Source organism: Streptomyces sp. NPDC001933, from assembly GCF_042890955.1.
Taxonomy (GTDB): Bacteria; Actinomycetota; Actinomycetes; order Streptomycetales; family Streptomycetaceae; genus Streptomyces.
Genome location: NZ_JBIASS010000017.1, coordinates 151,803 through 209,473 on the forward strand (window position 1 = coordinate 151,803; position 57,671 = coordinate 209,473).

Annotated in this window: 36 protein-coding genes and 1 riboswitch (2 of these 37 cut by a window edge); of the genes, 12 read left to right on the forward strand and 24 right to left on the reverse strand. The window is 71.1% G+C overall.

Going from position 1 to position 57,671, the window contains the following annotated elements; genetic code table 11:
* Positions 1-965 carry the 5' portion of a bifunctional diaminohydroxyphosphoribosylaminopyrimidine deaminase/5-amino-6-(5-phosphoribosylamino)uracil reductase RibD gene (gene ribD, locus ACFYY7_RS33300; RefSeq protein WP_388667552.1) on the reverse strand. It extends 136 nt beyond the left edge of the window, so 965 of the gene's 1,101 nt are visible here — the first part of the coding sequence; the start codon lies at positions 963-965; its stop codon lies off the left edge, out of view.
* Between the two features lie 159 nt (positions 966-1,124).
* Positions 1,125-1,255, reverse strand: a riboswitch (FMN riboswitch).
* A 281-nt stretch (positions 1,256-1,536) separates the two neighbouring features.
* Here ribD and ACFYY7_RS33305 point away from each other — a divergent pair.
* Positions 1,537-3,867 carry a chitinase C-terminal domain-containing protein gene (locus ACFYY7_RS33305; RefSeq protein WP_388667553.1) on the forward strand — a complete coding sequence of 777 codons (2,331 nt, stop codon included), beginning with the start codon at positions 1,537-1,539 and terminating at the stop codon, positions 3,865-3,867.
* Positions 3,868-3,939: 72 nt separating this feature from the next.
* Here the strand turns inward: ACFYY7_RS33305 and ACFYY7_RS33310 are convergent, their stop codons facing one another.
* Positions 3,940-5,130, reverse strand: coding sequence for an ROK family protein (locus ACFYY7_RS33310; protein ID WP_388667554.1), 1,191 nt, complete (start codon positions 5,128-5,130; stop codon positions 3,940-3,942).
* 173 nt (positions 5,131-5,303) lie between these two features.
* On the opposite strand from ACFYY7_RS33310, the gene ACFYY7_RS33315 reads away from it, so the two are divergent.
* Both ACFYY7_RS33315 and ACFYY7_RS33320 read left to right on the forward strand, forming a co-directional pair.
* Complete coding sequence (locus ACFYY7_RS33315; RefSeq protein WP_388667555.1) at positions 5,304-6,536, forward strand: MFS transporter; 1,233 nt, start codon at positions 5,304-5,306, stop codon at positions 6,534-6,536.
* A gap of 314 nt (positions 6,537-6,850) precedes the next feature.
* Complete coding sequence (locus tag ACFYY7_RS33320; protein WP_388667556.1) at positions 6,851-8,236, forward strand: uracil-xanthine permease family protein; 1,386 nt, start codon at positions 6,851-6,853, stop codon at positions 8,234-8,236.
* Between the two features lie 117 nt (positions 8,237-8,353).
* Here ACFYY7_RS33320 and ACFYY7_RS33325 read toward each other — a convergent pair whose 3' ends face one another.
* From ACFYY7_RS33325 to ACFYY7_RS33340, 4 genes are all read right to left on the reverse strand, one after another.
* The gene (locus ACFYY7_RS33325; protein ID WP_388667557.1) at positions 8,354-9,070 is read right to left on the reverse strand and encodes a zf-HC2 domain-containing protein; all 717 of its coding nucleotides are present in this window, start codon (positions 9,068-9,070) and stop codon (positions 8,354-8,356) included.
* Entirely contained in the window at positions 9,067-9,639 is a 573-nt protein-coding gene (locus ACFYY7_RS33330; protein ID WP_072489594.1) for a sigma-70 family RNA polymerase sigma factor, read from the reverse strand. The genes ACFYY7_RS33325 and ACFYY7_RS33330 overlap by 4 nt, the downstream gene beginning before the upstream one ends.
* Before the next feature lie 121 nt (positions 9,640-9,760).
* The gene (locus ACFYY7_RS33335; protein WP_388667558.1) at positions 9,761-10,759 is read right to left on the reverse strand and encodes a DUF1996 domain-containing protein; all 999 of its coding nucleotides are present in this window, start codon (positions 10,757-10,759) and stop codon (positions 9,761-9,763) included.
* 87 nt (positions 10,760-10,846) lie between these two features.
* Complete coding sequence (locus tag ACFYY7_RS33340) at positions 10,847-11,785, reverse strand: CHRD domain-containing protein (RefSeq protein ID WP_388667559.1); 939 nt, start codon at positions 11,783-11,785, stop codon at positions 10,847-10,849.
* Positions 11,786-12,004: 219 nt separating this feature from the next.
* Here ACFYY7_RS33340 and ACFYY7_RS33345 point away from each other — a divergent pair, with 219 nt between their 5' ends.
* The 3 genes from ACFYY7_RS33345 to ACFYY7_RS33355 all read left to right on the forward strand — a co-directional run bounded on the left by ACFYY7_RS33345 (position 12,005) and on the right by ACFYY7_RS33355 (position 13,638).
* Positions 12,005-12,475, forward strand: a complete 471-nt coding sequence (locus ACFYY7_RS33345; RefSeq protein WP_388667560.1) for a hypothetical protein — start codon at positions 12,005-12,007, stop codon at positions 12,473-12,475.
* 126 nt (positions 12,476-12,601) lie between these two features.
* A complete protein-coding gene (locus ACFYY7_RS33350) occupies positions 12,602-12,934 on the forward strand; it encodes a hypothetical protein (protein ID WP_388667561.1) in 333 nt (110 codons plus the stop codon).
* A 77-nt stretch (positions 12,935-13,011) separates the two neighbouring features.
* A complete protein-coding gene (locus ACFYY7_RS33355) occupies positions 13,012-13,638 on the forward strand; it encodes a hypothetical protein (RefSeq protein WP_388667562.1) in 627 nt (208 codons plus the stop codon).
* 179 nt (positions 13,639-13,817) lie between these two features.
* On the opposite strand, the gene ACFYY7_RS33360 is transcribed toward ACFYY7_RS33355, so the two are convergent.
* From ACFYY7_RS33360 to ACFYY7_RS33370, 3 genes are all read right to left on the reverse strand, one after another.
* On the reverse strand, positions 13,818-18,206 hold the full coding sequence (locus tag ACFYY7_RS33360) for an FtsK/SpoIIIE domain-containing protein (protein WP_388667563.1): 4,389 nt from the start codon (positions 18,204-18,206) through the stop codon (positions 13,818-13,820).
* A 108-nt stretch (positions 18,207-18,314) separates the two neighbouring features.
* Complete coding sequence (locus tag ACFYY7_RS33365; RefSeq protein ID WP_388667564.1) at positions 18,315-18,611, reverse strand: hypothetical protein; 297 nt, start codon at positions 18,609-18,611, stop codon at positions 18,315-18,317.
* Between the two features lie 98 nt (positions 18,612-18,709).
* The gene (locus ACFYY7_RS33370; RefSeq protein ID WP_388667565.1) at positions 18,710-24,811 is read right to left on the reverse strand and encodes a hypothetical protein; all 6,102 of its coding nucleotides are present in this window, start codon (positions 24,809-24,811) and stop codon (positions 18,710-18,712) included.
* 158 nt (positions 24,812-24,969) lie between these two features.
* Here ACFYY7_RS33370 and ACFYY7_RS33375 point away from each other — a divergent pair, with 158 nt between their 5' ends.
* Positions 24,970-26,565 carry a hypothetical protein gene (locus ACFYY7_RS33375; RefSeq protein WP_388667566.1) on the forward strand — a complete coding sequence of 532 codons (1,596 nt, stop codon included), beginning with the start codon at positions 24,970-24,972 and terminating at the stop codon, positions 26,563-26,565.
* Between the two features lie 228 nt (positions 26,566-26,793).
* A complete protein-coding gene (locus tag ACFYY7_RS33380) occupies positions 26,794-27,684 on the forward strand; it encodes an SCO0930 family lipoprotein (RefSeq protein ID WP_388667567.1) in 891 nt (296 codons plus the stop codon).
* Positions 27,685-27,719: 35 nt separating this feature from the next.
* On the opposite strand, the gene ACFYY7_RS33385 is transcribed toward ACFYY7_RS33380, so the two are convergent.
* From ACFYY7_RS33385 to ACFYY7_RS33455, 15 genes are all read right to left on the reverse strand, one after another.
* The gene (locus ACFYY7_RS33385; protein WP_388667568.1) at positions 27,720-28,457 is read right to left on the reverse strand and encodes a thioesterase II family protein; all 738 of its coding nucleotides are present in this window, start codon (positions 28,455-28,457) and stop codon (positions 27,720-27,722) included.
* Between the two features lies 1 nt (position 28,458).
* The gene (gene asnB / locus ACFYY7_RS33390) at positions 28,459-30,300 is read right to left on the reverse strand and encodes an asparagine synthase (glutamine-hydrolyzing) (protein ID WP_388667569.1); all 1,842 of its coding nucleotides are present in this window, start codon (positions 30,298-30,300) and stop codon (positions 28,459-28,461) included.
* A 37-nt stretch (positions 30,301-30,337) separates the two neighbouring features.
* On the reverse strand, positions 30,338-31,081 hold the full coding sequence (locus ACFYY7_RS33395; RefSeq protein ID WP_388667570.1) for a methyltransferase domain-containing protein: 744 nt from the start codon (positions 31,079-31,081) through the stop codon (positions 30,338-30,340).
* Between the two features lie 44 nt (positions 31,082-31,125).
* Positions 31,126-31,899 carry a class I SAM-dependent methyltransferase gene (locus ACFYY7_RS33400; RefSeq protein ID WP_388667571.1) on the reverse strand — a complete coding sequence of 258 codons (774 nt, stop codon included), beginning with the start codon at positions 31,897-31,899 and terminating at the stop codon, positions 31,126-31,128.
* A 93-nt stretch (positions 31,900-31,992) separates the two neighbouring features.
* Positions 31,993-33,261, reverse strand: coding sequence for an MFS transporter (locus ACFYY7_RS33405; RefSeq protein WP_388667572.1), 1,269 nt, complete (start codon positions 33,259-33,261; stop codon positions 31,993-31,995).
* Positions 33,262-33,283: 22 nt separating this feature from the next.
* A complete protein-coding gene (gene asnB, locus ACFYY7_RS33410; RefSeq protein WP_388667573.1) occupies positions 33,284-35,104 on the reverse strand; it encodes an asparagine synthase (glutamine-hydrolyzing) in 1,821 nt (606 codons plus the stop codon).
* Positions 35,104-36,255, reverse strand: coding sequence for a GNAT family N-acetyltransferase (locus ACFYY7_RS33415; RefSeq protein WP_388667574.1), 1,152 nt, complete (start codon positions 36,253-36,255; stop codon positions 35,104-35,106). The genes asnB (ACFYY7_RS33410) and ACFYY7_RS33415 overlap by 1 nt, the downstream gene beginning before the upstream one ends.
* Positions 36,252-36,671, reverse strand: a complete 420-nt coding sequence (gene panD, locus ACFYY7_RS33420; RefSeq protein WP_266735773.1) for an aspartate 1-decarboxylase — start codon at positions 36,669-36,671, stop codon at positions 36,252-36,254. Before panD ends, ACFYY7_RS33415 begins: the two co-directional genes overlap by 4 nt.
* 49 nt (positions 36,672-36,720) lie before the next feature.
* A complete protein-coding gene (locus ACFYY7_RS33425) occupies positions 36,721-41,724 on the reverse strand; it encodes an amino acid adenylation domain-containing protein (protein WP_388667575.1) in 5,004 nt (1,667 codons plus the stop codon).
* On the reverse strand, positions 41,721-46,313 hold the full coding sequence (locus ACFYY7_RS33430) for an amino acid adenylation domain-containing protein (RefSeq protein ID WP_388667576.1): 4,593 nt from the start codon (positions 46,311-46,313) through the stop codon (positions 41,721-41,723). Before ACFYY7_RS33430 ends, ACFYY7_RS33425 begins: the two co-directional genes overlap by 4 nt.
* Positions 46,314-46,430: 117 nt before the next feature.
* Positions 46,431-48,206 (reverse strand): non-ribosomal peptide synthetase, encoded by a 1,776-nt coding sequence (locus ACFYY7_RS33435; RefSeq protein ID WP_388667577.1) that lies wholly within the window; start codon positions 48,204-48,206, stop codon positions 46,431-46,433.
* Positions 48,203-49,420 carry an aminotransferase class V-fold PLP-dependent enzyme gene (locus ACFYY7_RS33440; RefSeq protein WP_383713801.1) on the reverse strand — a complete coding sequence of 406 codons (1,218 nt, stop codon included), beginning with the start codon at positions 49,418-49,420 and terminating at the stop codon, positions 48,203-48,205. Before ACFYY7_RS33440 ends, ACFYY7_RS33435 begins: the two co-directional genes overlap by 4 nt.
* On the reverse strand, positions 49,417-50,739 hold the full coding sequence (locus ACFYY7_RS33445) for a phenylacetate--CoA ligase family protein (protein ID WP_388667578.1): 1,323 nt from the start codon (positions 50,737-50,739) through the stop codon (positions 49,417-49,419). Before ACFYY7_RS33445 ends, ACFYY7_RS33440 begins: the two co-directional genes overlap by 4 nt.
* A gap of 58 nt (positions 50,740-50,797) precedes the next feature.
* Positions 50,798-50,989 (reverse strand): MbtH family protein, encoded by a 192-nt coding sequence (locus ACFYY7_RS33450; RefSeq protein WP_266735786.1) that lies wholly within the window; start codon positions 50,987-50,989, stop codon positions 50,798-50,800.
* The gene (locus tag ACFYY7_RS33455) at positions 50,976-52,406 is read right to left on the reverse strand and encodes a class I SAM-dependent methyltransferase (RefSeq protein WP_388667579.1); all 1,431 of its coding nucleotides are present in this window, start codon (positions 52,404-52,406) and stop codon (positions 50,976-50,978) included. The genes ACFYY7_RS33450 and ACFYY7_RS33455 overlap by 14 nt, the downstream gene beginning before the upstream one ends.
* 401 nt (positions 52,407-52,807) lie before the next feature.
* Between ACFYY7_RS33455 and ACFYY7_RS33460 the strand changes: the two genes are divergently transcribed.
* The 4 genes in view from ACFYY7_RS33460 to ACFYY7_RS33475 are tightly spaced (at most 42 nt apart) and all read left to right on the forward strand, a layout consistent with a single transcriptional unit that may run on beyond the window.
* Complete coding sequence (locus tag ACFYY7_RS33460) at positions 52,808-53,851, forward strand: MupA/Atu3671 family FMN-dependent luciferase-like monooxygenase (protein WP_388667580.1); 1,044 nt, start codon at positions 52,808-52,810, stop codon at positions 53,849-53,851.
* A complete protein-coding gene (locus ACFYY7_RS33465; RefSeq protein WP_388667581.1) occupies positions 53,851-54,951 on the forward strand; it encodes a hypothetical protein in 1,101 nt (366 codons plus the stop codon). Before ACFYY7_RS33460 ends, ACFYY7_RS33465 begins: the two co-directional genes overlap by 1 nt.
* A gap of 42 nt (positions 54,952-54,993) precedes the next feature.
* Positions 54,994-56,373, forward strand: a complete 1,380-nt coding sequence (locus ACFYY7_RS33470; RefSeq protein ID WP_388667582.1) for a DUF6002 family protein — start codon at positions 54,994-54,996, stop codon at positions 56,371-56,373.
* On the forward strand, positions 56,373-57,671 hold the 5' portion of the coding sequence (locus tag ACFYY7_RS33475) for a DUF885 family protein (protein WP_388667583.1). Its footprint extends 348 nt past the window's final position; 1,299 of the gene's 1,647 nt are visible here — the first part of the coding sequence; the start codon lies at positions 56,373-56,375; the stop codon falls past the right edge of the window. Before ACFYY7_RS33470 ends, ACFYY7_RS33475 begins: the two co-directional genes overlap by 1 nt.

Sequence of the window (57,671 nt, forward strand, 5' to 3'; positions counted from 1 at the left end):
GCGCCGAGGAGTACGGGGGCGAGATAGCCGACGACCTTGTCGACCGTTCCCGCGGCTACGAAGGCCCCGGCCAGGGTCGGGCCGCCTTCGAGGAGTACGGAGCGGATGCCGCGCCCGTGCAGGGCACGGAGCAGGGCGGGGATGTCCAGGCCGGGGCCGGTGGCGGCGCGCGGCAGCCGCAGGACGGCGGCTTCGGGCAGGTGCCCGGCGTCGGCGTCCTCGGCGACGGCGACCAGGGTGGGCGCGGTGCCGTCGAGGACCCGGGCGCCGGGGCGTACGGCGGTGGCGCCGGTGTCGACGACCACCCGCAGCGGCTGCACGGCGCCCTCGATGCCGCGTACGCCGAGCTGCGGGTCGTCGGTGCGGGCGGTGCCGGAGCCGACCATCACGGCGTCGGCCTCGGCGCGCAGCCGGTGGACGTCGGCGCGGGACTCGGCGGAGGTGATCCAGCGGCTGGTGGCGTCGGCGGCCGCGATCCGGCCGTCCAGGGTCGCCGCGTACTTCCACAGGACGTACGGGCGGCGCAGGCGCACCGAGGTCAGCCAGGCCGCGTTGCCCGCCTCGGCCTCGTCCGCGAGGAGCCCCTGCTCGGCCTTGATCCCGGCCTCGCGCAGGGTGTCGCCACCGCCGGTGGCCTGCGGGTCCGGGTCGCCGACGGCGTAGACGACGCGGGCGAGGCCGGCCTCGACGAGCGCCTGGGCGCAGGGGCCGGTGCGGCCGGTGTGGTTACAGGGTTCGAGGGTGACGTAGGCGGTACCGCCCCGGGCCCGGTCGCCCGCCTCGCGCAGGGCGTGGATCTCGGCGTGCGGTCCGCCGGCCCGTTGGTGGAAGCCTTCTCCGGCCGGGCGGCCCGTGGCGTCGAGGATGACGCAGCCGACGACGGGGTTGGGGCTGGTGGAGCCGAGACCGCGGGCGGCGAGTGTGATCGCACGGCGCATGGCGGTGATGTCGGCTGCGGTGTCCACCGGGTCCTCCTGCCTCTTCGGGCACGGACTCCGGGGCCTGTCGATGACGACAGATGAAGCGGGAACGCCACGGGGGAACGCCGGAAATGCCGGAAAGCACGGATGGATCGGTCGCCCGAAAACCATCCGCCGACGGCGGCGTACCCGCGAAACGGCCCGCCGCGCACTGCCTCCCATCCGGACTTTAACCGTCGGTCCAGGAATCCCACCTGGTCAACCGGCCGCTGGATGCGGACGGGTCGCGGACTATAACCGCCGGTTCGGAATTGCACCGACCCCGGAGTGCGCTGCTGCTGGTACACGATCAGTGTGCCACGCCGGGCGGTGGGCCATGCGGGTGAGTGTCTGTGGACTGGCTCACAGGGCGGCCGGGGCGAGGGACCTTCGTCCGGATCGGGCCGAAGAAGTTGACACTTAAAGGTCCAGACCTATTGACGCACTGGTCTAGTCCTTTTAATCTCTGCGTCACCTCCGAGGAGCGGTCCCGCGGTGTGCGCACACCCGGGGCACCAACACGACCCACCCCTTTGCCAGTTGTGTTTCCACCGAACCTCCCCAGGAGGAACCGAACGTGCTGTCCCCCACCCGTGCGAGAGCCACCCTGCTCGCAGCCGGCGTAGCCGTCGCCGGACTGCTGATGGGCTCACTCGCCGCCACCCCGTCGGCCGCCGCCGACCAGGAGTCCTGTCGCCCCGACGGGCTCTACGAGACGCCCGGTGTCTCCGTGCCCTACTGCTCCGTCTACGACACCGAGGGCCGCGAGAAGATGGGCGCCGACCACCAGCGCCGGGTCATCGGGTACTTCACCAACTGGCGGACCGGCAAGGACGGCAAACCCGCTTATCTCGTCCCCGACATCCCCTGGGACAAAGTCACCCATTTGAATTACGCGTTCGCCCATGTCGACAGCGGCAACAAGCTCTCGGTCGGCGCCGACGGGCCGGACAACGCCTCGACCGGCATGACCTGGCCGGGTGTCGCGGGCGCCGAGATGGACCCGGATCTCCCGTACAAGGGCCATTTCAACCTGCTCGACAAGTTCAAGAAGAAGCACCCGAACGTGAAGACCATGGTGTCGGTGGGCGGCTGGGCCGAGACCGGCGGCTACTTCGACGACAGCGGCAAGCGGGTGGACTCCGGCGGCTTCTACTCGATGGCGACCAACGCCGACGGCTCGGTCAACCAGGCCGGCATCGACACCTTCGCCGACTCGGCCGTCGCGTTCGTCAAGAAGTACGGCTTCAACGGCGTCGACATCGACTACGAGTACCCGACGACCATGAAGGACTCGGGCAACCCGCTGGACTGGACGCTCTCCAACGCGCGCCGGGCCGGTCTGGTCAAGGGCTACGCCGCGCTGATGAAGACGCTGCGCGAGAAGCTCGACCGGGCGTCCGCCGCCGACGGCACGCACTACCTGCTGAGCGTGGCCGCGCCCTCGTCCGGCTATCTGCTGCGCGGGATGGAGACCTTCCAGGTCCAGAAGTACCTGGACTACGTCAACATCATGTCGTACGACCTGCACGGCGCCTGGAACGAGTACGTCGGCCCCAACGCCGCCCTCTTCGGCGACGGCAAGGACGCCGAACTCGCCCGGGCGAGCGTCTACTCGACCTCTCAGTACGGCGGCACCGGCTACCTCAACACCGACTGGGCGTACCACTACTTCCGCGGCTCGATGCCGTCCGGCCGGATCAACATCGGCCTGCCTTACTACACCCGCGGTTTCAAGAACGTGCAGGGCGGCACGGACGGGCTGTGGGGCCGGGCCGCCACCACCGACTGCCCGGCCGGCGCGGGCCTGACCAAGTGCGGTGACGGCGCCGTCGGCATCGACAACCTCTGGCACGACAAGGACACCGACGGCAAGGAATCACCGGCCGGTTCCAACCCGATGTGGCATGCGAAGAACCTGGAGAAGGGTGTCGTGGGCGACTACGTCACCGACTACGGATTCCCCGCCGGCACCGAGCTGACCGGTACCTACGCCCGCAAGTACGACTCGACGCTGGTCGCGCCCTGGCTCTGGAACGCCGAGAAGAAGGTCTTCCTGTCCACCGAGGACGAGCAGTCGGTCGCCGCGAAGGCGGACTACGTCGTCGACAAGGGCATCGGCGGCACCATGATCTGGGAGCTCGCGGGCGACTACGGCTGGAACGCGGCCAAGGGCCAGTACGAGCCGGGCTCCACGCTGACCTCGACGATGTACGACAAGTTCAAGTCGGCCACCCCGTACGGTGCGAAGCGGTCCACCATCGATCTGCCCACCGAGGCGCTCGACATCGATGTGTCCTTCGACCAGTTCCCGCTCGGTGACTCGAACTACCCGATCAGCCCCAAGCTGAAGATCACCAACAACACGAAGGCGACCCTGCCCGGCTCCACGGAGTTCCGGTTCGACTACTCGACCTCCGCGCCGGCCAACGCCAAGGACCAGTCGGGCTTCGGCACGACGATCGTGCGCAGCGACCACACCGCCGCCAACAACATCGGCGGACTCAAGGGCGACTACAACCGCGTCTCGCTGAAGCTGCCGGCCTGGCAGAGCCTGGCCCCCGGCGCCTCGGTCGAGCTCGACTTCGTCTACTACCTGCCCACCTCCACGCCGTCGAACTGGACGGTGACCTTCGGCGGGAAGTCGTACGCCCTCGCCGCCGACCTGGCGCGCGGCACCACCCTGGTCGACCCCGGCACGGGCACGTCGACACCCTCGCCGTCGCCGGACCCGACGCCCGGTGGCGGCGGCTGCACCGCGCCCGTCTGGAGCGCGGGCTCCGAGTACGGCGCCGGTACGACGGTCACCCACGGCACGCACCAGTGGAAGGCCAAGTGGTGGACGAAGGGCGAGGAGCCCGGCTCCACCGGTGACTGGGGGGCCTGGCAGGACCTCGGGGTCTGCTGACGCCCCGCCCACTGCCGCCCGGCGGTGACCGGTTCGCCCCCGGTCACCGCCGGGCTCCGCCATGCCCGGGGGCTACCCGGCCGGTGCGAACAGCTCGTCCTGGGCCGCGTCCCGGGCGGCGAGCAGCGCGCCGCGCAGCACCGCCGCGCCGCCCAGCCGGCCGGCCCTGACCTCGGTGCGCAGCGGTGACATCAGGGTCAGCCGCTCCTCGACGCGTGCCGCGAGCGCGTCGCCGCCCGCGTGGCCGACCTCGCCCGCCAGCAGCACACAGCCCGGGTCGAGGACGGCGGCGATGGCGGCGGCGCCGAGCGCGAGACGGCCGGCGAGCGCGTCCAGGAACCCCTCCCCGTCCCCCTCACCAGCCAGCGCGGCCCGCACGGCCGACGCGGCTCCCGGTTCCTTGTCGCCCTCGGCCGCGCCCGGGGGCACGGCGATGCCGTGGGCGGCGGCCAGTTCGCAGACCGGGGCCGAGCCGACCAGGGAGTGGAAGCCGCCGTCGCAGTTGAGCGCCGACGGCGCACCGGCCGTGCCGGGCACCGGCAGGAAGCCGATCTCGCCCGCTCCGCCGGAGGCTCCCCGGCGGAGCTTCCCGTCCAGCATGACGGCGGCGCCGACGCCGTGGCCGAGCCAGAAGAGCACGAAGGTGTCGCGGTCGGCGGCCGCGCCGCCGCGGTGTTCGGCGACGGCGGCGAGATTGGTCTCGTTCTCGACCAGGACGGTCGCGGGCAGCCGCTGCTGGAGCACCCGCACCAGCCGCCGGTGCCAGGCGGGCAGTCCGCTGGTGTCGCGCAGCTCGCCGGTGACCGGGTCGATCAGCCCGGGTGCGCCGATGCCGACACTGTGCAGCGGACCGGCACCGGCCTCGCGCGCGGTGCGCTCCAGGAGTGCGGCGGCCTGTTCGGCCGCGGCCTCGGTGCCGGTGTCGCTGCCGATGGGCAGGGTCGCCTCGGCGAGCGTGGTGCCGAGGAGGTCGGCGACGACCACGGCGACGCTGCCGGTGCGTACGTCGAGTGCGGCAAGGTGGGCGCGGTCGGCGGCGATCCCGTACAGCCGGGCGTTGGGGCCGCGGCGCTCGGCACCGGCCTCGCCGACGACCCGGATCAGACCGGCTCCCTGCAGGCGCTCGACGAGGTCGGCGACGGTGGGCCGGGAGAGGCCGGTCAGGGTCTTCAGCTGTGTGGCCGTCAGCGGGCCGTCCTGCTGGAGCAGTCGCAGGGCGAGCCGGTCGTTGATGGCCCGTGCGGTGCTCGGTGATGCGGGCATGCCGGGATCCTTCCAGATCGCTGACGTACTGATCGCTGACGCAGTGGACGCACCGGCGCACTATTTATCAGGCAGGGTTCCTGATAGTTTACTGCGCGCACCGTGGAGACGGGCACCGGGACCACCGGAGACAGCGGATTCCGAGAGAATCTTTCAGGGGAGGGCACGGCGGTATGACAGCGGATTCCACAGAGGCGGACTTCGGCACGGCGCAGGTGAGGCGGGCCAGGTTCGCCGTCGCCGCGGTCTTCACCGTGCACGGCGCGGTGACCGGCAGCTTCGCCACCCGGGTGCCCTGGATCCAGGAGCACGCCGGGGTCAGCGCCGGTCAGCTCGGCCTGGCTCTCGCCTTCCCGGCGATCGGCGCCTCGCTCGCGATGCCGCTGGCCAGCGCGATCAGCCATCGCTTCGGCGCAAGAACCGCACTGCGCGGGCTGCTCGCCCTGTGGACGCTGGCGCTGGTCCTGCCCGCACTGGCACCCGACCTGCTGACGCTGTGCGCCGCGCTCTTCGTGTACGGGGCATCGGCCGGCATGTCGGACGTGGCGATGAACGCCCTCGGCGTCGAGGTGGAGAACCGCCTCGACAAGTCGATCATGTCCGGGCTGCACGGGATGTGGAGCGTGGGCGCCCTGATCGGTTCGGCGGCGGGCACGGTGGCCGCGCATCTGGGCACCGACGCCCGGCTGCACCACACGCTGGCCGCCCTCGTGCTCACCGCGCTCGGCCTGATCGCCTGCCGGGGCGTACTGAATCTGCGCAGCGAACCGGACGAGGAGCCGCCGCCGCGCTTCACGCTGCCGCCGAGGTCGGCGCTGATCATCGGCGCGGTGGGCTTCTGCGCGGTGTTCGCGGAGGGCGCCAGTCTGGACTGGTCGGCGGTCTATCTCCGGGACATCATGGACACCTCCGCCGGGCTCGCCGCGGCGTCCACGACGGCGTTCGCGCTGACCATGGCGGTCGCCCGGATCGCCGGCGACAAGGTCGTCGACCGCTTCGGCGCGGTCAGGACCGTACGGTTCGGCGGTGTCCTCGCAACGGTCGGCGGACTGCTCGTGGTCGCCTCGCCGAACGCGGTCCTGGCGATGTGCGGCTTCGGGTTCCTCGGGCTCGGTGTGGCCGTGGTCGTCCCGCTCGCCTTCGCGGCGGCCGGGCGCAGCGGGCCGAACCCGAGCCAGGCGATCGCGGGCGTCGCCACCATCACGTACACCTCCGGGCTGATCGCCCCGTCCGCGATCGGCTCGCTGGCCGAGGCGACCTCGCTGGTCGTGTCGTTCGGCCTGGTGACGGTGCTGGCGTTCGGCCTGGTGCTGGGGGCCGGGGTGCTGCGGGCGGGCGACCGCAGGTCGGTGTCCCCCTCGGACGCCGGCGCCCCGAGCGCGGCGGCCGTCGAGCAGCGTCCCTGAACCCCCGCACCGGCGCACGGCCGGTGCGTCGCTCCCGGTCCCCCCGCCTCATCTGCGTCGTCCGTGCTCAGGACGCCCGGCCCGGCCGCGAACACTCTGCGGCCGGGCATTAGCATGACGCTGCTCATTTCCGCGGCAACGTGCCCGGCGAGGGCCGCAGCGCGCGACGACGCGGGGCGATCCCCCACCCTCATGGCCCGTCCTGTCGGCATGCGCCGGAACTGCGTGTTCCGCTAGTCATCGAGCAGCCATCGGGCCCCGGTCCGGCCGGCGGATCTCAGCACCACCCCAGCAACACATCGAGGAGCAAGACCATGGCGGGCTTCGGCTGGAAGCTGCACGGCGACGGCAAGAGCCTCGCACCGGGTGAGGTCGTGAGGCCGGACGAGCGGCTCGCCTGGGGGCGCACGGTCGGTCTCGGCGCGCAGCACGTGGTCTCCATGATCGGAGCCTGCTTCGTCGCCCCCGTCCTGATGGGGCTCGACCCCAACCTCGCCGTGATGGCCTCCGGCGTGGCCACCATTCTCTTCCTGCTGATCACCCGGGGCCACATCCCGAGCTACCTGGGCAGCAGCCTCTCGTTCATCGGTGTCGCCGCCGTCATCGGCGCACAGGGGGGTGATGCGGCGACCCTCACCGGCGCCCTGCTGGTCGTCGGCGCGGTCCTCTTCCTGTGCGGGGCGGTCGTCCGGGCTCTCGGGGCCCGTGTCATCCACGCGGTACTGCCTCCGGTGGTCACGGGTGCGGTGGTCATGCTGATCGGGTTCAACCTGGCGCCGGTCACCGCCGGCACCTACTGGCCCCAGGACCAGTGGACGGCTCTTCTGACCATGCTGTTCACGGGTTTCGCCCTGGTCGTGCTGCGCGGTTTCTGGTCCCGTATCGCGATCTTCCTCGGGCTGGCCTTCGGGTACGTCGCCTCCTGGGTCTTCGACCGCGTGTTCGGCAAGATCCACTCCCCCGCGGGCGGCACCGAGGCGGTCGACCACTGGCGCCTGGACCTCTCGGGCGTGTCCAAGGCGGACTGGATCGGCCTTCCCGACTTCCATGCCCCGAGCTTCTCGCTCTCGGCCGTTCTGGTCGCCCTGCCCGTCGTCATCGCCCTCGTCGCCGAGAACGCGGGACACGTCAAGGCGGTCGGTGAGATGACGGGCGAACCGCTCGACGACCGGCTCGGTACGGCGATCATGGCCGACGGTGCGGCGACCGTGCTGTCGACGTCCGTGGGCGGCCCCGCGACCACCACGTACGCCGAGAACATCGGTGTCATGGCCGCCACACGTGTCTACTCGACCGCTGCCTACTGGTGCGCGGCGGGCTTCGCGATCCTGTTCGGGCTCTGCCCCAAGTTCGGTGCCGTCGTGGCCGCCATTCCCGGCGGTGTCCTCGGCGGCATCACGGTCATCCTCTACGGCATGATCGGCCTGCTGGGCGCCCAGATCTGGGTCCGTTCCCGGGTCGACCTCTCCAACCCCCTGCACCTGGTGCCGGTGGCCGCGGGTCTCATCGTCGGCATCGGCAATGTGAGCCTGAAGCTCACGGACAACTTCCAGCTCAGCGGTATCGCGCTGGGGACGCTGATCGTCCTCATCGGCTACCACGCGCTGCGCGTCATGGCTCCCGCCCACATGGCGGACGAGCCGCCGCTCCTCGAACCGGAAAACGTGGGGTACGACCGAGGCGTGCCGGGCGGATCGTGAGCGCAGACGCCGCCATCAGTGAGGCCGTTCCGACAGGGAACGGCCTCACTGATCTGTTCGCCTCACCGATCCGTACGCCACCCGGCAGGTCGCGGTCCACGTCCGGGCCCGCGGGGTTCAGACGTCGACGGACACGTACTCCTTGCCCTTGTCGTTCTCGATGACGACCTTCTGTACGTCGTCCATCGGGACGGCCGCCGAGCCGTCGAGGTTGGCGCCCTTCTTCTCGTCGGCGACGAGCCAGCTGCCCGCGATCTCGCGGCTGCCGTCCTTCGCGACGACCACCACGCGGCAGCGCTCGCCCGCCGGGATGCCCGTGACCGAGGCGTTGAGGCGGATCCAGTCGACGGCCGGGGTCACCCGGAGCCTCATCTCGCTGCCGGTCGAGGCGCTGCGGCCCTCGACGACCTTCATGCCGCCCGGCTGGGCCGGTGGCACGGTCGCCGTGACCGAGGGGGCCGGGGGTGTCGCCTCATGGGTGCGTTCGCCGGTGTTCTGGCCGATCAGGACGCCGCCGCCGAGGACGGCTGCCGCCGCGACCGCCGCGACCGCGCCCAGGACCGCTCTTCGCCGCAGCGTCTGCCCGGCGCGTTCGCTGCGGACCTGCCTCAGCGTGCGCTGGAGCAGCAGGTCACCGCCTTCCGGGGGCCCGTCGAGGAACGCCTCCGGGGGTACTTCGCCGAGCGCGGACTCCATGTCCCGCAGCCCGTCCAGTTCGTCGCGGCACTTCTGGCACGACGCCATGTGTTCGTCGACGGTTCGCACCTCCTGCTCATCGAGCGCGCCGAGGACGTAGGCGCCGAGCAGTTCGCTGTCATGTTCCTTGGTGCTCACACCGCCACCCCCTTCAACGCCACCAGCTTCACTGCCTTCGGTCTGTCCGCGTACATGTCCCGCAGGGCCTTCAACGCATAGTGTGACCGGGACTTGACCGTCCCGGGTGGTATCCCGAGCCTGTTCGCCGCCTCGGCGACGCTCCGGCCCTGGAAGTAGATTTCCATGAGCACGTCCCGGTGGTCCGGGGAGAGCCGGTCGAGCGCCTCCATGACGACCATCGAGTCGACCACGGCGTCCGCGTGGTCCTGCTCGACGGGCTGGGTGGTCACCGACTCGGCGACCTCCGTGGGGCGCGCGGCCTTGGCCCGGTACCGGTCCGTGATGATGTTGCGGGCCACGGTGAGCAGCCAGCCGCGCACCGAGCCCTTGCCGTTGACCAGCGCGTCCGGGTGTTTCCAGGCCCGGATCAGGGTTTCCTGGACCACGTCCTCGGCGGCGCTGCGATCGCCGGTCAGGCGTTGCGCGTACGCGAGCAGGGCTCTGCCGTGTTCCTCGTAGAGGGACCGGATCAGTGCCTCGTCACCGGTGTCCTGTCTCTGCCGGCTGCGGGACCACAATGCCGCCATCCATCTTCTCCGTCCTCTCCTGGGCCGATGCGCTGAACACGGACGGCGGGCCGGGCCGGTTCAATCCCGGATCGATGTGAACTGAATCACAGGTCGGTCGGGGGTGTGCGAGGGGTCCTGGTCACCCGGCCTTGCACTGCCGGTCCTCGTTGATGCAGCGCACCAGCTCCGCCATGCGGTCCCCGGTCATCACGTTCACGAACATCGCGTGGTCGGTGATCGGATCGCGCAACTGCTCCGGGAAGGAGTCGACGGCGAACGGCGTGCCCTCCGGGAGTTCATAGGTGAGGGTGACGCGCAGTTGCGGCACGGGGAACGTGGCCCGCGGGCAGGTGCCGTCGGCGGCGGGGAACTGTGCGTGCGTACGGTGGTCGGGGCTGTCGGTGGCGAGGCCGTTCCAGCAGCTCGGGAAGTCCAGGGTGCGGGTCGGTCCGCTGCCCTGCGGGCAGCGTGCGTAGTTCTGGGTGAACCGGTCCGGGTAGCCGGAACAGCCCCACTGGGCGCGGACGTTCGCTCTGTCCGTGGTGGCCGCGACCGGGTCGCCCGTGATCAGCCGCATGAAGCGGGGCATGCCGACGACCGAGCTGACCGGGTTGCCGCGGAACTCCACCCGCACCGAGGAGGCGGTGACGACCTCGCCGGTGTTGCCGTGGGCGCCTACGCCGGCCTTGTGGGCGTCGCCGGTGCGGTCGAGGCGGCGCAGCACCGGCCAGTAGTACGTGGACCGGTCGCCGCCCGCGCAGGTGGTGTCGGCGGCGGCCAGAGTCCGGTCGGTGGACAGGGCGTCGGTGGAGAGATTGCCGACGTAGTCGTGGGTGTGGTGGGCGCCGTTCACGACGCCCGGGGAGGTCACGACGTTGTCCATGTTGTAGTGGCCCTGTTCGTTGCGGCCGCAGTCGACGGTGTACGAGCCGGTGGACGCGTCGGGTCCGGCCGCGGGCGCCCGGGCCGGCACAACGGTCCCGATGTCCACGTACTTGTCGTCGGCGGGTGCGCCGGACACCGTGGCGGCCCTGTCGGCGCCGAACGTCATGACGCCCAGGATCACGATCATCCCGAGTGTCACGGGCAGAATCCCCCAGAAGAGAAGGGAGTTGGGGAGGGGCAGCTTGATCCGCACGGAAGCAGGGTGTCACCGGGGGCCGGGGCAATCAAGATTGCCCACAGGCCACCCGCGAAACCTCCGTCACCTCCTTGCCGGTGAACGTCAGCGGAACAACTGCCCTCGTACGGCTCCGTCGGGGAACTCCCGGGTGTGCACGTTCGAGTAGAAGCCGGTCGGGCTCCCCTTGAGGCGTGCGATGACCTCGGCGTCGGGGACGCTGACGCTGCCGGAGATCGCGAAGACGTTCTTCGGTACGGGAGTGACGAACAGCGGGAGCCGTACGTCGCCGTTCTCGCCGAGCACCCCCTCGTGGATGTGTCCGGCCAGCGGCGCCCCGATGTTCACCCAGGCCATGGAGTAGTCGACGCGGTCCGTCCTCGGGTGCAGGAACGTGGTGCTGTGCCCGTCCGGGTCGCCCGCCTTGCCGGGGTCGTCGGCCGGGACCTCCTGGCCGCCGTCCGCGAGCGCGCGCAGCTTGCCGCCCCTGATGATGCTGAGCGGGTTCACCGGCTTCTCCAGGAGCCGGAGTTGGCCGCGCACCGCGCCGCCGGGGAACTCCTCGGAGTGCAGGTCGACGTAGAAGCCGCCGGGGTCTGTGCGCAGTTGTCGGGCGAGCGCGGCGGAGGACATCGAGGTCTGCCCGGCGGCGGAGTTCACCGAGGCGGGCATGGCCGTGCCGAACAGCGCGGCCTTCACCCCGCCGTCGCTGCCGGGCCGGCCCCGGTGGAGGTGGCCGCGGGTCGGCCTGCCAATGCCGTTCCAGGTGAGGGCGAAGGTGACGCGGTCGCCTTTGACCTTGACGAGCGCGACGGCCTTGCCGTCCTGGTCGCCCGCGGTGGGCCCGTCCTGGTCGCCGGTGAGCCGGGCGATCAGGGAGACGGCCGGTGCCTGCGCCGCTTCGGCGGTGGCCGCCGAGACCTCGGCGCCACGGGAGCCCCCGGCGTCGGGGCCGTCCTCGGCCAGCGCCGGGCTCGTACCGGCGAAACCGGTGAGACCGGCGAGGAGCACGGCGGCGGCCGCCGCAACAGTGAGCCTGCGCATGTCTTTCGTCCTTCCGGGAGTGGGGCTTCCAGTCGGGGCCCTTCGCGTCGACGAACGGACGGACGGCCCGAGCGGTTCAACGCCGCCCGCGATCCGGGCTGTCGGGGGCCGGAGCGCTGAAGGGGGCGGATGCGTGCTGAACCCGATGTGCAGGGAGCACGTGTGGGCACGGGGAACTCACCCCGTCACGTTCCACGACGTACGAGAGAGGTCATCACCATGCGTGCACGCAAGGCTCTTTTCGCGATCCCGCTGGCCCTGGGACTTGTCGCCTGCGGGGCCGGGAGCGACGGCGACACCAGCGGCGGCGAGAGGCCGGTCAAGGCCGTGCCCGGCACCGAGGTCACCGTGGCGGACGTCGGGCTCGGCTCCATCCTGGTCGACGGCAAGGGCCGCACCCTGTACGCCTTCACCAAGGACAAGGACGCCGCGAGCAACTGCGACGCGGAGTGCATCGCCGTGTGGCCCGCGCTGACCAGCCCCGCCCCCGCCACCGCGGGCCGGGGCGTCAGGAAGTCGCTGCTGCGCGAGGCGAAGCAGTCGGGGGGTGCCGTCCACGTCACGTACGGGGACTGGCCGCTGTACTACTACGTCGGTGACATGGCGCCCGGTGACGTCAACGGGCAGGGCCTGGACGGCGAGTGGTTCGCCGTGGCGCCCGACGGCAAGCTCGTCCGCAGGGCCGCGTGACCCTCCCTGCGGCCCCGACGCCCGTACGCCCTTGATCCGGCGGGCCGTTGAACCGTCCCGCGTCCGCCGTCGTTCCTGGAGCGGGGCGGGACCTGCCCGCCGGACGACGCGTACGAGGGAGGAGCCTTGGCCGAGATCGAGATGCCGGGAGACGAGGTCCAACGTCTCGGTGAACTCCTGGGCCGGGTGATGGATCTCATCGACACCCGGCCCTCTGGCTACGACCCCGAGGACGTCGGCCCGCCGCTGGTGCGCCCCGGCACCAACTTCGACGAGCAGTGGAAGGACGGGCGCGTGCAGGTCAAGCGGAACAGCAAGGACCTCAAGGACGCCTGCGAGGCCATTGTGAAGGCCTTCGCCGACTTCGACACCAAGATGGGCTCTTCGCTGAAGGAAGACGGCGGCCAGGGCGGGGGCGGCGACGCGACGCCCGCCGGGAGCGGCACCCGGCCGTCCTAGGGCGACGGACTCATCGATCCCCCATCGGCCCGGCCCGACACGGGCCCGGCCCGAAACGCACTGAGGAGCACGGTCCCATGACCACTGGTTCGCACACCTTCGGGATCGCCATCCCGGAGAACTGGACGGAGTACGACCTCCACGGCGACACCCTCGCCGAGCGCCGCGCCGAGATGCTGCGGCACGCCCCGCAGAAGGAGACCCGGGACGCCATCAACCACACGTTCCGCAGCGCGCGGCGCATCATGGAGGGCGCCCGCAGGCGGGGCGCCGTCTATGCCGCGGGCACCACCGCCATGTACGAGGACGGCCTGCTGATGGCCGGGCTCATGGTGTTCAGCGTGAAGCCGCCGCCCGGTGAGGACTTCTCCGCCAAGGGCATCGCCGAGCAGTTCTCGGCCACCGGGGGCCGCCGCCGCGAGAACACCACCCGGACCCTCACGACAGCGACGCTGCCGGGTGTCGGTCCGGTCGGCCGGATGGCCGGCATCGAGGAGACGGAGATCGCCGACGGTGTCTCGTACAAGATGGTGGTGACGCACACGTTCGTGCCGGTCCCCGGTGGTGAGCGGGTCCTGATCATCACTTGCTTCAGCCCGAACATCCCGCTCGCCGAGCCGCTGAACGACCTCTTCGACGCCATCACGTCGACGTTCGCCTTCGGCGACAAGGAGCCGGTGGCCGTCGGCGCGGCGACCACCTGACCGGTGCCGGCCTCGCAGAGGGCCCGGCCGTTCCTGGGAGGAACGGCCGGGCCCTCTTCTTCGCGTGTGCCGGAGGCCGCAGCAAGGCCTCCGCTCCCCCGGTGGCCGGACGGGAGCGGAGGCCTTCTCGCCTTGCTCTGTGGTGCGGTACGCGATGGCGCCGTACGCCGTGCCGCCGGTCAGTCCACCGTCGTCGCGGGCACACGGACCGTGGTGAAGCGGCCGTCGCCGAGCTGCAGGTGGGCGCGGCCGGGTTCGCTGTCCTGTCCCATCAGGCCGCGTGGCAGCCGGGCGCCGACGAGTTCGCCGTCGCCCATCAGGCGGGGCGCGAGCAGGGCGCCGCAGCGGTTGCGGCGTACGGCGGCCTGCCAGCCGCCGATGCCGCCGAGCAGCGCCTCGTTGTTGCCGGCCATGATCAGGCCCCAGCCGTCCCCGGCGCTGCCGCGGGCGAGCGCGACGAAGTCGGTGTCGAGCTCGGAGTTGATCATCATTTCGGCATCGTCGACGAGGATGGCTCCGGCGGGGCTGTCCACCTTGCCGAGTGCGGCGCGGAAGTCGGCGACCGCGACGTCGGCGTCGGTGAAGACCTCCACGACGCCGGGCCGTCCGGCGAGGTGGCGCAGCGGCGAGTTGCGCGGGGCGATCACCACGATCTTCGTGCCGGCCGCGGTCAGCGACTTCGCCATGGTGAGCAGCACCGTGCTGCGGCCCGACCTCGGCGGACCGGCGACCACGAAGGACGGCACCTGCGACAAGTCGGTGCCGATGGCTGCGAGTTCGTCGCCTCCGACGCCGACCATCGCCCACAGCGGGGAGACCCTGTGCGGCTTGCGGGCGAGGGCGTCCGCGAAGTCCAGCTCGTCGGGCAGGACGTCCACGCGGAACGGCCTGCGCTCGGCGGCCACGTCGGCGTCGCGTTCCCCGACCCGTTCGGCGAGTACGCCGAGTGCCTGGGCCTGGCCCGCGCCGGTGGCGTCGGTGCCGTCGCTCCCGGGGATCAACGCGATCTGAGCGCTGTCGGTCTCCTTGGCGAGGACACCGCGACCGGCCGGGAGTTCCTCGGGGACGTCGCGGGAGTGGAGGCCCACCATGGAGTAGTCGGTGCGGTCGTTGAGGCGCAGGACCAGCTTGTCCTCGGTGGTGGAGGAGAACCGGTTCTGACCGAGGATGCGGTCGCCGGTCATGACCAGGTGCAGGCCGACGCTCGCGCCCTCGCGCATCAACAGGGTCATGGCGTCCATCAGGCTGCCCTGGTCGTAGTTGGCGAAGTCCCGCTCGAACGCCTCGAACCGGTCGACGAGCAGCAGGATGTGCGGGGGCCGCTCCGTCTCGGGCAGGACGCGGCGCAGCTCGGTGAGGTCGGCGACGCCCCTCCTGCCGAGGAGTTCACGGCGCCGCCCGACCTCGGCGACCAGGCGGTTCAGGAGGCGGGTCACCCGTTCGACCTGGCCCCGGTCCACCACGGCACCGCAGTGCGGCAGTCCGCCGAGGGCCTGGAGGGCGCCGTTGCCGCAGTCGAGGCCGTACAGGTGGACGTCGGCGCAGCCGTGCGCGCCGGCGAGAGCAGCGGCGAGGGTCCGCAGCGCCTGGGAGCGACCGCTGCGCGGCGAGCCGATGATGTACAGATGGCCCATCTCGTCGGCATCGAAGGCGAGTTGACGCTGCGCCTGCTCGGTGGGCACGTCCACCAGGCCGTACGCCACCGGGGTGAGCCGCCCGGCCTCGGCCGCCTCGGGCCGCGCGGGCAGGTCGGCGAGGGTGAGGACGTCGGGCAGCGGGGGCAGCCAGGGGCGGCGGGCGGACGGTACGGAGAGCTGGGTGGCCGCGTCGCGTACCGCGTCGACCAGGACCGACAGGTCGGTGACCGGCTGGAAGGTGTCCTCCTGTGCCTGGGGCCTCGGCATCGGGGCGCCGAGGGCCTCCCAGTGGAGTTCGGTGAGCACCGGCGCCGGGCGGTCCTCGTCCGTGGCCGACGCGTCGAGGCGGCGGCCGCCGATCCGGCCGGTCTGGAACGGCAGCAGCGCCGCGTGGCCGAGCCTGGCGTGGGCGCGGCCGGGGGTGCGGGGCGAGAGCTGCCCGGAGTCGGGGGCGTCGATGATGTCGCGGCTCTCGCCGGTGTCGGTGGTTCGCAGCGCGATCCGCAGGTTGGTGTTGGCTCGGATGTCGGCGGTGACCGCGCCGGAGGGCCGCTGGGTGGCGAGGATCAGGTGGATGCCGAGGGAGCGGCCCCGCTGGGCGATGTTGACGAGTCCGGAGACGAAGTCGGGAAGTTCCCGCACCATCGACGCGAACTCGTCGATGACGAGGACGAGCCGGGCCATGGGGGCGAGTCCGGGACGGCGGGTGCGCTTGTCGGTGTAGTCGTCGATGTCCTTGGCCCCGGCCTCCGCGAGGATGTGCTCGCGTCGCTTCAGTTCGGCGCCGAGGGACACCAGGGCCCGTTCCACGAGGTGGGTGTCCAGGTCGGTGACCATGCCGACGGTGTGCGGCAGGTCCTCGCACTCGGCGAAGGCACTGCCGCCCTTGTAGTCGACGAGCACGAAGTTCAGCTCGTCCGGCCGGTTGGCGACGGCGAGGCTCGCCACGAGGGACTGGAGCAGTTCGGACTTGCCGGATCCGGTGGTGCCCGCGATCAGGCCGTGCGGCCCGTCGGCGGCCAGATCGACGGCGAACGGACCGTCCACGCCCTCTCCGAGCACGGCGCGGGTGCTGCGGGCGGCGATCACCCAGCGCGCGGCGACGGCATCGGGGGTGGGCGGTTCGAGACCGAGTACGTCCAGGAGCCGGGCGGAGGCGGGCAGCAGGTTCTCGTCGGCGTCGTCGCCCACGTCGCGGATCGGCGCGAGCGCGCGGGCCACGCCCACGCACCAGGAGCGGGTCGGCGCGTCCATGCGGACCTCGTCGACGGGGTCGGCGCTGTCCTGCTCGGCGCGCAGCCACTTCGGCCCGGCCACGGCCACGGCGCGGCACTCCTCGGGCAGGAGCCGGGCCTCGTCGTCCACGCACAGCGCGTACACGCCGACGGCCGGTCCGTCCCGGAGGATCTGGATGACGCCGGGCAGGGAGCGCAGTCTCCGGGCTCCGTCGAGGACGACCAGGACGTCGGGTTCGCCCGCGGCGCCGCCGCGCGGTGCCCGGTCGCCGGCCCCCTGCCGGGCGGCGATCACGGCGGTGAGTTCGGCGATGCGGCGGCCCACGGACTCGGCGCTCGCGCCGACCAGGGAGATGGTGTCCTCACCGAGGGGCGCGCAGTGCGGCAGCCAGTGCACCCAGGACCAGCGGTCCGCGCCACTGGTGCCGGACAGTACACAGATCCGCAGGTCGGAGGGGCTGTGCAGGACGGCGGCCTGGGCGATCAGCCAGCGCACCAGCGGCTCGGCGGTGACGCCGCCGGCGACGCCCATGACCCCGGCGGCGCGCAGCGGCACGGTCACGGGCACGGCGTGCGTGGTGCGGTCGACCCTGCGGCGGTGTTCCGGCTCGGCGGGGTCCTGGAGCTCCACATAGGCGGGGCGGTCGGCGACGCCGAGCCGCATCAGCAGGAAGTCGCTGTCGCGCCAACGGCGCTCCCACAGCCGCTGACGCGGGCCGGTGGCGATCAGGAGGGCCGACGCCGGGTCCGGGGCAGCGAGGCGCCGGGCGTGCTGTTCGGCGAGCACCGCCTCGTCCACGTCCTGTTCCAGTGCGGCCTTCTTCTCCTCGTACTCCTTGAGCTGGTCCTCGTAACTCTCCTTGCCCCGGCGCTTGTTGGAGAACTGGGAGATGAGTGCGACGACCGGGGAGAGAAAGCCGAAGACCAGGAATCTGGGGTTGTTGAAGATGACGAACGAGACGCCGGCCATCATCAACGGCGCGAAGATCAGAATCAGTTGGAGTTTGTTGCGGGTGGGTTTCCCGGGCGGCACGGGGAGCTGGAAGCGGTTGTTGACGGGCGGGGGCAGCAGCCGGGGCGGCCGGTTGTAGTCGAGCCCCACGCCGTCGTCGGAGGGCTGGAGGGCGGCGTCGGGCACGGAGGGCGCGGCCAGTTCCAGCAGGGCCGGGCCGATGGTGAGGACGCCGCCGAGCGGCCATGCGGTCCAGTCCCGCGCCTCGGTTCTGTCGCATGTGACGCCGTCCTGGTCGACGGAACGCACGGTCGCGGTGGCGTCGGCGTGCACCTTCAGGCGCGCCGCGGTCTTCGCGAGCCCTTCGGCGCGGAGCTGGATGCGGCAGGACGCGGCTGAGCCGATCTCGTAGTCGCCGGGCGGTAGCCGGAACACCACTCCGGCGTCGGCGCCGCCGACGCCGCGCAGTTCCACGACGCCGTCCGGCTCCGGGCCCGCCTCGGGCGCGGGAGCGTCCAGGGACAGCAGGCTGCCGGAGCGCAGTTCGGCGGCGGCCACCGGCTGGTCGGCGGGGAGCGGGGTGGCCCCGTGGTACAGGACGGGCGGTGCCTTCGGGGTGCCGCCGCGCAGCCGCCGGTGCAGTTGCTCGGCGAGTTCACCCGCGGGGGCCTCGGGGTCGGCCTCGATCATGATGTCCGCGGTCTGACCCTGCTCCGGGTCGACGGCGGTGACGGTCAGACGCATCGTCAGTGCTCCTTGGGCACGGGGGTCACCAGGGGTTGGCGGGGGTGCGGGAAAGCCGGCCGGGCCGGACCGGAGAGGGGGGCCGGCCCGGCCGACGTCCGCGCGGGGTCACTTGCGGAGGCTGGAACCCATCTCGGAGTCGAACTGGGTCATGCCCTCGCCGTACTTCTTGATGTACTCGGAGATGCCCGTGAGGCCTTCGGTGACCTTGCCGTAGTTGTCCGTGTACTCCTGCACGAAGGGCTGGAAGTCGTTCCTCGCCGACGGGGTGTTGTAGCCGTCGGCGGTGAGCGCGTCCAGGTCGGCCTTGATCTTGTTGAGCTGGGCGACCGCGATCTCGTACTCGTTCATGGTCTGCGTGGCGCAGGCGCTGGTCTTCTCGTCGTTGACGATGTAATCGGCCATCGGAATTTCTCCCGTTTCCAAGTCGGTTGTGCGGATGGGCATTTCATGGAGCAGTTCGTGGACCCGCGCCCTACACACGAGGGGTGCAGTCATTCGGTTCAGACCTTGATGGGGGCTTCTTCCGGCGGATTCGCCAATTCGGTGTCCTGGTTGGAGTTGACGGCGCCGAGGGTCTTCGTGGGAAGCGAGGCGAGGGGCACCTCGGGTCCCTTGGTCTTGAATCCGTGGTCGTTCTCGACCTTCTTGCCGGCCAGGGAATTGCCCACGCCGTAGCCGAGTTTGATGCCCGCGTTCTCCAGGGTGGTCTGTGCGTCGGCTCCGTTGGCGCCCACCTCGTAGCCGACGCTGACGGCCTGGCCGACGGCGCCCTTGAGGATGCTGGTGAGGGCCTCGTAGCCGTATTCGTGGAGCTCGGTGACGGAGGTGGGGCCACCCGCGTAGGCGTGGTAGTCGTGGATCGGGGTGTGCTGCTCGTTGAAGGAGCCGTTCGCGTCGACCTCGGTGAGGGTCTTGCCGTTGGCGTCCTTCACCTGCACGGAGCCGTTGTTGTTGACCAAGACGTCGAACGTGGTCTGGTTGCCGTTGTTGTCGGTCGTGGTGACGGTGCCTTCCACGCCGTCCTCGGTGATGGTGAACGTGGTGTTCTCGCCGCCCGCGGTGTTGCCGAACGTGGTGCTGCCGTCGGGGTTCTGCGTGATGGTGACGTTGCCCGTCTGACTGGTGGTGGTGGCGGCGCCGTTGGCGAAGGTGGTGGTGGCGCCGCCGCCGTCGGGGGTGACGACGGGCGCCGTGCCCTGCCCGCCGGTGACGGTGGTGTTGTTGCTGAAGGTGACCTGCGGGGGTCCGGCGGGCCCTTCCTGTCCTGCTCCGGGTTGCGCCCCCGGAGCCACGCCGGGCCCGGTGAGGGTGCCGTCCGGTCCGACGGTGACCTTGTCACCGGGCTGGTTGCTGCCGGGCACGGACACGTCGAAGGAGCCGTCGCCGTTGGCCTTCACGTCGAACGGGCCGTTGTGGACGGTGGAGTCGCCCTTGCCGCCGACCGGGACGTCCACGGAGGGCCCGCCGCCGTTGCCGCCCAACGTGAAGGTCTCGGGGCCGGGCGCGGGGCCGAGGTTGAAGGGGTTGTGCGGGCCGTCCAGGATGTCGGACTTCTGGCCCGGCGTACCGGCGTTCTCCACGTCGCCGGGGCTCTTGCCGAGGGAGCTGTTGCCGGTGCCGACGCTTGTGTTGCCGCCGTAGAAGCCGTCGTGGTGCACGACGGGGCCGCCCCCGGGCGTGGGCACGGTGATGCCGCTGTTGCCGTCGCCGGTGACGGTGCTGATGGTGGTGTCGCCGGGGTTGTTGCCGATGGGGTTGCCCGCCGTGTCGACGGGGAGATTGGTGGCCGGGTCGAAGTGGGTGCCGGAGGGGCCGAGGCCGGTGACGCCGCCGGGCGCGAAGGTGCCGGTGGCCGGTCCGTACGTGACGGAGAATTCGCCCTCGGGTCCGCCCGTGTTCGGGCCGTGCACGACAGTGCTGCCGGGCTCGTGGACCGGGTCGGCGCCCTGTGTGGTGATCGTGGGACCGTCCGGGCCGTTGGACAGGGTGTTCTGGCCACCTGTCATGTCCGGTTTGCCGAACAGGCCCCAGCCTTCCTGCTGCGGGGTGTTCACCGTCACCTGGTTGTTGGTGCCGGTGATGGCGGCGCCGCTCGGCGAGTTGTTGACCGTGGCCTGGCCGTTGTTGTCGACGGTGTGGCTGACGCCGGAGTCGTGGTGGACGGTGGTGGTGGCCGGGCCGGTGCCGTCGTTGCCGATGGTGGTCGTGAACCCGTCGCCGGTGAACGTGGTGTTCTGCCCGTCCGTCGAGACGGTGGCCCCGTTGTTGTTGGTGATCGTGCTGGGGGCCGGTGCGGGTGCGCCGCCTGGGGGCGGTGGGCCGACCGCGGGGTTCGGGGGCGGCGGCACCTTTGCCTCGGCCCCGTCGGGGGTCTGCGCGGTGATCGTGCCGTCGGGGCCCGAGTTGACGGTCGTGGCCGGACCGCCGGGTGTCTGGTGGTGGGTGAAGGTGACGGTGCCGCCCGGGTCGACTGTGGTGCTGACGCCCTGGGTGCTGACGCCGTTGGTGCCTACATCGGCCTGCGCACCGGCTCCGGTGTCGGTGAAGGTGGCCACGGGGTTGTTGGCGGCGTCGGTGTTGGCGGTGATGGTGACCGGGCCGTTGGTGACGGTGCCGGTGTTGTCCACACCGAAGTTGCCGTTGTTGTCGGAGGCGGTGGTGCCGTTCGGTCCGGTGGTGACCGTGCTGTTGGGGCCCGCCGGGGCGTTGTTGCTGATGGTGCCGTCGTTGTTGATCGTGCTGTTCGCGGTGTTGGTGCCGTTGACGTCCGTCTTGGCGCCGTTCCCCGTCAGGGTGGTGCTACTGCCGCCGGAGGTGGTGACCTGCGTCGGGTTGGCCCCGTCGGCCGGTTTTACGGTGACCGAGGCGGGCCCGCCCTGCGGTCCGACCGTGGTCGGGCCGTTTCCGCCCGTACTCACCGACGTACCGTTCTGGCTGACGGTCGTGACGCCGTCCGGGCCCTGGCCGGCCTGGACCGGGTTGACGGTGCCCACGCTGCCGCTGATGCCGTTCGGGCCGTGACTCGCCTGGATCGGGCCATTGCTGACGGTCGTGGTGCCGTTGCCGCCGACCGTGACCGTGGTGTTGCCCGGACCGCCCGTGTTGACCGTCTGGCTGCCGGCTCCGGCGGGCGCCGACTTGGTGACGGTGCCGTCGCCGTGGACGCTGGTGGTGCTGCCGTCGGCGGTGGTGACCTGGGCGGGGGCCTGGCCCGTGGGCGGTTTTACGGTGACCGAGGCGGGCCCGCCCTGCGGTCCGACCGTGGTCGGGCCGTTTCCGCCCGTACTCACCGACGTACCGTTCTGGCTGACGGTCGTGACACCGTTCGGGCCCTGGCCGGCCTGGATCGGACTGCCGGTACCCACGCTGCCGCTGATGCCGTTCGGGCCGTGACTCGCCTGGATCGGACCATGGTTGACGGTCGTGGTGCCGTTGCCGCCGACCGTGACCGTGGTGCCGTTCTGGCCGTGGACGGTGACCGAGTGGCCGCCGCCGTTGTCCACGGAGATGGTGGTGTTGCCCGCGTTCACCGGATTTCCGGGGGTCGGCTGCGGCACGGCCGGCGGGACCGGGTTGCCCTGCGCGTCGTTGGCCGTGATGGTGCCGTCGGCGGCGACGTTGATCTCCTGGTCGCCGTGCGCGATGCTCGCCGAGCCGTCGTTGTTGACCGTGGTCGAGCCGCCGATGGTGACGCCGTCCGCGCCGTGGCTGATCCCGTCGACGTGGAACTTGCCGTTGGGGTTGATGGTGAACGTCGTGCCGTCCGGGGCGCTGAACTTGATGTCGAACGGCGAGAAGTCGACCTTGCCGCCGGGGCCGGTGGCCGTGCCGCCGCCGTTGCCGTCCGTGGTGATGCCGTTGACGGCGACGCCGCCGTCCGGGCCGACCGAGACCTGCGGCTGACCGCCGGGCGGCGTCACGTCGAGGCCGCCGCCGGGCTTGGTGGTGACGGCGGTGCCGTCGGGGCCGTTGAAGGTGACCGGGGCGGCGCCGGACGGGCCCACGGCGATGTCCCCGTTCGGGTTGACCGTGACCGGCGGCTGGGTGCCGGAGGGGTTCAGGTCGAACTGGCCCTGCGGGTTGACGGTGAGCGTCCCGCCGTCGGGCGTGCCGAACTTGATGTCGGCCGGCGAGAACGCCACGTTCCCCCCGCCGCCGGTGGCCGTACCGCCGCCACCCCCGTCGGTGTTGATGTTGCCGGTGGTGATGGAGCCGTCCGGGCCCACCGAGACCTGCGGCTGACCGCCGGGCGGCGTCACGTCGAGCGAGTTGCCCGGCCCGTTGAACTGCACCGTGTCGGGGGTGGGGCCGCCGGTGTTCACCGTGAACCCGGTGTGGTCGAGCGTGGTCGCGGGCCCGCCCGGCGTGATGATGGTGGCGCCGCCGCCCGGGGGGATGCTGGTACTGACGTTGGTGTCGGTGAAGGTGACCGGGCCGCCCGCGTTGGCCGGGGGCAGGTTGACGTTCTGGCCACCGCCGTCTCCGTTGACGACGCTCACGTTGCCGTTGTTGCCGACGTTGGCCTGCGTGCCGTCCGGCAGGGCGAATCCACCCCCGGGGTTCCCCGTGTTGCCGTTGAGCGTGGTGTTGCCGAAGTTGATGTCGACATTGCCGTCGGCGGGGTTGTGGGTCGCCACCGGCTGACCCGCCGGGGGGCCGTTGAAGACCGAGTTGACGCCGTTCGTGTTGTCCGTGGTGAGCCCGCCACCACCCACCGTCGTGGAGCCGCCGTTGTCGGTCAGGGTGACGCCGTTCGGGGTGGAGATCGTGTTGTTGTTCACGGTGAACTCCGGCGTGGGACCACCGCCGTCACCACCGGGCGAGCTGAACGTCGTGGTGCCGTCCGGCCCCTTGGAGACCTCGCCGAACGGTCCCGAGGTCGTGAAGCCGCCGTTCGGTCCCAGCTCCGTGGAGAGCGCGGGCTTCTCCGACTGCGCGGGCGCGAACTCGCCGCCGAGCCCTCCGATGATCTGCTCCTTCGTGGTCGGGCCCTGGACCGGAGTGCTGATCGTCGTCGTGTTGCCGTTCGAGGTGATGACGTCCCCGTCCGGGCTCTTGATGGTGTTCGTGCCGTTCGCGGTCGTCGACGTGAACCCGTCCGGTGTCGTGGTGGTCGTCGACGTCTCGGGCCCCGGAACTCCGAAGGGCAGGTCGTCGGGGGCTTCGACCTGGTCGGCTTTGGGACCGGGCGGAGTGATCTTCGTTTCGGTCTTCGCACCGTCGGGGGTCGTGACCTTCGTCTTGACCTCGCCCGTGGTGGGGTCCGACTTGGTCTGGCCGTTGATGCCGTGGAAGCCGGTCTTCTGCCCGCCCTTGGTGTCGTTGAACAGGACGTTGCCGGGTTTGAACTTGCCGTCGACGACACCGAGGCTGTTCACGGAGAACGCCTTGTCGATGTTGCTCTTGAACTTGCCCTTGGTGGTGAAGGCGTCCTTGATGCTGGTGGCGAACTTCGTCCCGCCGAACAGGGTGAGGGCACCGGCCGTGGCGGCGCCGAGCGCGGCGCCCTTGGCGGCCGAGGCCGCGTCGAACTTCTTCCCGTCGATCCACGCCGTGAGCCCGCTTGCCAGGAAGCCGAGGCTGAACTCGGTGGTCACGTCTATCGCGAACTTGGCACCGAGGGCCAGACCGGGGGACGCCTTGAGACCCACGAGTCCCTTGGACAGCGGGTCGATGATCTTGCGGATGAACGTCGAGTTCTTCAGGGCCGTCGAGACCGCCCCCGAAGCGGTCCCGACGCCCTTGCCCACCTTGGCCAGGAACGGCGCGAGCTTCGCCAGCTTGCCCGCCGCCCCGACGATCTTCCCGAGCCCGCCGAGCAGCACGCCACCGGGTACGAGGGTGAGCAGGCCGATGATGATCTCACCGGCGTCGATCTTGCCCTGCGACACCATCCGGATCACCGACACCGCGAACAGGATCGCGCCCAGGATGAGACCCACGACCGGGAAGAACACGGCGACGATGCCGATGATGACACCCGCGATGATCTCCACCAGCGGGTTGTCCGCGAGGAAGTCACCCATCACCTTCACGAAGTCCCGTGCGGGAATGGCCTGTTCGGCGGCGTCATCGAGGACGATCGTCGCCTTTTCGGACCCGTCCTCGCGCACCCGCTGCGCCATGCGGCCGAGCTCCTCGGCGGCGGACAGCGCCTCCTTCGCGGCGTTCACCTCGCCCTGCTGCGTCTGGTGGGTCTCGGCCTGCTCCGGGGTGGCGTCCGCCGCGAGCGCCGGGACCTCCGTCTTCGCGGTGGCGGCGACCTCCTGGCCCTGGTCTATGGCCCGGTCCAGCAGGTCCTGGGCGGTGGTCAGGGTGTTCGCGTACTCGTCGTAGGCGCCCGCGGCGGTGCGGAAGGAGTCCCTGGTCTTCTCCAGAAGCCCCGGCAGGTCCTTGGTGATGCGCGTCTTCAGGGCGTCCATCGTCTGGCCCTTGCCGCGGCGCAGCGCCCCGTCGTCGCGCAGCAGCTCGACCGCCTCGCCGGCTCCTTCGCTCAGCTCCTGATAGGTCTTGGCCAGTGTTCTGATCGCCTCCGGGTTCCCGGGGGTCGGATCCTCCCCGAACCCGAGCACCTCCCAGCCCGTTGCATGCCGACGCGCCATGTCCAACTCCTCCCGGCTACAAGCCCGTTCGGCACCTCCTAACGGGGTGTTCGACGTTTCGGTTCAGCTCGTTGAACCGCCCCGGGGTTCCGTGCGTGTGACGGCCGACGCATCAGCAGTGCGCGTCACCAGGCCCCGTACGGAGGAGGACGAGAAAGATGCGCGACGCCCCGAGGACGACGAACGAAACACGGCGGCCTGCGCCGTGGCGCACGACGGCACGGGTGACGGCGGTGTGCGGCCTGGTGGCCGTCACCTGGCTGGCGCTGCCCGCATCTGCGCAGGCTCTGGGACCGGTACGGGCTCCGCAATCCGTACGGGCTCTGGACTCCGCACCGGCTCCGGCCGCCGTGCAGGCACAGCCTTCCCGGGCGCTGCGGGCCGACGAGGTGACGAAGTACTACGTGGTCAAGTCCGCTCAGGAGAACGGCGGCGAGCAGGAGACGCTGTTCGGGATCGCGCAGCGCACCCTCGGCGACGGCGACCGGTTCGAGGAGATCCTGGTCCTCAACAGCGGGCGCCAGCTGCCGGACGGTTCGGCTTTCGTGAGTCCCGACCAGCTGACCCCGGGCTTCCCGCTGATCCTGCCCGAGGACGCGGACGGGTCCGGCGTGGAGTTCGGTGTGCTGCCCGAGGAGAACGCCGACGCGGCGAAGCCCCCCGCACGGAGCGCCTCCCCCGCGCCCCGCGCCGCGGCCGGCCGGGGCTCGGGACCGTTCGCCGGGCTGGGCGACCGGGTCGGGTCGCCCTGGCTGATCGGGGGTGTCGCCGGCGTCGCCGTACTGACCGTGGTGATCGTCGCACGGCGTCCGATCGGCCGGGCCGTGCGCGCCACCGGCTCCGGGATCGCGCGGGCCGCCCGGGTGCTGCGGCCTCGGCTGCCGCGCGGCCTGGCTCTCGCGCTGCGGCGGCGTCGGCGGGGCGCGCTCGCGCGACGGCTCGCGGCGGACACCCGTACGCCGGTGGTGGTGCGGCAGGCGCTGCGCGAACTGATCCCCGCCGACGCTGCGGAGGCGGAGCGTCCGGTACGGGTCTACAGCGTCCTGGCCGAACCCACGAAGCTGCTCGCGTCGGTGTCGGGGGCGCACACGGCGCCCGTGCCGTGGACCGCGCTCGAACCGAATCGCTGGGAGCGCACCGGACTTCCCTCCGTCATCGAGGGCGATCCGGCGGCCGACGTGACGCTCGCGCTGCCGCATCTCGCCCGGATCGGGGTGAGCGAGCGGGGCGCGCAGGTCATGGTGGACCTCGGGCAGATCAACGGCGCGCTGAGCGTCAGCGGTGACCTCGTCGTCGCCCAGGACACCGTGGCGGCGCTGGTGCGCGGGCTGCTCGAACTGCCGCGGCAGAGCACGGTGGTGGTCTCGGTGGACCCGGGGGCGAGCGCCCTGCCCGGCCTCAACGGTCTGGTCCGGGTCCGCTCCGTGTCGGAGGTGAAGGGCAAGGCCCCCGAGGAGATTCTCAACTCCGCCGAGGATCTGGGCGTCGGCCTGGTGCGTGGCGCCGCCCGTACGGGCGAGGTCACCGGGTTCGTCGTCCTCCAGGACGCGCCGACCGCCGAGGAGGCGCGGGCGCTCGCGGACCTCACCGGGTCCGAGGGCGGCGGCTGGATCGTGCTGACGGTGGGCGACGTACCGGGGGCGCACTGGCGGTGGTACGCGGAGAGCGACGGCAGCGTCGACCTGGGCGTACTCGGTCTGCGGGTGGTCGTTCCCACGCAGACGTTGGCGGGGGCGGGCACGGGGCGGGTCTGACGGCTCGCGGCCCGTCAAAAGATTTCCCGGGAATTGAACCTCCCCGCCACAGCGGCCGTTTTCACAGTGACAGTGACCGGCCAGATGGAATTCCGGGACCAGAAACTCCGCCCCGGCAGTCGGCCGACTCCTCCCCTGCTGCCGGGGCGGGCCATTACTTCAGCACTTCAGCACTTCTGCACTTCAGCGAGAAGCAGATTCCCCAAGATTTCCGAAAGAGGGATACCCATGCGTAAATTCACCTACGTCCCGGTCGTATTCACGGTCGCCGCGGTCATGCTGACGGCGGCCTGCACAAGCTCCCAGGGCACGGCGGCGACCACCACCGGCTCCGCCGGGCGCGCCGCCGCGACGGGCAACGGTGCGCAGCCCTCGCAGGCGGGCCGCCTCAGCGTCTGGAAGAGCGAGCAGTTGGGCCCGGTCGTGACGGACGGCGCGGGCTTCACCCTGTACCGCTTCGACAAGGACAAGGCGAAGCCGCCCGCTTCCAACTGCGCGGGCGACTGCGCCGCGGCCTGGCCGCCGGTGCTCGCCGACGGTGCGAAGGCGGGCCGCGGCATGGACCCCGGGCTGCTCGGCTCGGTGAAGCGCGCGGACGGCACGAGGCAGCTCACGCTCGCGGGATGGCCGCTGTACCGCTACGCGCAGGACACGGCGCCCCGGCAGACCCGCGGGCAGGGCGTCGGCGGCACCTGGTTCTCGGCCGCGCCCGACGGCACGAAGGCGAAGGCACAGGCGCAGGAGGCCCCGAGCGAGCCGAAGGACCTGCCCGCTCTGTCCACGGTCGACGACGAGGAGCGCGGCACGATCGTCCGCGACGGCAAGGGGCGTACGCTCTACCGCTTCACCAAGGACACCGCCTGGCCGATGAAGTCCAACTGCCAGGGCGCCTGCCTGGAGAAGTGGAAGCCCGCCGGGCTCGTCGACAAGAAGAACATCAAGGGCATCGACCCGAAGCTGCTCAGCCCGTACACCCGCTCCGACGGCACGAAGCAGCTCAGCATCGACTGCTGGCCGCTCTACTGGTACACCGGCGACGAGAAGCCCGGTGACACCAACGGCAATGGTGTGAACGGCACTTGGTTCACGGTGCGGCCCAACGGCAAGCTGGCCAAGTAGTCGTGCCGGCCCGGTCCGGGACCGGGCCGGCACGCTCAGGACACCCGGTCGTCCTGGCCGGGGGGCCCGGCCAGGAGCGCGCCGAGCTCCCCGGCCAGCCGGTCGGTGTGGGTCATGTAGAAGTAGTGGCCCCCCGGAACGACACGGAGCGTGAAGGAGACCGAGGTGTGCGCGCCCCAGTCCGAGAGTTCCGGGACGGTCACTCCCGGATCGTCCATGCCCTGGTAGGCGATGACCGGGACGGGGAGCGGGCCCCGGGGTTCGTGGACGTACCCGAGGCCGAGCTCGTTGTCGCGGCGCGTCTGGCGGAGCAGGATGTCGTGCAGGGCCGCGGGCATGGACTCCCAGTCGAGTTCCGACGGCCAGAAGCGGCGCATCCCGTCGAGGACCTCTTCGTCCGACAGCTTGTCCAGGGCTTCGAAGGGCGGGGCCACGTCGGGCGGCTGCCGGCCCGAGACCAGCAGCGCACGGGTCGGCGGAAGGCCGCGCTCCAGGAGCTGCCAGACGAGTTCCAGCCCGACGATGGTGCTGAAGCAGGTCGCGAACACGGCGTACGGGCGCCCGGCGATGCGCGGTTCGAGTTCGGCCGCCAGCTCGGCTGCGAGGCCGGGCACGGTGAGCTCGCGCGGCGCCCGCGTGCGGCGGCCCCGGCCCGGCAGGTCGGGAACCACCAGGCCGGTGCCGGCGGGCAGGGCCTTGCGCAGCTGGGCGAACATGCCCGCGCCCCCACCGCCCGCCGGAAGCGCCACGACCAGCGAGGTCTCCTCGGACACGTCAGACGTCGAGGGCGACATCGTAGGTTTCGAGCCAGTTGTTGATCTCAACGAGACCCTCCAGAACGATGCGTCCCCCCGCGAGGGAGTCCGGTCCCCCGGCGCCCAGCTCCGCGACCGCCGCCGGGTTGAGCAACGCGGTGAGCGGCGCGTCCGGCCGTCCGGCAATCTTGCCGAACTCGGCGATGACCGAGGCGTCGTAGGCGGGATCCTGGGTGCGCGGGAAGTGGCTCTTGCGCCGGCCGAGCACCGTGCCCGGCAGCAGATCGCGGGCGGCGGCCCGCAGCAGGCTCTTCTCGTGTCCGTCGAAGGACTTGAACTTCCACGGCACGTTGTAGACGTACTCGATGAGCCGGTGGTCGCAGAACGGGACGCGGACCTGGAGGCCGGCGGCCATGCTCATGCGGTCCCGCCGGTCGAGCAGGATCTGGGAGAAGCGCGTGAGGTTGAGGTAGGTGATCTCGCGCATCCGCCGCTCCGGGCGGCTCTCCCCCGCCAGGACGGGCACCTCGGACAGGGCCTCCTCGTAGCGGCGGGCGTGGTAACCGGTGATGTCCAGCTCGGCATAGAGGGCGGGGTCCATCAGGCCCGCTCCGGAGGCGTCGTCCTCGAAGTGCCGGGCCAGCCACGGGAAGGTGTCGGCCTCGACGACGGCGGGGTCCTGGAACCAGCTGTATCCGCCGAAGAGTTCGTCGGCGGACTCGCCGGAGAGGACCACCGCGCTGTGTTCGCGGACCGCCCGGAAGAGCAGGTATCCGGAGGTGCTGAGGTCGCCCATGCCCATGGGCAGGTCCATCGCCCGCAGGACGCCCGCGCGGGCGTCGGCGTCGGTCAGGCTGGAGCTGTCGAGCACCAGGGTGGCGTGCTCGGTTCCGCAGTGGTCCACGACGTCCCGGATGAACGGTCCGTCGGGTGTGGCCCGCATGTGGCTGGCGCGGAAGTGGTCGGCGTAGCCGACGAAGTCCACGGAGAACGTGGAGAAGGGGCCCCGGCCCTGCTCGGCGGACCAGGAGGAGGCCAGCGCGGTGAGCGTACTGGAGTCCAGTCCGCCGGAGAGCAGCGAGCAGACCGGGCCGTCGGCCACCAGTTGCTCGCCGACGGCGTCGGCGAGCAACTCGCGCACGGTACGGACGGTGGTGTCCAGGTCGTCGCCGTGCTCCGCGGCGGTCAACTGCCAGTAGCGGCACGTCCGGACGCCGTCCCGACCGGTGCGCAGCAGATGACCGGGGCGCAGCTCGTGCAGGCCGTCCATGATGGCGTGGCCGGGGGTCTTGCCGGAGGAGATGATCTCCCGGAGCCCGTCGGCGGTGAGCCGCCGCTCCAACTGTCCGTGCTCGAAGACCGCCTTGGGCTCGGATCCGAAGACCAGGAAGGAGGCGCCCCGGTGGTAGTAGAGCGGCTCCACCCCCATGCGGTCGCGGACCAGCAGCAGTTCCTCGGTGCGCAGATCCCAGAGCGCGATCGCGTACATGCCGACCAGGCGGTCGACGAACGACTCGCCCCACTCCAGGTAGGCGCGGGCCAGGAGTTCGGCGGCGCCCTCGGTGCGCAGCCGGTGCCCGCGGCCCCTCAGTTCGGCCCGCAGGTCACCGGCGTTGAAGACGGTCCCGGTGCAGACGGCCGCGACCAGCTCGGCGCCGTCCTCGGCGACGACGGTCACTTCGCCGCTCCCACCCGGATCGGCGGCTGCGAGCCGGGTCCGGCCGAGCGCCGCATGGCCGGTGGTCCAGTGGCCGGAGCCGTCGGGACCGCGGTGGGTCAGACTCTGTGTCATCCGCCGGACGGTGCCGTCCTCGGCGGTGAGGTCGCGGGTGAAGTCCACCCAGCCGGTGATGCCGCTCATCTGATTCCTTCAGCAGTGTCGAAAGAGGGGCCGTGCGTCACTTGAGCGCCAGGAATCCCTCGAAGCAGACGTACTTCTGGACGGTCATCACATCGACGAACCCGGCCCGGGAGAGCAGATCGAGGTTGCCCTGCGTGGAGAAGGGCTCAAGGACCCGCTTGAGGCTGCGGCTCTTGCCGACGATGTCGTCCGGGGTGTAGCCCTGTTCGAGTTTGTACTCGGTGTAGAGCTGGGTCATCACGTCCTGGAAGCGGGCGTCGGGGCCGCGGACCTTCTCGAACATCAGGAGTGCGCCGCCCCAGTTGAGGGCCTGATAGATCTCGTCGACCACCGTCTGGCGGAACTTGGGCGGCACGAACTGCAGCGTGTAGTACATGACGACGAGGTCCGCCTTCTCCCAGGTGACCTGGGAGAGGTCCTGGTGCTGGATCTCGATGCTGTCGATGTCACGGCACTTGCGCCGCGCGATGGTCACCATGTCCTGCTCGCAGTCGACGCCGATGATGCGCGGCGACTTGTGCGCGTGCCTGCGGGCGAGACGCTCGGTGAGGCTGCCGGTGGAGCAGCCCAGGTCGTAGACGGTGCTGTCGGGGCCGACGAAGAAGTCGGAGAGCCGCTCCACGAGTTCGTGGCCGGTGTCGTACAGCGGAACGCTCTTGGAGACATGGCCGTCGAAGTTCTTGCTCGCTTCGCCCGCGAAGTTCCAGCCGGCGTTGGACGCCTGTATGCCGTCGCCCACGACGGCTCCGGCGGGTCCGTTCAGTTCGGTCGGTGCGGTCATTTCGGTACCTTCCGTTGAGGGGGTGGAGCAGAGCGCGCGGGAACTCAGTCCTCCTTGGTCGCGACCCAGATGAGATAGTCGGAGGCGGACCCGAAGGGCCGCTTGTCGTAGCCGCCGTAGGTGCGCTCCAGGCGGAAGCCCGCCTGCTCGATCAGCCGGCGCAGTTCGGCGGGGTGGCGGTAGTAGAGCGTCTGCGTGGAGTGCCGCCGCTCCAGTACCAGGCCCTCTTCGTCGAGCGTCTCCGTGATGCGTCGCCGGGTGGCGATCTGGCGGACCTCGTCGACGCTCGACGCGTCCCAGATCGCCACTCGCCGGCCGGTGACGGGGTGGCGCACCTCGCAGGTGAAGCGGAGCCTGTTCTGCATGTCGGCGACGGCCGGCGCCCGCAGCACGGGCACCCCCGCCGCCCAGCGTCCGCCAGGGGCGACATGGGCGCGTACGGTCTCCAGGGCCGCGCTCAGCGCGTCGTCGTCCTCCAGGAAGAACAGCGGCTGGCCGCCCATCATCACGAGCGGGAACTCCCGCTCCAGGCGCACCGTGCACATGTCGCCCTCGATGAACGACGCGGTTCCCTCCAGGCCTTCGTCCTTGGCCTTGGCCCGCGCCCTGTCGAGCATCGCGGGGGCCAGGTCGATGCCTACCGCCTCGCCCGCCGCACGGGCGAGCGGCAGGGTGATCCTGCCGGTGCCGCAGGCGAGTTCGAGGACCGGACCGCCGGTCTCCTTCGCCAGGTCGACGAAGAAACCGACGTCGGGCTGGTCGACGCGGAAGGGCAGTACGTCGTAGACCTCCGCCTCCAGGGCGAATGCCGCAATCATGTCCGAGCTCATTGTTCCTCGTTCCTCCGAGTTCCTGTGCGTCCCTGGCAAGGGCTTCCGGGCGGGGCCTGCGGGCGGAAGGCGCCGCGCGGGTCACGCCTCCTGGGCGGGCATCTTCCGCAGGCCGCGCAGCGGCGACAACGTGCTCCAGACGATGGCGGTCATGGACCCGATCGCGCCGACGAGCAGGGTGGTGCGCAGGCTGGTCGCCTCGCCGAGCACACCTCCGGCGAAGACGCCGACCGACACCAGCCCGTAGCCCAGGAAGCGGTACGTCGCGTTCACCCGTGCCAGGAATGCCCTGGGGGTGTAGGCCTGCCGGACGCTGGTGATCATGATGCCGCCGATGGTCCAGCCGTACCCGGCGACCGCGAAGCTGGCGATGAGCCAGGGAATCGCGATGGCGTGGCGCTCCGGGCTGAACGCGACCAGCGCGAACGGGATCGAGGCGATCACCGAGGAGGCGATGATGACGCGCCCCGGTCCGATGCGCTCGCTCAGCCGGCCCACGGTCATCGAGGCCACGAGTCCGCCCACCGCGGCGGCGGAGACAACGGCGCCCATCGTTCCGGCGCTGAGGCCGATCTCCCGGATGGCGAACAGCGGGAACATGGCCACGACCCACTGGCTGAACATGTTGAAGAGCGCGCCGATGCCCACCAGCGAGCGCAGCACCGGATCCCCGAGGGCCATCGCGAGCCCCTCCTTGAGGGAGGTGAGGCCGTTCGGCCTGTGCTCGGGCTGCTCGGGAACCTTCTCGTCGATCCGGATCGCGGCCAGGCAGCCGCCCGAGATCAGGAAGCTGAGCGCCTGTCCGAGCAGGGTGATCGGCGCGGTGAGCCACTGCACGAGCACACCGGCGAGGCCGGGCCCGCCGACCTGTGCCACCGAACCCGAGGCCTGGAGCCATCCGTTGGCCTTCACCAGCTGTTCCTGCGGCACGACGCTGGGGAGCACGGTGGTGTAGCTGATGTCGAACATCACCGTGCCCGCGCCGAGCAGGAAGACCGCGGCGATCAGTATCGGCAGCGTCAGCAGGTCCGTCAGCGCGAGCGACACCACGGCGATCATCAGCGCCGCGCGGGCCAGGTCGGCCGTGATCATCACGGGTATCCGCCGGCGCCGTTCGATCCAGACACCGGCCCACAGCGAGAACAGCAGGAACGGCAGCCAGCGGGCCGCACCGATGATGCCGAGCTCCCCCGCGTCGGTCTGCAGGACCAGGATGGCCAGGAGCGGGAGCGCCATCTCGCTGATCTCGTAACCGATGAGCGCCGCAGACTGTCCGGTCCAGAGCTTCACGAAATTGCCCTGCCGGGTCAGCGGCGGGTGGGCGGGTTCGATGCTCTTCTCTTCTTGCACTGCAGTGGCTCCAGGTGGATGGTCAGGCGGTGAATGAGACGTTGTACGTACGCAGCCACCGGTCGACCTCGATGAGCGGCAGCAGGAAGTGAAGATTGTCGGCCATGGTCAGCATCTTGGTGTCCCCGTAGGCGAGTTCGCGCACCTTGGCACCGTCCAGCATCCCGGCCATGGGTGAATCACGGTCCGCCACGAGCGCGTCGAGGGCGGCACGCTGTGCCTCGGCGTGGGCCGGGGCGAAGGTCGCCGGGTAGCCGCTCTTGCGCCGCATCAGCACCGACTGCGGCAGCAGGTCCTCGGTGGCGGACCGCAGCAGGCTCTTCTCGCGCCCGTCGGAGACCTTCATCTTCCACGGGACGTTCCATACGTATTCCAGGAGCGTGTGGTCGCAGAACGGGACCCGCACCTCCAGGCCGACGGCCATGCTCATCCGGTCCTTGCGGTCCAGGAGGTAGAGCAGCGGGCCCTGCAGGCTCAGGTGGAGGACCTCGCGCATCCGCGCCTCCAGGCCCGACTCCCCCGGGAGCCTCGGCACCCGGGCCAGCAGGGTGCGGTAGCGGTCCTGTTCGTCGTCCTGCGGGCGGATCCGCGCGGTCACGTCGGGGGCGAGGCAGTCGGTGAGCCTGGGTGCGTTGCCGAGCCAGGGGAAGGTGTCGCCGAAGACGCTCGCCCGGTCGAAGAACCACGGGTAGCCGCCGAACACCTCGTCGCCCGCTTCGCCGGACAGGGCGACCGTGGAGGTCTTCCGGATCTCCTGGAAGAGCAGGTACATGGAGGTGTCGAACTGACCGAGGCTGGGCATGTCGCGCGCCGCCAGCGTGGCGGGCACGTAGTCGGGCAGGACCGCCGGGTCCAGCGTCACCATGGTGTGGTCGACGCCCAGGTGCCGGGCGGCGGCCAGCGCGAAGGGGGTGTCCCGTTCGGGGCGCAGGGCGGTGGCCCGGAAGTCCTCCTCGGCGCCCTCGAAGTCGACCGAGTACGAGCGCAGCGCGTCCGGCTGGTTGCGGGCGGCGAGCGCGGTGATGGCGCTGGAGTCCAGGCCGCCGGAGAGCAGGGAGCACAGCGGTACGTCGGCCACCATCTGGTGGGCGACGACGTCCTCCAGGATCTCGCGCACCCGGCCCACGGTGGTGGGGTAGTCGTCCCGGTGCTCGCGGCTGACCAGGCGCCAGTACGGCGTCTCGTGCGCCCCGGAGCGGTCGACGCGCACGAGGTGGCCCGGCTGGACCTGCCTCATGTCCGTGAACGGCGTCTCCCAGGGCATGGCCAGGCGCGGGTTGAACAGGATGGGCAGCTTCGCCTCGCTGGTGCGGGCGGTGAAGAGCGGGTTGGCGAGGATCGCCTTGGGCTCGGAGCCGAAGAGCAGCCCGCCCTGGTAGGCGTGGTAGTAGAGCGGCTTCACACCGAGCCGGTCGCGGACGAGGATCAGCTCCTCGCGCCAGGCGTCCCAGATGGCGAAGGCGTAGATGCCCTGGAGCCGGTCCACGAAGCCGGCCCCCCACTCCAGGTAGGCGTGCAGCACGACCTCGGTGTCGGAGGAGGTGCGGAAGTGATGGTTGCGGCCGGTGAGTTCGGCCCGCAGCTCACGGAAGTTGTAGAGCTCGCCGCTGTACGTCAGCACGACGGGCGCGTCGGAGCCCCGGCGCTGTGTCTCCATGGGCTGGGCGCCGCCCGCCGGGTCGACGACCGCGAGCCGGCGGTGGCCCAGTGCCACATGGGGGCCGAGCCAGATCCCGGAGTCGTCGGGGCCGCGCCGGTGCATCGAGCCGGTCATGGCCTCCACGGTCGTGCGCTCGAGACCGAGGTTCCGGGTGAAGTCGATCCAGCCGGTAATGCCGCACATCACAGAGCCCCTTCGCTGCGTTTGAGTACGTGGCCGCTCTGCCGGGCCGGCAGCCCGGTCAGGAAGGCGTCGAGATGGACGAGGCGCTGGCCGTCGACACCGGGGCACTGCCAGCGCAGGTCGAGCCGTGGCGGGCGCTCGTCGTCGTGGAAGTGGACGGCCTGGAGTGCGCCGCCCTCGTCGAGGGTGAGCATGGGGTTGGCGACCAGGAAGTCGCGCACCTCGGGGCTGTCGCGCAGGACCCGTATCAGCAGCCGCCGGTCGCGGAAGTGGTTGGGCGGCAGGGAGATGTGCGGGTGCATCTTCCGCTTGAACTGGAAGGTGCCCTTGCTGAGGAACGGCTCGCCCCCGGACAGGTCGACCCGGGTGAAGCCGTGCTCGGCGGCCCACTGGAGGATCAGGATGAACAGCGCCATGTAGGTGCCGGAGCGGTACGCCTCCTCCGAGCCGCCGTCGACCCCGGCGAGGCGGATGACCAGGGTGCGCCCCTCCAGCCGGCACAGCATGCCGGCGACCCGGCGGCCGGACTCGCACAGGAAGAACATCGCGCCGTGCCGGAAGATGCACGTCCGGGCGCTCTCCTTGGCCTCCGAGCGGGCGGCGTCGCCGTGCCGGCGGCCCATGGTCGGCAGGTGCATGTGGTCGTAGAAGGAGTCGAAGTCGGCTTCGTCCCGCGAGACTTCGAGGGTGCGGACCCGGGAGCGCAGCTCACGGGCGTGCTGCTGGCGGGCCTTGCGGGAGATCCGCCGGAGCACGGCGGCAGCGGGGTCGTCTGCGGCGTCCAGGGGCACGGTCAGGGTGATCCGGAACGGCAGCAGCAGGCTGTGCCGGGGCAGCTGGGCGGGCACCCTGCGCCGGTGGTGGCCGACGGCGAGGATGTCCGTCTTCGCGGCGGCCCGGCCGTCGGCCAGTTCCGCCCAGGAGGTGCCGGTCCGGGTGCGGACCGAGGGTGTTCCGCGCCGCTGCTCCAGGAAGGGCAGTACGTACGTCAGCTCGTGCTCCAGGCCCGCGTACGCCAGCACCGGGCCACGGCCCCGGGGCACCGAGAGGGTGAGCCGGGGCCGGGCCAGCGCCTCGGCCACTCCCCGGGCCGCCAGGACGAGCGGGCCGCCGCCGTTGTTCCAGACGTACCGCCAGGAGTGTGGGATCACCGACTCTCCACAACGTCGCCCGCTGTCAGACCGTGGCCCTCGGGCACCCCGGACAGGGACGGTTCGAGGGAGTCGACCCGGTTGTCGGCGTCCACGAAGACCACGCTGGGCTTCATCGAGCGGGCTTCCTCGTCCGTGACCTGGGCGTACGAGATGATGATGACGAGGTCGCCCTTCTGCACGAGCCGGGCCGCCGCGCCGTTGACCCCGATGACGCCGCTGCCGCGCTCGCCCTCGATGACGTACGTCTCCAGGCGGCTTCCGTTGTTGATGTCGACCAGGTGGATGAGTTCGCCGGGCAGCAGGTCGGCGGCGTCCATGAGGTCGGCGTCGATGGTGAGCGAGCCGACGTAGTTCAGGTCGCACTGGGTGACCGTGGCTCTGTGGATCTTCGACTTCAGCATCGTCCGGAACAAGGCGGGCGTCCTCTCGAATTCACTGCGGTTTCAATGGGGTTGGGACGTGTCACTCGGTTGCCAGCAGGAGCCGCACCTCTTCGTCCGACATGCGCAGGATCTCCAGCGCCGCCGCCGCCCGCCCCTTCAGGTAGCCGCGCGGGGCGAGTTCTTCGAGCGCGGAGGCCACGCCCCCGGGGGTGGGGTCGGAGTACAGCGCCCGCAGCGGCAGGGTCACCGCGAGCAACCGGTTGATCCGGACGAGGAGCCGGGCCGCGAGCAGGGAGTGGCCGCCGAGGGCGAAGAAGCTGTCCCGGGTGCCGACCGGGCGGGCCGGCGAGAGCACTTCGGTCCAGAGCGTGACGAGCAGCTCCTCCAGGGCGTCGCCGGGCGGCGGGCCGCCGGCCGCGGCGCCGGTCCCGGTGTCCGCGGGCGCGGGCAGCGCCCGGTTGTCGACCTTGCCGTTGACGGTCAGGGGCAGGGCGTCCAGGGCGACCAGCGCGGACGGAACCATGTAGTCGGGCAGCCAGGTGTGCAGCTCGCGCAGCAGGTCCTTCTCGGACGGCGCGGCGTCCGCGGGGGTGTAGTAGCCCACCAGGCGCTTGTCGCCGGGCACGTCCTCGCGTACGAGGACCGCGCAGCCGGTCACGCCCGGCAGGCGGGCCAGGGCGGCCTGCACCTCGCCGAGCTCCACCCGGAAACCCCGCAGTTTGACCTGGTGGTCGCCGCGGCCGAGGAAGAGCAGCTCCCCGTCCGGGAGCCTGCGTACCTGGTCGCCGGTGCGGTAGAGCCGTCCGCCGGCGGCACCGCTGAGGGTGTCGGGAACGAACTTCTCGGCCGTCTGCCCCGGGCGTGCCAGGTAGCCGCGGGCCAGGGCCTGCCCGCCGAGGAGCAGTTCCCCGGCGACGCCGACCGGTACGGGACGCAGCGCCTCGTCGACGACGTACACCGGGCAGCCGGCCAACGGGCGGCCGATGGTGGGCGGTCCGTCGCCGGTGATGGGGCGGCCGGTGACGTTGTTCGTCTCGGTGGGCCCGTACACGTTGTACGCCCGCCAGGGACCGGCGGCGAGGCTGCGCCACAGGCTCTCGGATACCGCCTCGCCCGCGACGATCACCCGCATCGGGTGCGGGACCCGGCCGAGGCCGTCGGCGAGGACGAGCAGCTCGGCGTGGGACGGCGTGCAGTCGAGGATGTCGATGTGTTCGCGGGCGAGCAGTTCCACGAAGCGGTCCGGGTCCTCGCGGACCTCGTCCGGGACGATGACCAGCGTGGCGCCGCGGAACATCCAGCCCAGCTGCTGCACCGAACCGTCGAAGAACACCGGCGCGTTCACCGTCACCCGGCGCGGCGGTTCGCCGTCCCGGCCCAGCAGCGTGCCCAGGGCACGGAACATCCGGGTCTGGGCGCGGTGGCCCATGGCGACGCCCTTGGGGGTACCGGTGGAACCCGAGGTGTAGATCACGTACAGCAGTCGGTCGGGGGTGCCGCGGGGGGCGGGTCGCGTGGGCGGGTACGCCGTGAAGTCCTCGTCGGCGTCCAGGCGCAGCTCGGGGCAGTGGCCGGCGAACCGGCCCTCGTGCCGGGCCTGGGTCAGGACGGCGGTGGCCTCCGCGTCCTTGAGCATGAAGCTCAGCCGGTCGGTCGGCAGCGACGGGTCCAGCGGCAGATAGGCGCCGCCCGCCTTGAGCACGGCGAGGAGGCCCACGATCATCTCCACCGACCGCTCCAGGCAGAGCGCGACGACGGTCTCGGGTCCGGTTCCGAGGCCGATGAGCCGGCCGGCCACCCGGTTGGCGCGCTCTTCGAGCTCCCGGAAGGTCAGCGCGTCCGCCCCGCAGACCACGGCGACCGCCTCCGGCGTCCGGTCGGCCTGCTCCTCGAACAGCTCGTGTACGCACTTCTCCTCGGACAGGTCGAGGTCATCGGCGTTCCACTCGACCAGGAGCTGTGCGCGTTCGGCGGCGCCGAGCATGTCCAGCTCCGGCACCGGCGCGTCCAGGTCGTCGGCCAGCGCCGTGAGGAGGCGGACGTAGTGCCCGGCCATCCGGCGTGCGGTAGCGGCGTCGAACAGGTCGGTGCTGTGGTTGAGCGCGCCCCTGACCTGGTCCCCCTCCTCCTTGATGTCGAGGGTGAGGTCGAAGCGGGCCGTCCGGGGGCGGATGTCGAGCACGTCGAGGGTCAGTCCGCCGCCCTGCGCCGAGGAGGCCGGGAAGCTCTCGAAGTCGAACATCACCTGGAACAGGGGGCTGCGGCCGAGGTCCCGTTCCGGCTGCAGTTCCTCCACCAGCCGGTCGAAGGGGACGTCCTGGTGCTCGTACGCGTCCAGGCAGCCCTCCTTGACCCGGGCGAGGAAGGAGCGGGCCGTGGGGTTGCCGGTCAGGTCGGCGCGCAGGACCAGGGTGTTGACGTAGAACCCGATGAGAGGGTCCAGTTCGCTGCGCGAGCGGTGCGCCACCGGCGTGCCGACCACCAGGTCGTTCTGTCCGGCGTACCGGGCGAGCAGGATCTCGAAGCCGGCGAGCAGGACCATGAACAGGGTCAGCCCCTCGGAGCGGCAGATCTCCCTCAGCCGGCCGACCAGTTCGGGCGGCAGGACGAACTCCTCGTCCCGGCCGTGGAAACCGGGCTCGGCGGGCCGCGGCCGGTCCGTGGGGAGTTCCAGCAGCGGGGGAACTCCGGCGAGCCGTTCACGCCAGTGGTCGAGCTGGGCCGCGACCTGGGCGGAACTCTGCCGGTCCGCTTCCCACAGGGCGTGGTCGGCGCATTGCACGGGCAGTGCGGGCAGCGCCGCGCCGCCCGCGTAGAGGTGCGCGAGCTCCTGGACCAGGATCCGCACCGACCAGCTGTCGAAGACGATGTGGTGGACGGTGAGCAGCAGTACGTGCTCGGCGGGGCCGGCACGGAGCAACCGGCCGCGCAGCAGCGGACCTTCGGCCAGGTCCATGGGGGCGAGGACGGCCGCGTCCACCCGTCGGCGCAGCTCCGCCTCGTCCAGCTCCGGTACGTCCTCGACGGGCAGCGGCACCGGGGCCGGGGCGGTGACGACCTGGTGAGCGGTGCCGTCCACCGCCGGGAACACGGTCCGCAGGGCCTCGTGCCGCGCGACGATCCCCGACAGGGCCGTGCGCAGCGCCTCCGGGTCCAGTGCGCCGCGCAGCCGGATCGTCAGGGGCAGGCGGTAGGCGGGGCTCTCGGGCTGGAGCTGGTCCAGGAACCACAGCCGTTCCTGGTTGGCCGTCAGGGGCACCGGCCCGGTGCCGGTGCGCGGCAGGACGGGGTGCGTGGCGGCGGAGCCGGCGGAGTGGACGAGGGCCGCAAGGTCCCCGACGCGGGGGGTCTCCAGCACCGTGCGCGGTGTGATCTCGGCACCGAACTCGCTGCGGATGCGGGCGGCCAGCCGCATCGCCAGGAGGGAGTGGCCGCCGAGGGCGAAGAAGTCGTCGTCCGGTCCGATGTCCTCGATTTCCAGGAGTTCGGCGACCAGCGCGGCCAACCGCTCATGGGCCGGGTCCGCGAAGCCGGTCCGGTTCGCGTCCGCCGGCCTGTCCGGGGTGGCGCCGGGGGCGGGCAGGCGGTCACGGTCGATCTTGCCGATGCCCGGATGCCGCGGCATGGCGTCGAGGGTCACCACCGTCGCGGGGATCATGTAGGCGGGCAGCCGGCCGGCGAGCGCCGTCCTTATCTCCTCGGTCCGTGCCAGTGTGCCGTCGGTGGTGACATGGGCGATCAGCCGTGCCGCGCCCGCGTCGCCGTGTGCGACGACCGCTGCCTCGTCGATGTACGGCAGCCGGGTGAGGGCGTGCTCGATCTCGCCGAGCTCGATGCGGTAGCCCCGGATCTTCACCTGCCGGTCCAGGCGGCCCTCGTACTCGATGGCGCCGTCCGCGCGCAGGTGGACCAGGTCCCCGGTGCGGTACAGGCGCGCGCCCGTCTCGCCGCTGAACGGATCGGGCACGAAGCGCTCGGCGGTGAGGGCGGGGCGGCCCGCGTATCCCCGGGCGAGCCCGGTGCCGCCGATCAGCAGCTCGCCGCGACCGCCGGGGGCCACCCGGCGCAGCTCCTCGTCGACCACGTAGGTCCGTACGTTGGTGATCGGCTCCCCGATGGGCACGGACGGCCCGTCGACCGGGCGGTCGGCCGCGTACGAGGTGGCGTTGACCGTGGCCTCGGTGGGGCCGTACACGTTGTGGAACGCGACGCCGGGCAGCATCTCGCGGCACCGCAGGACGAGTTCGTCACGCAGCACCTCGCCGCCGGTGAGGATCCACCGCATCGCGGTGCCGTCGAACTGCCCGGTCTCCAGCAGGGTGGAGACCACCTGCGGGGTGAGGTTGACCGCCTCGACCCGGTGGGCGATCAGCAGGTCCCGCAGTTCGAGTCCGGCCGCGGTCAGGTCGGGCGGTGCCATGACCACGGCGCCGCCGCTCGCCAGCGGTGCGTACAGGTCGATCATCGCCGCGTCGAACGCCGCGGAGACGCCCTGCAGGAATCGGACCGGGTGACCGGCCAGGAGCTCGGTGGTGATCCAGCCCACCTGGTTGACGATCGCCTCGTGGGTCACCATCACGCCCTTCGGGACGCCGGTGGATCCCGAGGTGTAGATCAGGTACGCGAGGGAACCGGGCAGCGCGTCGCCGGCGCACCGGCCGGCGGGTTCGTCGGCCGGCTGCGGCTCGTCCTGGTCCATGCAGATCACGGCCGGTACGTCGAGGCCCTCGGCGAGGCCCTGCCGGGTCACCACGAGCCGTGCCCCGGCGTCCGCGAACACGAAGGCGGCCCGGTCCGCGGGCGTGAGCAGCGGATCGACCGGCAGGTAGGCGGCCCCGGCCTTGAGGACGCCGAGCATCGCGACGACCAGGTCCAGCGACCGTTCCAGGCACAGGCCGACGACGTCCTCCCGGCCCATGCCCTGCCCGCGCAGCCGGTGGGCCAGCCGGTTGGCGCGTTGCTCCAGTTCGCGGTAGGTGAGCTTCTCGTCGTCGCAGATGACGGCGACGGAGTCGGGCGTGCGGTCGGCCTGAAGCTCGAAGAGTTCGTGCAGACAGCCGGCGGCGGGGCGTTCGTCGGTCACCGCGAGATTCCGTTCAGCTGGGAGAGAGGTGCGTCCGGGGCCCGCAGCATCTCCACGATCACCTGGGTGTAGTCGGCCAGCAGACGTCTGGCCGTGGCCGGTTCGAAGAGGTCCGTGCAGTACTCCAGTGCCACGGCGATCACGTCGTCCCGCTCCTTGACGAGCAGCGACAGGTCGAAGCGGGCCACGCCCTGCTCGGCGTCGAACTGGTCGACGGTGAGCCCGGTCAGCTCCGGTTCGTGGTCGGGGGTGTTGGCCAGGGCGAACATGACCTGGACGAGCGGGGAGCGGCTGGGGTCGCGGGGCGGCCGCAGTTCCTTGACGAGCTCCGCGTACGGCATGTCCTGGTTGGCGTACGCGCCGATCGCCGTGTCACGCACCCGGTCCAGGACGTCGAGGACCGAGGGGTCGCCGCTCAGGTCGGTGCGCAGCACGAGGGTGTTGACGAAGAAGCCGATGAGCGACTCGATCTCGACGCGGTTGCGGTTCGCGACCGGGGTGCCGACAACCACGTCCTCCTGGCCGCTGTAGCGGGCGAGCAGGATCTTGAAGGCGGTCAGCAGGACCATGAACATGGTGACCTCCTCCCGCTTGCACAGCTCCCGCAGCCCCTCGGTGACGTCTGCGGGCAGCACGGTCGCCTCGTGCACGCCCCGGTGCGACTGGACGGCGGGGCGGGGGTGGTCGGCGGGCAGCTCCAGGACCGGCGGCGCGCCTTCGAGCGTCTCGCGCCAGTAGTCGGCCAGGTCCTCCAGCACCCCGTCGGCGAGCCACTCCCGCTGCCATACGGCGTAGTCCCCGTACTGCACCGGGAGTTCGGGGAGCTTCGGGCCGCGGCCCTCGGTGCGGGCCGCGAAGCACTCCGCGAGCTCACGCAGGAGTATCCCGAGCGACCAGCCGTCGAACACGGCATGGTGGATCGTCAGGACCAGGACGTGGTCCTGCGGCGCGACCCGGAGCAGACAGGCCCGCACCAGCGGGCCCTTCGCCAGGTCGAAGGGGGCCCGGGTCTCCTGTTCGGCGCGGGCGATCAGCGCCTGACGGTCCGCGCCCGGCATGTCCACCACCGACCACGGGAGCGCGAAGGCCTCGTCGACCACCTGGCGGGGCCTGCCTCCCACGGAGGGGAATGTGGAGCGCAGCGCCTCGTGCCGGGCGACGACGTCCTCCACCGCGCCGCGCAGCAGCCCGGCGTCGAGCGCGCCGCCCAGGCGCAGGACCAGCGGCTCGTTGTAGGCGGCCGTGCCGGGGCGCAGCTTCTCGAAGAACCACAGGCGTTCCTGGGCGATGGCCAGTGGCAGCGGAGCGTCGCGTGGGGCGCGCGGAATGGCGAAGAAGTCGAACTCGTCGGGGCTGTCTGCGCCCGCGCTCTCCACGCGCCGGCCGGCCAGCACGACGGGCAGGAACGCGGCGACGGTGCGCGCGGTGAACAGGGCGCTCAGCGGCAGGTCGACCCCGAACGCGGAGCAGACCCGCGAGATCAGCGCGACGGCGAGCAGCGACTGTCCGCCGAGTGCGAAGAAGTCGTCGTGGATGCCGATCCGCTGTGCGGGAAGGTCCAGGACGTCGGCGAACAGGTCGACGAGCTTCTGCTCCTGGTCGGAGCGGGGTGCGACGTAGGCGTCGTCGGAGCCGGAGCGCTGCTCGCCGGGGACGGGCAGCGCGTTCCGGTCGATCTTGCCGTTGGCGGTCTGGGGCAGTGCGTCGAGCTGGACCAGCAGGGCGGGGACCATGTACTCAGGCAGCCGTTCGGCCAGCCACTGGCGCAGGTCCGACGTGCGGAGCTCGGGCTCGGGCGCCGTGAAGTAGCCGATGATCCGGGCGTCGCCGGGCCGGTCCTCGCGCAGCACCGCGACGGCGCTGTCGACCTCGGGGTGCTGGAGCAGCACGTTCTGGATCTCGTTGAGCTCGATCCGGAAGCCGCGCAGCTTGACCTGGTGGTCGGAGCGGCCGAGGAACTCCAGGCGGCCGTCCGGGCGGTACCGCACGATGTCGCCGGTCCGGTAGAGCCTGCCGCCGTCGCCACCGTACGGGTCCGGCACGAAGCGCTCGGCGGTCAGGGCGGGCAGGCCGACGTAGCCGCGGGCGACGCCCCGGCCGCCGATGCAGAGTTCGCCGGGCACGCCGAGGGGAACGAGTTCCATGGCCCGGTCGACGACGTAGGCCCGGGTGTTGGCGAGGGGCCGGCCGATCGGGACGGTGGCACCACCGCCGCATGACCGGTCCAGGGCGGTGGCCAGGGACCACACCGTGGTCTCGGTCGGCCCGTAGACGTTGTGCACCCCGGCGACGGGCGGCAGCAGCCTGTCCAGCAGTTCCGGCGGCAGGGCCTCGCCGCCGCACAGCACCCGCACCTTCGGGTCGCCGGCCCAGCTGCTGTCCAGGAGCATCCGCCACAGCGAGGGCGTCGCCTGCATGACGGTGGCGCCGCAGGCGGTGATGAAGGGGCCGAGGAGGCGGCCGTCCGAGACGGTCTCGCGGTCGGCGAGGACGACGGTCGCCCCGCGGGCGAGCGGGCCGAGCAGTTCGAGGGCGGCGATGTCGAAGGCGGGGGTGGTGACGGCGAGCAGCCGGTCCCCGGGGCCGAGGCCGATGTCGTCGCAGAGGCCCTGGATGAGGTTGACGACGGCCCGGTGCTCGATCGCGACGCCCTTGGGCACACCGGTGGAACCGGAGGTGTAGATGACGTACGCGAGGGAGCCGGCGCCCGCCGCGGCGGCGGGGGAACCCGTCGGTGCCGGGTCGTCGTCCATCCGGTCGACACTCAACGTGGCGGTGTCTTCGGGGAGTTGCGGGGCGAGCCGGTCCTGGGTGAGGACGAGGCGGGTGCCGGAGTCGCGCAGCATGTGTGCGAGGCGCGGCTGCGGCTGGGCGGGGTCCAGCGGGAGGTAGGCCGCACCGACCTTGAGGACGGCCAGCAGGGCGGTGATCAGCTCGGGGCCGCGGTCGCAGTACAGGCCGACGACGGACTCGGGGCCCACGCCCCGCTCGGGCAGCCGGCGGGCGAGCCGGTTCGCGGCCTCGTCGAGCTCCCGGTAGGTGAGGACGGCCTCGCCGTGGACGACGGCGGTGGCGTCCGGAGTACGGGCGGCCTGGGCCTCGAACAGACCGTGCAGGGTCTCGGGGGCGCCGGGCCAGGAGCGCTCGGTGGCGTTCCAGCCCTCGGCCAGCAGACGCCGCTCCTGGGCCGGGATCAGCACGAGGGAGGAGATCCGGGCGCCCGGCTCGGCGTCGGCCAGGGACCGCAGCAGCATCAGGTAGTGGTCCCAGAACCGCAGCACCGTCTCGCGGTCGAAGAGGTCGGTGGCGTACTCCAGACCGCCGACGACCTCGTCGCCCTCCTCCCGCAGGAACGCGGACAGGTCGAACTTGGCGACGCCCGGCTCGACCGAGAGCGGCCGGACGGTGAGTCCGGGCAGCTCCGGGTCCTGCTCGGGGGTGTTGGCCAGGGCGAACATGACCTGGACCAGCGGGGAGCGGCTGAGGTCGCGCTCCGGACGCAGCTCCTCCACCAGCCGGGCGAACGGCAGGTTCTCATTGGCGTACGCGCTGATCGCACTGGCCCGGACCCGGCTCAGCAGTTCACTGACGGTGGGGTCGCCGCCGATGTCGGTGCGCAGTACGAGGGTGTTGACGAAGAACCCGATCAGCGGCTCGATCTCGGCGCGGTTGCGGTTGGCGATCGGGGTGCCGACGACGATGTCCTCCTGGCCGCTGTAGCGGGCGAGGAGTACGTCGAAGGCGGCCAGCAGGACCATGAACAGGGTCACGTCCTCGCGGGCGCACACCTCCCGGAGCCCGCTGACGAGGTCGGCGGGCACGGCCACCAGTTCGTGGGTGCCCCGGTGGGTCTCCACGGCCGGGCGGGGGCGGTCGGCGGGCAGTTCGAGGACGGGCGGCGCGCCGTCCAGGGTCTGCCGCCAGTGGTCGATCAGCTCCCGGAGGACGTCGCCGTCCAGCCAGTCGCGCTGCCACTCGGCGAAGTCCCCGAACTGGATGGGGAGTTCGGCGAGCACCGGCGGGCGTCCCTCGGTGCGGGCCGCGAAGTACTCCGACAGCTCGCGGGTGAACACGCCCACCGACCAGCCGTCGAAGACGATGTGGTGGAAGGTCACGACCAGGACGTGGTCGTCCGCCCCCGAGCGCAGCAGGCAGGCCCGCACCAGCGGCCCCTTCGCCAGGTCGAAGGAGGTGCGCGACTCCTCCTCCGCCCGCGCCAGTACGTCCTCTTCACTCAGCCCCGCCACGTCCACCACGGTCCACGGCAACTCGGCGTCGTCGCGGATGACTTGGCGCGGGCGCCCGGCCACCGAGGGGAACACCGACCGCAGCGCCGCGTGTCGCGCGACGACGTCGCCCAGCGCGGCGCGCAGCACCTCCGCGTCCAGCGCGCCGCTCAGGCGGAGGGCGAGTGGCACATGGTAGGTGGGCTGCTCGGGGTGCAGCTGCTCCAGGAACCACATCCGTTCCTGCGCGAGGGAGAGCCGGCTCTCGCTCCTCGCGGACTTTTCGATCGGCGCGTCACTGGGCCGGTCGAGCCCGCGGCTGCGGAGCAACTGCAGAAAGAGTGCGTCGCGGTCCTGGGACATGCCAGGGCTCCTTTCGTCGTGCGCTGATGGACCGGGCCCTCCCGTCATCGGGAGCGGGCCGCCGGGGTGGGGCGGACGGGCTCAGGGCCTGTCCGGCGGATCAGGGTCGGACAGGCCCTAGTCCGCCGTCTTCTCCCCCAGCGCCGAAGTCGCCAGGGCGACCACGGTCCTGACGGTCGGCTCCTCGAAGAACTCGCCCAGGGACACCTCGATGCCCAGGTGTTCGCCGACCTCGCTGACCATCTCGACGGCGAGCAGCGAGTGCCCGCCGAGGTCGAAGAAGCTCTCGTCCGGCCCGAACCCGTCGACGTCCAGGCAGGTGCGCCAGAGCCCGGTGATGAACGGTTCGACGCCGTCCTCGGCCGTGGCGGGTTCCTCGCGCCGGGCGCTCCTGGCTCCGCGTTCGCGCAGGAGGAGTTCGCGGACGGCGGCCCGGTCGGTCTTGCCGCTGGGCAGGAGCGGCGGGCGCTCGCCCAGGAAGACCTGGTCCGGCACGAGGGCGGCGGGCAGCCGGCGCTGGGCGGCCCCGCGGACCTTGGCCGGGTCGACCACCGCGCCCTCCGCGGCGAAGACCATCGCGACCAGCGCCGGGCTGTCGTCGCCGACGACCGCGGCGACCGCGAGGACGATGTCGTCGTCCAGGGCCAGGACGCTCTCGACCTCTTCGAGTTCGACCCGGATGCCGCGCAGGTTCACCTGGAGGTCCGCACGGCCGCGGAACTCCAGGGCTCCGTCCCCGCGCCGTACGACGAGGTCGCCGGTGCGGTACATCCGCGCGCCCGCCTCGCCGCGGTACGGATCGGGCAGGAACCGTTCGGCGGTGAGGCCGGGCCGTCCGAGGTATCCGGTCGCCACGCCCGGACCGGAGACGTAGAGCTCCCCCTCGGTGCCGTCCGGCACCGGGGCGAGTGTTTCGTCGAGCACGTACAGCCGGGTGTCGTCGATCGCCGTGCCGATGGGTACGGAGCCGGTGGCATCGTCCGCTTCGTAGCGGTGGAACGTCGAGTCGACGCAGGTCTCGGTGGGGCCGTACTGGTTGTAGAGCGTGGCGTCCGAGAGCGAACGCACCCGCTGTGCCAGGTCGTTGGTGAGGGTCTCGCCGCCGGAGAAGAGGACGGAGAGCGTGTCGCAGCCGGCGAAGGCCTCACGCCCGGTCACTCCGGCGAGCACGGACGGCACGAAGTGCGCGTGGGTGATCCGGAGCCGCCCCAGCGATTCGGCCAGCTCGTGGAAGTCCGGGTAGTTGGCGAGCTCCGGGGCGACCAGGGTGGCGCCGTGGGAGAGGGTGGCGAAGACCTCCCACGCGGAGAAGTCGTAGATGTAGCGGGTGTGGTGCAGGACGCGGTCCCCGGCGCCGAGCGGGTAGACCCGCTGGCCCCAGGCGACGCGGTTGGCCAGGGCCCGGTGCGGGATCAGTACGCCCTTGGGCCGGCCGGTGGAGCCGGAGGTGTAGATCACCGAGACCGGGGATTCGGCCGGAACGGGAACCGGGGGCTGCGACGTGTCGTCCGCGGAGTCGTCGAGCACGGGCAGAGCCGGAACGCCGAGCGTGGCGAGCGGGGCGGTGGCCCCGGTGTGCACCAGCAGCCGCGCGCCGGAGTCCTCGACCATGGCGCGCAGCCGGTCTCCGGGCAGCGAGGGGCACAGCGGTACGTACGCGGCTCCGGCCATCGCGACGGCGACGAGCGCGATGACGCCTTCCTGGGAGGGGCTCGCCAGGACGGCGACCGGTGCTCCGGTGGCGACGCCGTGGGCGCGCAGCCGGGCGGCGAGCGCTTCGGCCCGGAGGCCGAACCCGGCGTAGTCGAGGGTGCCTGCCGGGCCCTCGATCGCCGTGTTCCCGGGGGATTCGGCGATGGTCCTGCGTATCTGGTCCAGGACGGATCCGCTCATCGCTGCCCCCGCACGTAGTCGAGGACGTCGTCCAGGGCGGCGAACAGCACGTCGATGTCATCCCTGTCGTTGTAGAGATATCCGGAGACCCGGAGCACCTCGTCGTCGGTGAACCGGTCGACGAAGGGCTGGGCGCACAGGTGGCCGGTCCGGCACAGCACCCCGTAGGAGTCGCTGAGGATCTTCGCGATCTCCTTGAGGTTGTGGACGCCGTCGATGGCGAAGCTCAGGATCGCGGCGCGGTCGGCCGGTTCGCTCGGGCCGAGTATGCGCAGGTGGGGACGTTTGAGCGTCTCGCACAGCATGGCATCGGCGAGTTCGGCGTCGTGCCGGGCAAGTTCGTCGAAACCGATGCCGCTCAGATAGTCGATGGCGGCGTGCAGTCCGTAGGCCTCGGCGATGGCCGGGGTGCCGGCCTCCAGGGAGTGCGGAACCTTGCGGATCGTGTGGCTCTCGGCGTCCACCCAGTCGACGACTCCTCCGCCCAGGGCGGTCGGGCGCAGCTTCTGGAGGTGCTCATGGCGTCCGCAGAGCACACCGATGCCGGTCGGGCCGAGCATCTTGTGGGCGGAGAAGGCCAGGAAGTCGATGTTCTCGCCGCCGATCCGGCGGTGCCCGGCGGACTGCGCCGCGTCGACGACGGTGAGCGCGCCGGCCTCCTTGGCCATCGCCGCCATCTCGGCGACGGGTGCGTAGACACCGGAGACGTTCGAGCAGTGGGTGAGTACGACGACGGCGGGGCGGGCCCGCAGGAGTTCGGCGTACCGGCCGAGGTCGACGGCCCCGGACCGGTCGACGGGGATGGCACGTACATCGGCCACCCGCCGCCAGGGCAGCAGGGCCGAGTGGTGGGCGTCGAAGGGGACGAGAACGATGTCGTCGCGGGTCAGCCCGAGGCCCGAGGCCACCGTGTTGATCGACGCGGTGGTGTTGGCGGTGAAGACGACCTCGCTGCTGAGGAAGCCGGTGAACTGGGCGGTCCGGGTCCGGGCGGCCTCGAAGTCGTCCGAGGCCTGCTCGGAGAGGAAGTGCTTGCCGCGGTGGATGTTCGCGCCGACCTCGTGGTAGTAGCGGACCATCTCGTCCGTTACCTGGCGGGGCGTCAAGCTGGTTGCGGCGCTGTCCAGGTAGACGATGCGCCGGCCGTCGATGGTCTGCCGAAGGAGCGGGAAGTCGTCACGACATCGCTCGGCAGGCGTGGGCTCAATGCTCATTGTTCTCCCCCGTTGGAAGCCGGCTGAGTGACCTCCGAGACGCAGGAGGCGAATTTGCCCGTGCGGGCCGCCGGAATGTACGTCACCGACTCGATCGCGAGCGAGGTCGTCGTGCCCAGCATGTCCAGGAGGCGCTCGCGCAGCGCCTTCTCGTCGACCCGCGCCCCGGCGCTCGGGATGTAGCGGAACTCCATTTCGCCGCTTGCCGGTTGACGCAGCTGGTACACGTCGATGGGCAGGTCGGCGCCGACGGCGCGGTCCACGTCCCGGGGGCTGATCAGGGCCGGGGCGCCGCCCTTGACCACCTTGATCATGGTGGTGAGCCGGCCCTCGTGCGTGGCCTGCGGCAGGTCGCTGCCGCAGACGCACGGCTGCTCGCCGAGCGAGTAGATGTCGCCGGTGCGGTAGCGCAGGTGCGGGGAGATCCGGTCGCCGAGGCTGGTGGCGACGAGCTCGGCGCGCTCGCCCGGCCCGGCGGGCCGGCCGTCCACCAGGAACTCGGCGAAGAAGGTCTGGTTGTTGACGTGCATGCGCCCGGCCGGGCACTCGATGGCCACCCAGCCGAGTTCGGTCATCGAAACGATCTCCGCCATCGGCATGTCGGCGCCGAAGAACTCCTGGAGCTGGCGGCGTGCGACACCGGTGACCAGGGTGTAGGTCAGGGCGACGGCCGAGACCTGCGGCGGCTTGAGCCCACGGGCCTTCAACTGGCGTACGAGGAAGGCCAGGTGGGTCGCGTCCGCGTAGAACCAGTGCGGATCGAACTCCTCGGTCTCGTCGATGGCCTGTTGCACCAGCTGGTCGGGGGTGGCGAGCACATCGTGCGACACCGGCAGGACCAGCGTCCCGTCCGGGAGCGTGCGGTCCTGGATCGTGGTGAACGGGGTCGCGCATTCGACGTCCGAGCAGTTCGGTGCCGCGTAGCGGATCGGGCGGTGCGAACGGCACTGCGCCAGGGCCTCGCCCAGCACCTTGTTGGCCAGGAGGGTCGCCCGCATGCGTTCGGCCAGCGCGTAGGTATGGGTGATCGTGGTCAGCCGCTCACCACCGGTACCGGAGCTCTGGCTCTTCAAGGTCAGCGGATCTCTGAGTGTCTTGCCCCGGGCGAGTACGCCCTGGGGAAAGTTCCGCCGGTAATCGATCTTCTGCGTGGTCGGAATCCGGCGAAAGTCGTCCGCTGTCCGAACGTCCGCCAGACTGATGCCCGCCTCATCGAGGTGTCCGGCAAAGAAGGGAACCTGCTCGTAGGCGAACGCAACCTCCGCCAACGCCTTCTTGAAACTGCTCGGCCGATATCCGATGTCCGTCACTGATGCCAAAGCCGTGCTCCCACTCCTGAAAGCCCACTGATGTCAGGTCGTCCGGCACCGGCCGGCGTCACTCGCCCATCTGCCTGACGAGGCTCAACGGGCGCAGGTCGGTCCAGATCTCGCCGATGTGGGCGAGACACTCGTCCTTGGTGCCGTGCGTGCCTTCGTCGGACCAGCCCGGCGCGAGTTCCCGGTCGACGGGCCAGATGCTGTACTGCTGCTCGTGGTTCACGACCACTCGGTAATCAGCCCCGGTCATCAGGAATTTCCTCCGTTATCACAAACGTGGTCTGGGGAAGCGGGATGTTCTCGAACATCTTCGCCAGATATGCCTGGAGCGATGCCGCGAATATGGCGGTGCTCTCGTCGTCCAGGACAGAGGCACTCTGCCCGGAAGAAGACACGGAACCGGCAGCGGAGGGACTCAGTGAGAAATACGTGTCCGCTGGGATATGGGAAGGCAGGGCGAAAGCGACATCGAATTCACCATCCGCGTTTTCGGCCGACCAGGTTGTCCTCACAGCATATCCGAGGCGCTTTCCCAGCGTATGACATTCTTCTGGGTCGAGCCCGGATCCCGGTGCACGGGTATCGCGCAGTATTTCCATGACAGAACTCATGGACACACCTTCTTCGAGAGCCCGTAGGGCACCGGTCTCGTTCCTGACCCGCGCATTGGGTATGCCGTTCAGGCTCAGCAGAGCGGGATTCTCCCGGGTGAGGAAATTTTCCAGCTCGGCGATACTGCCGATCTCCGTACCCCACGCTGGCCGGACCGAATTGTCGAGTGAGAGCGTCCGGGCCGGACCGCGGCCGATGAGCACATCGTATCGATAGCGGGTCAGTTCATTGTGATGGATTCCACGGCGCAGCCGGACATCGACCAGGGAAATGTCCTCGAACCGGGCCGGCAATCCGGTGAAGAACTCCGGGTCCAGGAGGAGCTCGCGCTCCTTCAGCAGCTGCTGTTCCATGGCGCGCCCGACGCTCTCGGCGGTGGCGCCGGGGCCGGATCGGTAGAGCTCGGCGGCGGCGTACAGGCTGCGCCGCAGTCGGCGGTTCCTGACGTCGCCCAGCAGGATGAACCCGCCGGGGGCAAGGGCGGCGAGGGCGCCCTCGATCACATCGGCGAGGTAGTCGGCGTCGGGAAAGTACTGGATGACCGAATTGAGGACGATGGTGTCGAAGTGGCCGGACGGGAGGCCCGTGAAATCGTGCGCCGGCTGGTTTCTCAGTTCGACCACGCCGCTGAGCTGCGGATTTCTCCCGACGGCACGGGTCAGGATGTCCACCGCGTCGCGGCTGAGGTCGGTGGCCCAGTAGCTCTCGCACCGGGGTGCCACCCGGGAGAGGATCAGCCCGGAGCCGGCGCCTATCTCAAGGACCCGGCGGGGCCGCATCCCCAGAATGGTGTCGACCGTACCGGCACGCCACTCCTCCATCTCCGTGCGGGCTATGGGCTGCCGGTCGTAACTGCTGGTCCATTCCGAGAAGTTCTCACCGAATTCCTGAGAATCCGGCTGAGCCTCATAGACCGAACCGTAAATCATGCGCCACTCGTCGAGGCGACGCTCCTGGACGGATCTGCGCATCTTTTGCAGTGCGCGTTCGGCCGGGACCACCGATACCTGAAGGCGTTTCTCGCCCTCACCGTCCGGCTTTTCCGCAATGGCCACCTTCGCGACGCCTGCATGCCGTAAGAGAGCGGATCTAATGTTCCGAGGATCAAACCCTAAGCGGGTACGACTCCCCCGGCCTATACGACCATCCCCACTCAAGCTCGCCCCCAGTTACTCAAGCTTTCACGAAGTCGAAATAAACGTGGGCCCAGTGTTACTTCGGGCCAGAAGCCCTGTCAAGCATCGACCTGTGGCACCGGCATACGCCCACCGCGTAAACGGAACGGCTAATTCATTTCCACTTCGGCCCGTACGTCCCTCTTCACCCGTTTACACCCATTTGAAACCATCGCCGGAAACCCCTTGACGTGCCACTACGAACTACGCCAAGATCTTTCTCCGTTACGGAGAATGTCCCGCATCCGCCCCGCAGCGGCACAGTCGCAAGGAACGGCCTAATGGACTTCAGCCTCTTCTATTTCTCTGCCGATAGTGCCGGAAGCGAACAGGACCGCTACGAGTTACTCCGTGAAGGTGCGCGGTTCGCCGACACACACGACTTCTCGGCGGTATGGACACCGGAACGCCACTTCCATCAATTCGGTGGGCTCTACCCGAACCCGGCGGTGACCGGCGCGGCCGTCGCCGCCATGACAGAGCGGATCGGGATCCGGGCCGGCAGTGTCGTGGCCCCGACCCACGAGCCGGCCCGCATCGCCGAGGAGTGGTCCGTCGTCGACAACCTCTCCCGCGGCCGGGTCGGTGTCTCCTTCGCCTCCGGCTGGAGCGCCATCGACTTCGCCTTCACGCCCGACAACTATCCCCGGCGCAAGGACCTGATGTTCGAGTACACCCAGGAGGTCCGCCGACTGTGGCGCGGCGAGCCGCTGTACGTACTCGACGGGGCCGGCGACCCCACCGAGGTGAAGGTGTTCCCGCCGCCCGTCCAGCCCGAGCTCCCGGTCTGGATCACCAGCAGCGGAGACGTGGAAACCTTCCGGCGCGCGGGGCAGATCGGCGCCGGACTGCTCACGCATCTCCTGGGCCAGGACCCCGACGAACTGCGCGGCAAGATCGAGGAGTACCGCGCCGCGTTCCGTGAGGCCACCGGCGGCGGCCGCGGCCATGTGGCCCTGATGGTGCACACCTTCCTCGGCAATGACGAGGACGCGATCCGCGAGCAGGTCCGGGGCCCGCTCTCCGACTACCTGCGCAGCTCCCTCGACCTGTTCGTGGGCTCCCGCAGCGTCGCCGCCCTCAAGCTCGACCCGTCGGCCATGCGCTCGGCCGACACCGACTTCCTCGTCGAGCGCGCCTTCGAGCGGTACTTCAACGAGAGCGGCCTGCTCGGCAGCGTGCCGAAGGCCCAGCGCATCGTCGAGCGGCTGCGCGGAACCGGGGTGGACGAAATGGCCTGCCTGATCGACTTCGGACTGCCCAACTCCGAGGTCCTCGACGGCCTCAAGCACCTGGACCAGCTCCGTCAGGCCTGTACCGCCTGATGCCGGCCCACGAGGAAACGTCGCCGCACGGGCCGACCGTCGCCGTCATCGGAACCGGCGGGCTGGCCCGCGCGGTCTGTTACGCGCTCGCCGCGGGCACCCGGCCCGTCCGGGTCCTGGTACTGGGCCGCGACCCGGTGAAGACCGCCGAGATCTGCTGGATCAGCGGCGCCCGCGCGATCGGCGCGGGCGACAGCCCGCCTCCGGTCACCTTCCGGCCGGTGACCGTCGACCCGGCCGCCGCCGGAGCCCTGGCCGAAGCCCTCGCCGAAGCCCGCCCCACGGCCGTTCTGGTGGCGGCCTCCCTCCAGTCCCCCTGGGAGCGGATCAGCGCCCCGTCGGCCTGGACCGCGCTGATCCAGCGTGCCGGCTTCGGTCTGACCATGCCGCTCCAGGCGGTGTTCGCGCGAGAGGCGGGCCGGGCACTCGCCGAGCACCACCCCTCGGGATGGCTGCTCAACGGCTGCTTCCCCGACGCCGTGAACCCGGCCCTGGCCGGCCTCGGTGTCGCCCCGCTCTGCGGGATCGGCAATGTGGCACTCACCGCCACCGGTCTCCAGGAGGCCCTCGCACTCCCCCAGCGGCACCGGCTGCAGGTCCTGGCCCACCACCTGCACCTGCACTCCCCGCCGCCCGGCGTCGAGGAGGTCCGGGCCTGGGTCGACGGGGAGCCCGTCCCCGGGGTCGCCGGCCTGCTCGGACAGCAGCGCGCGGCCTCACGCGCAGAGCTCAACCACGTCACCGGATTCGTCGCCGCCCGGCTGCTGACCGAACTGCTCGCCGGGCAGGAGGTCCGGGCGAACCTGCCCGGCCCGCTGGGCCTGCCCGGCGGCTACCCGGTACGGATCACGGCCGCCGGCCCCACCCCGCACGTCGAACTCAACCTGCCGGAGCAGGTGAGCCGCGCCGAGGCCGTCGCGTACAACGAGCACGCCGCCCGCCACGACGGCGTCGTCATCGAGGACGGCCGCGTCCACTTCACCCGCACCGCACCCGGTGACCTTCCCTCCGAGCTGTCCGGCGGATTCCCCGTCACCGACCTGGAGGAGGCCGCCCACTGCCTGGCCGCCTTCCGGGACCGTCTGCGCGACCGCGACTGAGGGCCGTCCCTCAGAGCCCTCACCACCTACCTAGGAGCCAGCATGTCCGTGACCAGCTTCGACGGGTCCGCTTCCGCACGGTCGGCCAACCTCATTCTCGACCACTACGACCAGGTCGGACGGGCGATCGGGGGGATCGTCGGCGACACCGGTCCGGCACGCGACGACGCCGCCGCGTTCAAGCCCGGCTTCCGGCTGCCCGAGCTCGACGACGACCTGCGGCGCTTCTTCGCCGCCGCCACCGTCGAGTGGCACGAACTGGGCGGCTACGGCGAGCACCGCCTGCACCTGATGGACCTCACCGGCAACCCCGGCACGGGCACCACCAAGACGTTCCCGTCACTGCTGATGGTGGCGCGCGCGGTCGAGTACATCCGCCGCTACGACGAGAGCGTCACGATCTTCTCCCCGACATCGGCCAACAAGGGCACCGCACTGCGCGACGCGGTACTGCGGGCCATCGACGCCGGTCTGGTCACGCCGGAACAGCTGCGCGTGGTCATCATCGCCCCGGCCTCCTGCCGGTCGAAGCTGCGCGACAGCCGGCTGTCGCAGGACCCGACGCTGCGCGCGCTGAACCCGATGTTCCTCTACACCGGAGAGGAGTCCGAGCAGGTCAAGGCCGTCGGCCGGGAGTTCGTCGACATGTACGCCACCGAGGCGTCCAAGCACCTCGACACCCGCCTCTGGTACTCCCTGGAACTGTCCAACTACCTGGTCGCCGACACCGCACGGGCCTTCTTCGAGCAGCGGGCCCTCCCGGACGGCGGGGCCGGCCGGGTCCACGCGCACGCCGTGTCCAGCGCCTTCGGCCTGCTCGGGTACCACGAGGGCCGCGCCGCACTGGAGCGGGCCGGGCTGGCCGACGAGGGCGCCCGGCCGGAGAGCCTGCTCGTCCAGCACCTGGGCACCCCGGACATGGTGCTGAACCTGGCGCACGGCGACTTCAGCCGCGACGGCATGCCCGCCTACGAGCTCAGGGACGGTCTGTACCACCAGTCCGCCGACCCGCGCTTCCCCCAGGTCACCGCCGACCCCGGCGAGGTGCTCGACCCGACCTTCTACACCCACCGCCCGGTCACCTCACCCGCCATGAACGAGCTGATCCGCCGGTACGGCGGCAACGGCATCGTGGTCTCCGGCGAGGAGTGCCGGGAGCGCTACGAAGGGCTGCGGGACCGGCTCTCCGGCACCGGCTGCGCGCTGCCCGCGGACCCCACGGCGCTGCGTGAGCAGTCGCTGGTCATGGGCCTGACCGGAGTGATGAACGCCGTCGACCGCGGCCTGATCGGCGGCACCGGAAAGGACATCGTCGTGCACGGATCGGGTGCCTACACCACGTCCGACTACCAGCCCCTGGAGCACTTCACCGAGATCTCCGGCCCGCAGGACATCGCGTCCGCCCTCTACGGCCGCGCGTGATGTCGCGAACGCCGGACGAACTCCGGCTCCTCGCCGAGGAGTTCTGGCGCTGGCGGGCGGCGACCGCTCCCGACTCCGGCGACGACCTGCCTCGTCTGGAACGCCCGCCCGGCTGGGCACCCGACTGGTCGTCGGACGCCGTCGCGGCCCGCCGGCGGCGCATGGAACAGTGGTACGAGCGCCATCGCCGCCTGGACGTCGCCGACGAACCGGTCTCCGTCCAGGTCGACTTCCGCCTCCTGGGATGCGCACTCGACCGGGTGCACTGGGAGCTGGAACTGCTGCGTGGCTGGCAGCGCGATCCCTGCTTCTACATCGACCAGAGCCTGGTCCCGGTCTACAACCTGCTGCTGGTCTCCACACCGTTCACGGCCGAACGGGCGGACGACGTCGTCCGGTTGCTGCACCACGTGCCGCAGGTGCTGCTCCAGGCACGGGAGAACCTGGCGGACACCGCGGCCAGGCCGTTCGCGGTGGCCGCCCTGCGCAAGCTCGCCGACGCCGACAGTGCGCTCACCACCGCGATGAGCGCACTGGTCCCGTACCTGCCGGCCGCACAGGCGGCCGGTCTGCCCGCCGCCGCCGAGCGGGCCGCCGAGGCGGTCCGGGAGTTCGCCGGCTGGCTGCGCGAGGCCCTCGACGGGTTCCGTGCCGAGGGTGCGGCGGGGCGTGCGGCCGTCGAGTTCCTGCTGCACCGCGTCTCGCTGCTGCCGTACGGTGCGGACCGGCTGCGCGAGCAGGCCAAGCAGGAGTGGACCCGCGCCGTCGCGACGGAGGCCGTCCTGCGGCGGCGGGTGCGCGGCCACGCCGGGACCGAGAAGCAGCACAGTGCGGCCGAGCAGCTCACGCTGGCGCGGACCCAGGAGCACGAGATGCGCCGCTTCTACCGCGAGCGCGGCCTCCTGGGCCAGCCCGAGTCCCTGCGCCATTACCGCTTCGCGGTCTGCCCTCCGTACCTGGCCCCCCTGACCTGGCTGGGCGTGCCCGACGACCTGACCTCGCCGTCGCGCGCCCATGAGGAAGCCGTACGTTACGTTCCCGCCGATTCGGACGTGGAACTGCCGTACTTCGAGCGGGCCGCGGCGATCGACCCCCGGACGGCGATCGTCCACGAGGGCGTCCACGCCCAGCAGTTGGCACTCTCCTGGGCTCACCCGAATCCGGCTCGCCGGCACTTCTACGACTCCGTTCCCAACGAGGGGGTCGCGTTCTACAACGAGGAGTTGATGCTACTCTCGGGCGCCTGCGACTCCAGCCCGACCGGCACCGAGTTCATCGCCAACGCCATGCGCCTGCGA

What these genes read in the sequence shown, in the direction of transcription:
- ACFYY7_RS33310 (WP_388667554.1), bottom strand. Translation starts at nt 5,130, where the DNA reads ATGCCCGCATCACCGAGCACCGCACGGGCCATCAACGACCGGCTCGCC.
- ACFYY7_RS33315 (WP_388667555.1), top strand. Translation starts at nt 5,304, where the DNA reads ATGACAGCGGATTCCACAGAGGCGGACTTCGGCACGGCGCAGGTGAGG.
- ACFYY7_RS33320 (WP_388667556.1), top strand. Translation starts at nt 6,851, where the DNA reads ATGGCGGGCTTCGGCTGGAAGCTGCACGGCGACGGCAAGAGCCTCGCA.
- ACFYY7_RS33330 (WP_072489594.1), bottom strand. Translation starts at nt 9,639, where the DNA reads ATGGCGGCATTGTGGTCCCGCAGCCGGCAGAGACAGGACACCGGTGAC.
- ACFYY7_RS33340 (WP_388667559.1), bottom strand. Translation starts at nt 11,785, where the DNA reads ATGCGCAGGCTCACTGTTGCGGCGGCCGCCGCCGTGCTCCTCGCCGGT.
- ACFYY7_RS33345 (WP_388667560.1), top strand. Translation starts at nt 12,005, where the DNA reads ATGCGTGCACGCAAGGCTCTTTTCGCGATCCCGCTGGCCCTGGGACTT.
- ACFYY7_RS33355 (WP_388667562.1), top strand. Translation starts at nt 13,012, where the DNA reads ATGACCACTGGTTCGCACACCTTCGGGATCGCCATCCCGGAGAACTGG.
- ACFYY7_RS33360 (WP_388667563.1), bottom strand. Translation starts at nt 18,206, where the DNA reads ATGCGTCTGACCGTCACCGCCGTCGACCCGGAGCAGGGTCAGACCGCG.
- ACFYY7_RS33365 (WP_388667564.1), bottom strand. Translation starts at nt 18,611, where the DNA reads ATGGCCGATTACATCGTCAACGACGAGAAGACCAGCGCCTGCGCCACG.
- ACFYY7_RS33370 (WP_388667565.1), bottom strand. Translation starts at nt 24,811, where the DNA reads ATGGCGCGTCGGCATGCAACGGGCTGGGAGGTGCTCGGGTTCGGGGAG.
- ACFYY7_RS33375 (WP_388667566.1), top strand. Translation starts at nt 24,970, where the DNA reads ATGCGCGACGCCCCGAGGACGACGAACGAAACACGGCGGCCTGCGCCG.
- ACFYY7_RS33380 (WP_388667567.1), top strand. Translation starts at nt 26,794, where the DNA reads ATGCGTAAATTCACCTACGTCCCGGTCGTATTCACGGTCGCCGCGGTC.
- asnB (WP_388667569.1), bottom strand. Translation starts at nt 30,300, where the DNA reads ATGAGCGGCATCACCGGCTGGGTGGACTTCACCCGCGACCTCACCGCC.
- ACFYY7_RS33395 (WP_388667570.1), bottom strand. Translation starts at nt 31,081, where the DNA reads ATGACCGCACCGACCGAACTGAACGGACCCGCCGGAGCCGTCGTGGGC.
- ACFYY7_RS33400 (WP_388667571.1), bottom strand. Translation starts at nt 31,899, where the DNA reads ATGATTGCGGCATTCGCCCTGGAGGCGGAGGTCTACGACGTACTGCCC.
- asnB (WP_388667573.1), bottom strand. Translation starts at nt 35,104, where the DNA reads ATGTGCGGCATTACCGGCTGGATCGACTTCACCCGGAACCTCGGTCTC.
- ACFYY7_RS33430 (WP_388667576.1), bottom strand. Translation starts at nt 46,313, where the DNA reads ATGTCCCAGGACCGCGACGCACTCTTTCTGCAGTTGCTCCGCAGCCGC.
- ACFYY7_RS33435 (WP_388667577.1), bottom strand. Translation starts at nt 48,206, where the DNA reads ATGAGCGGATCCGTCCTGGACCAGATACGCAGGACCATCGCCGAATCC.
- ACFYY7_RS33440 (WP_383713801.1), bottom strand. Translation starts at nt 49,420, where the DNA reads ATGAGCATTGAGCCCACGCCTGCCGAGCGATGTCGTGACGACTTCCCG.
- ACFYY7_RS33450 (WP_266735786.1), bottom strand. Translation starts at nt 50,989, where the DNA reads ATGACCGGGGCTGATTACCGAGTGGTCGTGAACCACGAGCAGCAGTAC.
- ACFYY7_RS33460 (WP_388667580.1), top strand. Translation starts at nt 52,808, where the DNA reads ATGGACTTCAGCCTCTTCTATTTCTCTGCCGATAGTGCCGGAAGCGAA.
- ACFYY7_RS33465 (WP_388667581.1), top strand. Translation starts at nt 53,851, where the DNA reads ATGCCGGCCCACGAGGAAACGTCGCCGCACGGGCCGACCGTCGCCGTC.
- ACFYY7_RS33470 (WP_388667582.1), top strand. Translation starts at nt 54,994, where the DNA reads ATGTCCGTGACCAGCTTCGACGGGTCCGCTTCCGCACGGTCGGCCAAC.